54 protein-coding genes and 1 pseudogene (2 of these 55 only partly in view) are annotated in these 55,708 nt (G+C 72.3%); 37 read left to right on the forward strand and 18 right to left on the reverse strand.

What is annotated here, in order from left to right; translation table 11 throughout:
• On the forward strand, positions 1–554 hold the 3' portion of the coding sequence (locus ACN28G_RS03405; RefSeq protein ID WP_091435384.1) for a ribokinase. It extends 343 nt beyond the left edge of the window; the window shows 554 of its 897 coding nt (coding positions 344–897); its start codon lies beyond the left edge, outside the window; the stop codon is at positions 552–554.
• 22 nt (positions 555–576) lie between these two features.
• The gene (locus ACN28G_RS03410) at positions 577–984 is read left to right on the forward strand and encodes a YccF domain-containing protein (RefSeq protein WP_091435385.1); all 408 of its coding nucleotides are present in this window, start codon (positions 577–579) and stop codon (positions 982–984) included.
• 59 nt (positions 985–1,043) lie between these two features.
• On the opposite strand, the gene ACN28G_RS03415 is transcribed toward ACN28G_RS03410, so the two are convergent.
• The 3 genes from ACN28G_RS03415 to ACN28G_RS03425 all read right to left on the reverse strand — a co-directional run bounded on the left by ACN28G_RS03415 (position 1,044) and on the right by ACN28G_RS03425 (position 2,996).
• Positions 1,044–1,940 (reverse strand): hypothetical protein, encoded by an 897-nt coding sequence (locus ACN28G_RS03415; RefSeq protein ID WP_421478400.1) that lies wholly within the window; start codon positions 1,938–1,940, stop codon positions 1,044–1,046.
• 46 nt (positions 1,941–1,986) lie between these two features.
• The gene (locus ACN28G_RS03420; protein WP_091435387.1) at positions 1,987–2,466 is read right to left on the reverse strand and encodes a DUF6232 family protein; all 480 of its coding nucleotides are present in this window, start codon (positions 2,464–2,466) and stop codon (positions 1,987–1,989) included.
• A 62-nt stretch (positions 2,467–2,528) separates the two neighbouring features.
• Positions 2,529–2,996 carry a DUF6232 family protein gene (locus tag ACN28G_RS03425; RefSeq protein WP_091435388.1) on the reverse strand — a complete coding sequence of 156 codons (468 nt, stop codon included), beginning with the start codon at positions 2,994–2,996 and terminating at the stop codon, positions 2,529–2,531.
• Positions 2,997–3,092: 96 nt separating this feature from the next.
• Here ACN28G_RS03425 and ACN28G_RS03430 point away from each other — a divergent pair, with 96 nt between their 5' ends.
• From ACN28G_RS03430 to ACN28G_RS03445, 4 genes are all read left to right on the forward strand, one after another.
• Complete coding sequence (locus ACN28G_RS03430) at positions 3,093–3,866, forward strand: enoyl-CoA hydratase-related protein (protein WP_091435389.1); 774 nt, start codon at positions 3,093–3,095, stop codon at positions 3,864–3,866.
• A 74-nt stretch (positions 3,867–3,940) separates the two neighbouring features.
• Positions 3,941–5,563, forward strand: coding sequence for an acetolactate synthase (locus ACN28G_RS03435; RefSeq protein ID WP_421478401.1), 1,623 nt, complete (start codon positions 3,941–3,943; stop codon positions 5,561–5,563).
• A 146-nt stretch (positions 5,564–5,709) separates the two neighbouring features.
• Positions 5,710–6,678 carry an ATP-binding cassette domain-containing protein gene (locus ACN28G_RS03440; protein WP_091435391.1) on the forward strand — a complete coding sequence of 323 codons (969 nt, stop codon included), beginning with the start codon at positions 5,710–5,712 and terminating at the stop codon, positions 6,676–6,678.
• Positions 6,675–7,484 carry an ABC transporter permease gene (locus ACN28G_RS03445; protein ID WP_091435392.1) on the forward strand — a complete coding sequence of 270 codons (810 nt, stop codon included), beginning with the start codon at positions 6,675–6,677 and terminating at the stop codon, positions 7,482–7,484. Before ACN28G_RS03440 ends, ACN28G_RS03445 begins: the two co-directional genes overlap by 4 nt.
• 298 nt (positions 7,485–7,782) lie before the next feature.
• Here the strand turns inward: ACN28G_RS03445 and ACN28G_RS03450 are convergent.
• The 3 genes and pseudogenes from ACN28G_RS03450 to ACN28G_RS03460 form a co-directional block, all read right to left on the reverse strand.
• Positions 7,783–8,103: pseudogene (locus tag ACN28G_RS03450) on the reverse strand (PLD nuclease N-terminal domain-containing protein); the annotation flags it as partial.
• 30 nt (positions 8,104–8,133) lie between these two features.
• Positions 8,134–8,448: a DUF202 domain-containing protein gene (locus ACN28G_RS03455; RefSeq protein WP_091435394.1), complete on the reverse strand. Its 315-nt coding sequence runs from the start codon at positions 8,446–8,448 to the stop codon at positions 8,134–8,136.
• A gap of 2 nt (positions 8,449–8,450) precedes the next feature.
• Positions 8,451–8,798: a YidH family protein gene (locus tag ACN28G_RS03460; RefSeq protein ID WP_373868304.1), complete on the reverse strand. Its 348-nt coding sequence runs from the start codon at positions 8,796–8,798 to the stop codon at positions 8,451–8,453.
• Between the two features lie 81 nt (positions 8,799–8,879).
• Between ACN28G_RS03460 and ACN28G_RS03465 the strand changes: the two genes are divergently transcribed.
• The 4 genes from ACN28G_RS03465 (at position 8,880) to ACN28G_RS03480 (ending at position 12,037) form a co-directional block, all read left to right on the forward strand.
• The gene (locus tag ACN28G_RS03465) at positions 8,880–9,677 is read left to right on the forward strand and encodes a GNAT family N-acetyltransferase (protein ID WP_421478402.1); all 798 of its coding nucleotides are present in this window, start codon (positions 8,880–8,882) and stop codon (positions 9,675–9,677) included.
• A gap of 2 nt (positions 9,678–9,679) precedes the next feature.
• Positions 9,680–10,084: a hypothetical protein gene (locus tag ACN28G_RS03470; protein WP_091435397.1), complete on the forward strand. Its 405-nt coding sequence runs from the start codon at positions 9,680–9,682 to the stop codon at positions 10,082–10,084.
• A gap of 202 nt (positions 10,085–10,286) precedes the next feature.
• On the forward strand, positions 10,287–11,066 hold the full coding sequence (locus ACN28G_RS03475; RefSeq protein WP_091435398.1) for an electron transfer flavoprotein subunit beta/FixA family protein: 780 nt from the start codon (positions 10,287–10,289) through the stop codon (positions 11,064–11,066).
• A gap of 11 nt (positions 11,067–11,077) precedes the next feature.
• Positions 11,078–12,037, forward strand: coding sequence for an electron transfer flavoprotein subunit alpha/FixB family protein (locus ACN28G_RS03480; protein WP_091435399.1), 960 nt, complete (start codon positions 11,078–11,080; stop codon positions 12,035–12,037).
• A 247-nt stretch (positions 12,038–12,284) separates the two neighbouring features.
• Here ACN28G_RS03480 and ACN28G_RS03485 read toward each other — a convergent pair whose 3' ends face one another.
• The gene (locus ACN28G_RS03485; protein WP_091435400.1) at positions 12,285–13,085 is read right to left on the reverse strand and encodes an anti-sigma factor; all 801 of its coding nucleotides are present in this window, start codon (positions 13,083–13,085) and stop codon (positions 12,285–12,287) included.
• The gene (locus ACN28G_RS03490) at positions 13,039–13,641 is read right to left on the reverse strand and encodes an RNA polymerase sigma factor (protein ID WP_091435401.1); all 603 of its coding nucleotides are present in this window, start codon (positions 13,639–13,641) and stop codon (positions 13,039–13,041) included. Before ACN28G_RS03490 ends, ACN28G_RS03485 begins: the two co-directional genes overlap by 47 nt.
• Before the next feature lie 232 nt (positions 13,642–13,873).
• On the opposite strand from ACN28G_RS03490, the gene ACN28G_RS03495 reads away from it, so the two are divergent.
• The 7 genes from ACN28G_RS03495 (at position 13,874) to ACN28G_RS03525 (ending at position 20,823) form a co-directional block, all read left to right on the forward strand.
• Positions 13,874–14,704: a DUF4397 domain-containing protein gene (locus tag ACN28G_RS03495; protein WP_421478403.1), complete on the forward strand. Its 831-nt coding sequence runs from the start codon at positions 13,874–13,876 to the stop codon at positions 14,702–14,704.
• A complete protein-coding gene (locus tag ACN28G_RS03500) occupies positions 14,701–15,366 on the forward strand; it encodes a class F sortase (protein WP_091435403.1) in 666 nt (221 codons plus the stop codon). The genes ACN28G_RS03495 and ACN28G_RS03500 overlap by 4 nt, the downstream gene beginning before the upstream one ends.
• Positions 15,367–15,489: 123 nt before the next feature.
• Complete coding sequence (locus tag ACN28G_RS03505) at positions 15,490–16,668, forward strand: cysteine desulfurase family protein (protein ID WP_421478404.1); 1,179 nt, start codon at positions 15,490–15,492, stop codon at positions 16,666–16,668.
• Positions 16,669–16,832: 164 nt separating this feature from the next.
• The gene (gene mnmA, locus ACN28G_RS03510; protein ID WP_091435405.1) at positions 16,833–17,906 is read left to right on the forward strand and encodes a tRNA 2-thiouridine(34) synthase MnmA; all 1,074 of its coding nucleotides are present in this window, start codon (positions 16,833–16,835) and stop codon (positions 17,904–17,906) included.
• A 205-nt stretch (positions 17,907–18,111) separates the two neighbouring features.
• A complete protein-coding gene (locus ACN28G_RS03515; RefSeq protein WP_091435406.1) occupies positions 18,112–19,119 on the forward strand; it encodes a methionine synthase in 1,008 nt (335 codons plus the stop codon).
• 165 nt (positions 19,120–19,284) lie between these two features.
• Complete coding sequence (locus tag ACN28G_RS03520) at positions 19,285–19,653, forward strand: VOC family protein (protein WP_175440468.1); 369 nt, start codon at positions 19,285–19,287, stop codon at positions 19,651–19,653.
• A gap of 168 nt (positions 19,654–19,821) precedes the next feature.
• On the forward strand, positions 19,822–20,823 hold the full coding sequence (locus tag ACN28G_RS03525; protein ID WP_268239617.1) for an ADP-ribosylglycohydrolase family protein: 1,002 nt from the start codon (positions 19,822–19,824) through the stop codon (positions 20,821–20,823).
• A gap of 66 nt (positions 20,824–20,889) precedes the next feature.
• On the opposite strand, the gene ACN28G_RS03530 is transcribed toward ACN28G_RS03525, so the two are convergent.
• Complete coding sequence (locus ACN28G_RS03530) at positions 20,890–21,408, reverse strand: type II toxin-antitoxin system PemK/MazF family toxin (protein WP_091435408.1); 519 nt, start codon at positions 21,406–21,408, stop codon at positions 20,890–20,892.
• Between the two features lie 227 nt (positions 21,409–21,635).
• Between ACN28G_RS03530 and ligA the strand changes: the two genes are divergently transcribed.
• The 6 genes from ligA (at position 21,636) to ACN28G_RS03560 (ending at position 30,852) form a co-directional block, all read left to right on the forward strand.
• Positions 21,636–23,771 carry an NAD-dependent DNA ligase LigA gene (ligA, locus tag ACN28G_RS03535; protein ID WP_091446086.1) on the forward strand — a complete coding sequence of 712 codons (2,136 nt, stop codon included), beginning with the start codon at positions 21,636–21,638 and terminating at the stop codon, positions 23,769–23,771.
• Positions 23,772–23,960: 189 nt separating this feature from the next.
• Positions 23,961–26,885, forward strand: a complete 2,925-nt coding sequence (locus tag ACN28G_RS03540; protein WP_091435409.1) for a bifunctional diguanylate cyclase/phosphodiesterase — start codon at positions 23,961–23,963, stop codon at positions 26,883–26,885.
• Between the two features lie 156 nt (positions 26,886–27,041).
• Positions 27,042–27,347 carry an Asp-tRNA(Asn)/Glu-tRNA(Gln) amidotransferase subunit GatC gene (gatC, locus tag ACN28G_RS03545; RefSeq protein WP_091435410.1) on the forward strand — a complete coding sequence of 102 codons (306 nt, stop codon included), beginning with the start codon at positions 27,042–27,044 and terminating at the stop codon, positions 27,345–27,347.
• Entirely contained in the window at positions 27,344–28,819 is a 1,476-nt protein-coding gene (gene gatA / locus ACN28G_RS03550) for an Asp-tRNA(Asn)/Glu-tRNA(Gln) amidotransferase subunit GatA (RefSeq protein ID WP_091435411.1), read from the forward strand. Before gatC ends, gatA begins: the two co-directional genes overlap by 4 nt.
• Positions 28,820–28,834: 15 nt before the next feature.
• Positions 28,835–30,220 carry an AAA family ATPase gene (locus tag ACN28G_RS03555; protein WP_091435412.1) on the forward strand — a complete coding sequence of 462 codons (1,386 nt, stop codon included), beginning with the start codon at positions 28,835–28,837 and terminating at the stop codon, positions 30,218–30,220.
• Positions 30,220–30,852: a DUF4276 family protein gene (locus ACN28G_RS03560; protein WP_091435413.1), complete on the forward strand. Its 633-nt coding sequence runs from the start codon at positions 30,220–30,222 to the stop codon at positions 30,850–30,852. The genes ACN28G_RS03555 and ACN28G_RS03560 overlap by 1 nt, the downstream gene beginning before the upstream one ends.
• Positions 30,853–30,877: 25 nt before the next feature.
• On the opposite strand, the gene ACN28G_RS03565 is transcribed toward ACN28G_RS03560, so the two are convergent.
• Positions 30,878–31,411, reverse strand: a complete 534-nt coding sequence (locus ACN28G_RS03565) for a hypothetical protein (RefSeq protein WP_139135619.1) — start codon at positions 31,409–31,411, stop codon at positions 30,878–30,880.
• A 133-nt stretch (positions 31,412–31,544) separates the two neighbouring features.
• Between ACN28G_RS03565 and gatB the strand changes: the two genes are divergently transcribed.
• Positions 31,545–33,041 carry an Asp-tRNA(Asn)/Glu-tRNA(Gln) amidotransferase subunit GatB gene (gatB, locus tag ACN28G_RS03570; RefSeq protein WP_091435415.1) on the forward strand — a complete coding sequence of 499 codons (1,497 nt, stop codon included), beginning with the start codon at positions 31,545–31,547 and terminating at the stop codon, positions 33,039–33,041.
• Between the two features lie 77 nt (positions 33,042–33,118).
• On the opposite strand, the gene ACN28G_RS03575 is transcribed toward gatB, so the two are convergent.
• Complete coding sequence (locus ACN28G_RS03575) at positions 33,119–34,765, reverse strand: metallophosphoesterase (RefSeq protein ID WP_091435416.1); 1,647 nt, start codon at positions 34,763–34,765, stop codon at positions 33,119–33,121.
• 55 nt (positions 34,766–34,820) lie between these two features.
• A complete protein-coding gene (locus tag ACN28G_RS03580) occupies positions 34,821–36,020 on the reverse strand; it encodes a PQQ-dependent sugar dehydrogenase (protein ID WP_091446088.1) in 1,200 nt (399 codons plus the stop codon).
• Between the two features lie 352 nt (positions 36,021–36,372).
• Here ACN28G_RS03580 and ACN28G_RS03585 point away from each other — a divergent pair, with 352 nt between their 5' ends.
• Positions 36,373–37,296, forward strand: a complete 924-nt coding sequence (locus ACN28G_RS03585) for a 2-hydroxyacid dehydrogenase (RefSeq protein WP_421478405.1) — start codon at positions 36,373–36,375, stop codon at positions 37,294–37,296.
• A gap of 207 nt (positions 37,297–37,503) precedes the next feature.
• Here the strand turns inward: ACN28G_RS03585 and ACN28G_RS03590 are convergent, their stop codons facing one another.
• The gene (locus tag ACN28G_RS03590) at positions 37,504–37,836 is read right to left on the reverse strand and encodes a PH domain-containing protein (protein WP_373868303.1); all 333 of its coding nucleotides are present in this window, start codon (positions 37,834–37,836) and stop codon (positions 37,504–37,506) included.
• 370 nt (positions 37,837–38,206) lie between these two features.
• Between ACN28G_RS03590 and ACN28G_RS03595 the strand changes: the two genes are divergently transcribed.
• On the forward strand, positions 38,207–40,996 hold the full coding sequence (locus ACN28G_RS03595; protein ID WP_421478406.1) for a putative bifunctional diguanylate cyclase/phosphodiesterase: 2,790 nt from the start codon (positions 38,207–38,209) through the stop codon (positions 40,994–40,996).
• A gap of 15 nt (positions 40,997–41,011) precedes the next feature.
• Here ACN28G_RS03595 and ACN28G_RS03600 read toward each other — a convergent pair whose 3' ends face one another.
• Positions 41,012–42,040: a LacI family DNA-binding transcriptional regulator gene (locus ACN28G_RS03600; protein WP_421478407.1), complete on the reverse strand. Its 1,029-nt coding sequence runs from the start codon at positions 42,038–42,040 to the stop codon at positions 41,012–41,014.
• Between the two features lie 248 nt (positions 42,041–42,288).
• On the opposite strand from ACN28G_RS03600, the gene ACN28G_RS03605 reads away from it, so the two are divergent.
• From ACN28G_RS03605 to ACN28G_RS03650, 10 genes are all read left to right on the forward strand, one after another.
• Entirely contained in the window at positions 42,289–43,569 is a 1,281-nt protein-coding gene (locus ACN28G_RS03605) for an ABC transporter substrate-binding protein (RefSeq protein ID WP_091435420.1), read from the forward strand.
• Entirely contained in the window at positions 43,569–44,498 is a 930-nt protein-coding gene (locus ACN28G_RS03610; protein WP_421478408.1) for a carbohydrate ABC transporter permease, read from the forward strand. Before ACN28G_RS03605 ends, ACN28G_RS03610 begins: the two co-directional genes overlap by 1 nt.
• Positions 44,499–44,725: 227 nt before the next feature.
• Entirely contained in the window at positions 44,726–45,505 is a 780-nt protein-coding gene (locus ACN28G_RS03615) for a carbohydrate ABC transporter permease (protein WP_091446092.1), read from the forward strand.
• The gene (locus ACN28G_RS03620; RefSeq protein WP_421478409.1) at positions 45,502–48,021 is read left to right on the forward strand and encodes a glycosyl hydrolase 2 galactose-binding domain-containing protein; all 2,520 of its coding nucleotides are present in this window, start codon (positions 45,502–45,504) and stop codon (positions 48,019–48,021) included. The genes ACN28G_RS03615 and ACN28G_RS03620 overlap by 4 nt, the downstream gene beginning before the upstream one ends.
• A gap of 114 nt (positions 48,022–48,135) precedes the next feature.
• Positions 48,136–50,181: an FAD-dependent oxidoreductase gene (locus ACN28G_RS03625; RefSeq protein ID WP_421478410.1), complete on the forward strand. Its 2,046-nt coding sequence runs from the start codon at positions 48,136–48,138 to the stop codon at positions 50,179–50,181.
• Positions 50,182–50,341: 160 nt separating this feature from the next.
• Positions 50,342–50,602 (forward strand): hypothetical protein, encoded by a 261-nt coding sequence (locus tag ACN28G_RS03630; protein WP_421478411.1) that lies wholly within the window; start codon positions 50,342–50,344, stop codon positions 50,600–50,602.
• Positions 50,603–50,706: 104 nt separating this feature from the next.
• Positions 50,707–51,099, forward strand: a complete 393-nt coding sequence (locus ACN28G_RS03635) for a hypothetical protein (RefSeq protein WP_421478412.1) — start codon at positions 50,707–50,709, stop codon at positions 51,097–51,099.
• Between the two features lie 24 nt (positions 51,100–51,123).
• Entirely contained in the window at positions 51,124–51,501 is a 378-nt protein-coding gene (locus ACN28G_RS03640) for a hypothetical protein (protein ID WP_091435425.1), read from the forward strand.
• 103 nt (positions 51,502–51,604) lie between these two features.
• Positions 51,605–51,859 (forward strand): hypothetical protein, encoded by a 255-nt coding sequence (locus ACN28G_RS03645; protein ID WP_421478413.1) that lies wholly within the window; start codon positions 51,605–51,607, stop codon positions 51,857–51,859.
• A gap of 35 nt (positions 51,860–51,894) precedes the next feature.
• Positions 51,895–52,305: a VOC family protein gene (locus ACN28G_RS03650; protein WP_091435427.1), complete on the forward strand. Its 411-nt coding sequence runs from the start codon at positions 51,895–51,897 to the stop codon at positions 52,303–52,305.
• 121 nt (positions 52,306–52,426) lie between these two features.
• Here ACN28G_RS03650 and ACN28G_RS03655 read toward each other — a convergent pair whose 3' ends face one another.
• On the reverse strand, positions 52,427–53,362 hold the full coding sequence (locus ACN28G_RS03655; protein WP_421478414.1) for an HNH endonuclease: 936 nt from the start codon (positions 53,360–53,362) through the stop codon (positions 52,427–52,429).
• A gap of 290 nt (positions 53,363–53,652) precedes the next feature.
• Here ACN28G_RS03655 and ACN28G_RS03660 point away from each other — a divergent pair, with 290 nt between their 5' ends.
• Complete coding sequence (locus ACN28G_RS03660) at positions 53,653–54,393, forward strand: VOC family protein (protein ID WP_421478415.1); 741 nt, start codon at positions 53,653–53,655, stop codon at positions 54,391–54,393.
• A 37-nt stretch (positions 54,394–54,430) separates the two neighbouring features.
• On the opposite strand, the gene ACN28G_RS03665 is transcribed toward ACN28G_RS03660, so the two are convergent.
• The 3 genes from ACN28G_RS03665 to ACN28G_RS03675 form a co-directional block, all read right to left on the reverse strand.
• The gene (locus tag ACN28G_RS03665) at positions 54,431–54,619 is read right to left on the reverse strand and encodes a DUF397 domain-containing protein (RefSeq protein ID WP_091435430.1); all 189 of its coding nucleotides are present in this window, start codon (positions 54,617–54,619) and stop codon (positions 54,431–54,433) included.
• 154 nt (positions 54,620–54,773) lie between these two features.
• Positions 54,774–54,962, reverse strand: a complete 189-nt coding sequence (locus ACN28G_RS03670; RefSeq protein ID WP_421478416.1) for a DUF397 domain-containing protein — start codon at positions 54,960–54,962, stop codon at positions 54,774–54,776.
• A protein-coding gene (locus tag ACN28G_RS03675; protein ID WP_421478417.1) for a helix-turn-helix domain-containing protein crosses the window boundary here: on the reverse strand, positions 54,955–55,708 show its 3' portion. Its footprint extends 128 nt past the window's final position; only the last 754 of its 882 coding nucleotides appear in the window; its start codon lies off the right edge, out of view; it ends in the stop codon at positions 54,955–54,957. Before ACN28G_RS03675 ends, ACN28G_RS03670 begins: the two co-directional genes overlap by 8 nt.

A 55,708-nucleotide genomic window follows, 5' to 3' on the forward strand; every position in this document is an offset into this window, starting at 1 on the left:
ACGGCGCGTTCACCGGGCTCACCGAGGGGGAGCTGACCTGCGTACGCCAGGCCGATGTCCTGGTCGCGCAGCTGGAGATCCCGGTGGCGACGGTGACCGAGGCGGCGCTGGCCGCCCGGGAGGCCGGCACCCGGGTGGTGCTGAACGCGGCGCCGGCCCGGTCGGTGCCGCCGGAGCTGCTCGACGCGGTCGACCTGCTGGTGGTCAACGAGACCGAGGCGCAGTTGCTGACCGGCCGCGCAGGCGACCCGTACGCCCTGCTGGAGCTGGTGCCCCGCGCGGTGCTCACGCTCAGCGGCCGGGGCGCCTGGTACGGCGACCGGGACGGGCTGGCCGTGCACGTCCCGGCGGTACGCGTCGACGTGGTCGACTCCACCGCGGCCGGGGACGCCTTCACCGGTGCGCTGGCGGTGGCCTGGGGTGAGGGGCGGGAGATCGTCGACGCGGTCCGCTGGGCGGCGGCGGCCGGTGCGGCCTGCGTACGCCGGCTCGGCGCGTCGGTGGCGCTGCCCCGGCGGGCCGAGATCGACGAGCTGTACGCCTCGTCCGGTTGATCCCACCGGGCACCATTGGGGCATGCGTTTCCTGCTGAACGTCCTCTGGTTGATCTTCGGCGGCGGCCTGGTGCTGGCGATCGGATACGGTGTCGCCGCCCTGGTGTGCTTCCTCCTGGTGGTGACGATCCCGTTCGGGGTGGCCTCGCTCCGGCTGGCCGTGTACTCGCTCTGGCCCTTCGGCCGGACCCTGGTCCCGAAGCCGGGCGTCGGGCTCGGCTCGGGGCTGGGCAACGTGCTCTGGGTGGTGCTGGCCGGCTGGTGGCTGGCGCTGAGCCACGTGGTGGCCGGGGTGACGCTCTGCCTGACCATCATCGGCATCCCGTTCGGGGTGGCCAACTTCAAGCTGGTGCCGGCCGCCTTCTGGCCGCTCGGCCGGGAGGTGGTCGAGGTCGACGACCTGCGCCGCCCCGGCGTCGCCCCGGCCTGACCGCCCCGCCCCGGTGTGACCGCGCCTGACCGCCCGCCCCGGGCCGGCGGTCGGCCGGCTCAGCGGGCGTTGTCGTCGGTGAGCCGTTCGCCCCGCCGCCGCAGCATCCCCAGGCCGGGGACGCCGGCCACGGCGAGCTTGAGGTCGCGGGTCACGTCGAGCAGCTCGTGCAGGTCCGGACCGACCCGGTCGAGGGTGGCCAGGATGGGCAGGATGTCCGCCGTGAGGTGCTCCTTGAGCTTGGGCAACTCGTCGACCAGGCGGATCGCGGCGGTCACCTCCTCGTGGCTGAGCTGCTCGACGAAGCGGCCCGCCATCGGGGCGGCCCGCCGCAGCGTCGCCTCGTAGGCGGCGAGGAGTTCGGCGGCGGTCGACGCGGCGTCCCGGGCGGTGGCGACCGTGCCGGCCGCCGACCCGGCCACCGTCTGCGCCTCGGCCACCACCGTGCCGGCGGCCGAGGCCACCCCGTCGGCGCGACTCACCACGCCACCGGCGGCCGAGGCCACCCCGTCGGCCCGACTCACCACGCCACCGGCGGCCGAGGCCACCTCGTCGGCGCGGTCCACCATGGTCCGGGCCCGGGTGGACACCTGCTCGGCCTGCGCCACCACCACGGCCGCGGCGGCCGAGACCCGCTCCGCCTCGCCGACCACCACCGCCGCCGCGGTGGCGACCGTGGTGGCGTTCTGGATCGCGGTGGTCGCCGCGGCGCTGATCACCGCCACCTCGCGCACCGCCGTTTCGGCGTCGTCGAGCACCCGGTCGGTGCGTTCCAGGGTCTGCTCGATCCGGTCCACCACCCCGTTGATCCGGGTCAGCAGCGCGTCCACGCCGTCGAGCACCGCGAAGGCGCGGGTCGGCACGGCGGCGAGGGACGCGGCCGAACCGAGCGCCTGGTCGACGGCGGAGCGGGTGAGGCCGACCATCGCGGCCGGCCGGGGAAGGGGGATCGCCATGACACCCAGTGTGCGCCGGGCCGGCCGGTCCGGCCCACCCGGCGGGTCACCGTTCTCCCCGCTGCTCGATGGCGCGCTGCACGGCCCGGTAGATCTGCCCGAACCGCAGCGCGTCGGGGGTGCGCAACAGCATCACCTCCCGGCCCAGGTGCTGCACCCACAGCTCCTGCACCTGGTTGCCGCGCTCGTAGGAGCGGTCGAGCCAGCTCAGCGGCAGCTCCAGGAAGGGGGTCAGGGCCAGGGCACCGACCGCGAAGGTGGCCAGGATGATCAACACCGTGGTCCAGTTGCCCCGGTCCTGTGCCGACCAGAGCAGGGAGACCACGCAGACCAGCGCGACCAGTGGTGGTAACGACAGGAGCAGGACCAGCACGCCCCGGCCGAGCACCCGGCCCCGGACGGCGAGGGTCTTGCGCCCCCGCGCGTGCCAGACGTACGTCACCTCGTCGATCGGGACGGCCAGGCCACCGGACCGGATCGACTCGGAGGTCACCTGCACCGCGTCGTCCCGGTAATAGAGGGTCATCACTAAGCCTAACCACTGCCGGGCGAATCCGCCGCCCGGCGAGCGGTCCGACCGTCGACACCTCAGGGGCGCGGGGCCGGCTGCTGCTCCACCGCCCGTTGCACGGCCCGGTAGATCTGCCCGAAGCGCAACGCGTCCGGGGTGGTCAGCAGCCGTACCGGGGTGCCCCGCCAGCGGACCCACAGCTCGCGCTCCCGGCTGCCGCGCGCGTAGGAGCGGTCCAGGTACTCGAAGAGGAAGTCGGCGAGCGGGCCGACGCCGAGGCCGACCAGGGTGGCCGCACCGACGATGGCGACGGTGACGGTCGGGGAGCGGTCCAGCCAGAGCGCCAACGCGATGCCGAGCAGCGCGGCGACCAGCGGAGCGGCCAGCGCCGCGCCGAGCGCGCCCCGGCCGGCCAGCACCCGCCAGGACCGACTGCCCTGCCGGTGCCACACCGCGCTGATCTCGGCCAACGGGAAGGTCCGCTCGTGCACCCGGATCGCGGTGGTGGTGACCCGGACGCCCCGGTCGTCGTAGTACGTGGTCATCGCATCTCCGCAGGCTGGGGCTGACACCACACTACGTCTGCAACGATCCGGGCCGTAAGGTTGGCACGACTTCGACGAGGAAGCGAGAGGTGCGGCGTGGGCGAGTTCGTGCGGCTGGAGACCAGGGACGGCATCGGCACCATCCGGTTGGACCGGCCGCCGATGAACGCTCTGAACACCCAGGTCCAGGAGGAGTTGCGGGCCGCCGCCACGGCGGCCACCGCCGATCCCGGGGTCCGCGCCGTCATCGTGTACGGCGGGGAGAAGGTCTTCGCCGCCGGCGCGGACATCAAGGAGATGGCCGATATGTCCTACGTGGACATGGCCGGTCGGGCGGCCGACCTCTCCAGCGCCCTCGGCGCGATCGCCCGGATCCCCAAGCCGGTGGTCGCGGCGATCACCGGGTACGCCCTCGGTGGCGGCTGTGAGCTGGCCCTGGCCTGCGACTGGCGGGTGGTGGCCGCCGACGCCAAGCTCGGCCAGCCGGAGATCAGGCTCGGTGTCATCCCCGGTGCCGGCGGCACCCAGCGGCTGGCCCGCCTGGTCGGCCCGGCCCGGGCCAAGGATCTGATCATGTCGGGTCGGATGGTCGACGCCGAGGAGGCGCTGCGGATCGGTCTGGCCGACCGGGTCGCCCCGGCGGCCGAGGTGTACGCGACCGCCGTCGAGCTGGTCACGCCGTACCTGAGCGGTCCGGTGCAGGCCCTGCGGGCGGCGAAGCTGGCGGTCGACGGCGGCCTGGACATGGACCTCACCTCCGGCCTGGCCTGGGAGAGCCAGCTCTTCGCCGCGTTGTTCGCCACCGACGACCGGCGGGAGGGCATGGCGGCCTTCGTCGAGAAACGCCGGCCGGACTTCACCGGCCGCTGACCCGGGCGGTTCACATTCCGCTTACCGGCCAGTAACGTGGGACTCCGGTCGGGGCTGACGGAGGGGGAGCGGCGATGGCGGAGCGGATCGAGGGGCACGGCGGGGAGTTGGCGCTCGCGGCGCTGCGCGCGTACGGCGTACGCGAGATGTTCACCCTCTCCGGCGGGCACGTCTTCCCGCTCTACGACGCCGCGCACGGGTCCGACTTCCCCATCTACGACGTCCGCCACGAGCAGACCGCGGTCTTCGCCGCCGAGGCGGTGGCCAAGCTGCAGCGCCGCCCCGGCCTGGCCGTGCTCACCGCCGGCCCGGGCGTCACCAACGGCATCTCCGGGCTGACCAGCGCCTACTTCAACGCCTCTCCGGTGCTGGTGCTCGGGGGCAGGGCACCGGCATTCCGCTGGGGCTCGGGCAGCCTGCAGGAGATGGACCACCTGCCGCTGGTCGCCCCGGTCACCAAGCACGCCGAGACGGTGTTCAGCACCGACGACATCCCCCGGGCGGTCTCCGCCGCGCTGACCGCCGCGCTCACCCCGCACCGGGGCCCGGTCTTCCTGGACTTCCCGCTGGAGACGATCTTCTCGGTGGCCGACGCCGACGCCCCGCAGGCCGCCCCGATCGTCCCGGTCGAGGCCGACCCGGCGGAGGTCACCCGGGCGGTCGAGCTGCTCGCCGGTGCCAGCCGTCCGGTCATCGTCGCCGGCTCCGACGTCTGGGGCGGCGACGCGGTCGAGGCGCTGCGCGCCGCCGCCGAGGCGTTGCGGGTGCCCGTCTTCACCAACGGCATGGGCCGGGGGGCGCTGCCGCCCGGCCACCCGCTCGCCTTCGCCAAGGCCCGCCGGGTCGCCCTCGGCGGCGCCGACGTGGTGGCCGTGGTCGGCACCCCGCTGGACTTCCGGCTCGGCTTCGGCGACTTCGGCGACGCGCAGGTGGTGCACGTGGTCGACGCCCCCAGCCAGCGGGCCACCCACCTGCAGCCGGCCGCCAGCCCCGCCGGGGACCTGCGGCTGATCCTCACCGCCTTCGCCGACCACCGGGGCGACCGGGTCGACCACACCGACTGGATCGCCACCCTGCGCGACGCCGAGGAGGCGGCCCGGGCCCGCGACGCCGAGGCGATGGCCGCCGAGACCGACCCGATCCGGCCGGCCCGGATCTACGGGGAGCTGCGTCGGGTCCTCGACCCCGACGCGATCACCATCGGCGACGGCGGCGACTTCGTCTCGTACGCCGGCAAGTACCTGGAGCCGGCACAGCCCGGCAGCTGGCTCGACCCCGGCCCGTACGGCTGCCTCGGCACCGGCCTGGGATATGCGATGGGGGCCCGGGTCAGCCACCCCGACCGGCAGATCTGCGTGTTGATGGGCGACGGCGCGGCCGGCTTCTCGTTGATGGACGTCGAGTCGTTGGCCCGCCAACGGCTCCCGGTGGTGATCGTGGTCGGCAACAACGGCATCTGGGGTCTGGAGAAGCACCCCATGCGGGCCATGTACGGCTACGACGTCGCCGCCGACCTGCAACCCGAGCTGCGCTACGACCGGGTGGTCGAGGCGCTCGGCGGGGCCGGGGAGACGGTGGCCAAGGCGGCCGACCTGGCACCGGCCCTGGACCGGGCCTTCGCCGCCGGGGTGCCGTACCTGGTGAACGTGCTCACCGATCCGGCGGACGCGTACCCCCGCTCGTCGAACCTGGCCTGAGCCGTCCCGGTCCGGCCGCACATCGGCCGCTACCTGCGAAAATCAGCGGAATTCGCGCGTCTCCTGTCGTATTGTCGGCCGCGCGTCGTTGGTCTGTCGTACCCGTGGTGCAGGGTGTGACGACCATACGAAGGACAGGAGCTGCGATGGAGTACGCAATCCGGGCAGAGGGGCTGGTACGCCGCTTCGGCGCCACCACCGCCCTCGCCGGGGTCGATCTGGCGGTCCCCACCGGGACCGTCTTCGGGCTGCTCGGCCCGAACGGGGCGGGCAAGACCACCGCCGTACGGGTGCTCACCACCCTGCTGCGCGCCGACGAGGGCCACGCCACCGTGGGCGGCTTCGACGTGCGGCGCGACGCCCACCAGGTGCGGCAGATCATCGGCTTGACCGGGCAGTACGCCTCGGTCGACGAGACCCTCACCGGCAGCGAGAACCTGCTGCTCATCGGCCGGCTGCTCGGGATGGGCCGGGCGGATGCCAAGGCCCGCGCGCGGCAGTTGCTGGCCGACTTCCACCTCTCCGACGCCGGGGAACGGCCCGCCAAGACCTACTCCGGTGGCATGCGTCGCCGCCTCGACCTGGCCGCGAGCCTGGTCGGGCGCCCGCAGGTGCTCTTCCTCGACGAGCCGACCACCGGGCTCGACCCACGCAGCCGCACCGAGCTGTGGGACATCGTGCGTGACCTGGTCGGCTCCGGCGTCACGGTGCTGCTCACCACGCAGTACCTCGAGGAGGCTGACCAGCTGGCCAGCGAGATCGCCGTGGTCGACCACGGGCGGGTCATCGCCCAGGGCACCCCGGAGCAGCTCAAATCCAAGACCGGCGGGCAGACGCTGGCCATCCGGCCGGTCGACCCGGCGGACGTGCCGAGGGTGGTGGCCGTCGCGGGGGCGGCCGCCGGCAGCACCGCGGAGGTCGTGCAGCAGACCGTCAGCGTGCCGGTCAACGACCCCGGGGTGCTGCCCACCGTCGTGCGTCAGCTCGACGAGGCCGGGGTCCCGGTCGCCGAGCTCTCGCTGCGCGGCGCCAGCCTGGACGAGGTCTTCCTCTCCCTGACCGGCCACCCGGCCGAGCAGGCCACCCCGACCGACCTGGAAGGAGCGCCGGCATGACCGCCGTCAGTGTCCCCGCGCCGGTGGCACCCCCGCGCCGGTCGAGCCCGTTCGCCGGGGTGGGTCACACCATGACCCTGGCCTGGCGCAGCCTGGTGCAGATCAAGCACAACCCGATGGAGCTGCTCGACCTGAGCATCCAACCGGTGATGTTCGTGCTGCTCTTCACCTACGTCTTCGGCGGGGCGATCTCCGGCTCGCCGGGCGACTACCTGATGTTCGCGCTGCCCGGCATCGTCGTGCAGAACGCCCTCTTCGCCACCATGACCACCGGGTTCGGGCTCAACCACGACCTGACCAAAGGGGTCTTCGACCGGCTGCGGGCGCTGCCGATCGCCCGCTGGGCGCCGCTGGCCGGGCGGATCCTGGCCGACACCGTGAAGCAGGCCTGGGCGTTGACGCTGCTGCTGGGCGTCGGCATGGTCCTCGGGTTCCGACTGGGCAACGGGCTGCTCGGGCTGCTCGGCGCGTTCGCCCTGCTGCTGACCTTCTCGCTGGCCGCGGCGTGGATCTCGGTACTGGTCGGGGTGCTGGTCAGCGAGCCGGAGAAGGTGCAGATCTTCGGCTTCACGGTGATCTTCCCGCTCACCTTCACCAGCAACGCGTTCGTGCCGACCGAGACCATGCCGGGCTGGTTGCAGGCCTGGGTGCAGGTCAACCCGGTGACCATCCTCGCCGACGCGCTGCGCGGGCTCCTGGTCGGCGGTCCGGTCGCCGGCCCGGTCTTCCAGTCGTTGATCTGGGCCGCGGTCCTGGCCGCCGTCTTCGCCCCGCTGGCCGTACGGGCGCTGCGCCGCCGGGTGTGACCCCGGCCGTAGCCCCGACCCCGCGTCGCCGGGTTACCCCGACCCCGCGCCGCCGGGGATGAGCCCGGCCGCCGCCTCGGCCCCAGCACTGGAGCCGAGGCGGCGGTCCCGGTCACCTGGGCTCCGGGCGGTCCTCCTCGCCCTCGCGGCTGTGCAGGCCGCCCTCGGGCAGGTCGTCGTCGCGGCGCTGGCGATCCTCCGGTTCGTCGGTGGCTCCGGCCGCCGGTCGGTGGCGTTCGCCGGTCGGCCCCGCGGCGGGTCGGGACCGACCCGGCTCCGTCGCCGGCCCGGCCTGGTCGCGCAGGTCCTCCTCCAGCCGACGGAAGAGGTCGTGGTCCTGCTTGGCCGCCCGTTCGGCGATGGCGCGCAGGAACTCCGGGTCGTCGTCGGGCGCGGCCGGTCCCCGGGCCGGCCGGGTGCCGATCGGGGTGACCGGCCTCGGGCGCCCGGCGAGGAACCAGGCGATCCACCCCAACAGGGGCACGAGCAGGATGACGGCCACCCAGGCGGGTCGGGGCATCGCCCGCACCGTGCCCTTCTCCGCCGACAGGCAGCTGATCAACGCGAGGGCGGCGCAGACGACCTGGACGAAGAAGAGGAGGATGAACAGCCGGACCATGGCCCCATCATGACTCACCCTCGCCGTGACTCACCACAGCTCCCGCAGCACCAGCAGGATGCCGGCCAGGGCGATACCGACCACGCTGAGTGCGGCAAGCGGCAACGAGCGTCCGCCGGTGGCCGTCGTGCCGGTGCCGGTGCCGCGCCGCCAGCAGATCCGCAGGGCCACCGCCCAGCCGAGCAGCACGGCACCACCGAGCAGCGCGCCGGTCACGTCTCCGGTCAGGGCCAGCCGGACCGCCAGCACCGTCACCACGGTCACGGTGAGCGCGGTCCGCCGCCAGGCCAGCCGGGTCCGTTCGGGCTGCAGCCCCGGGTCCCGGTGCGGTCGGTGGTCGGTCACCGCTACCCGAGCGCCCCGGCCAGCACCGCCAGCACCAGCAGCACCGCGCCGAGCCCGACCACCAGCGCGAGGATCGCCGGGAACCGGGAGGCGGGCAGCTCCTCGCCCAACCGGATGGCCCGTTCGGTACGCGCCCAGTGGTCCACCGCCCGTACCGCCACCGCCGCGCCGATCAGCAACAGCACGATGGCGATCGTCTCGCGCAGGTGCCGCAGCGGCAGGGGCGGCAGGAACTGGGCCACGGCGAGCCCGCCGCCGACCAGCGCCAGCCCGGTCCGCAGCCAGGCCAGGAAGGTCCGTTCGTTGGCCAACGAGAAGCGGTAGTCGGGGGTGCTGCCCACCGCCCGCATGTCCTGCGGGTCGAACCACTGCCTGATCGTCTGCCACACGAGCAGTGATTATCCGCTTTGTCCGCGACATAGATTGGGTGGGTGACCGATCTTGACGCAACGACGCTGCGGACCGCGTACGACAACCAGATCCGACCGGAGATCCCCGACCCGGCGCCGGCCGGGGTGACGGTGGAGCGGGACGGTCCGCTGGTGCGGGTGCTCGGGCTGGACCAGCGGGGTTTCCTCACCTACCGGGACCTCGGTGGTCTGGCCGGCACGGAGCTGGACGAGCTGATCGCGCGGCAGGTGGAGATCTTCCGCCGGCGGGGTGAGGCGGTCGAGTGGAAGCTCAACGCGCACGACGAGCCGGCCGACCTGGCCGACCGGCTGCGGGCCGCCGGCTTCGTCCCCGAGGACGAGGAGACCGTCGTGATCAGCCCGGTCGCCCCGCTGGCGGGCGCCATGCCGGTCCTACCCGAGGGGGTACGCCTGCGCGAGGTGACCGGCCGGGACGACCTGGAGCGGATCGCGGCGATGGAGCGGGTGGTCTGGCAGGCCGACCGGGACCAGCTGGTGACCGGCCTGGCGAAGGAGATCGCCGCCGACCCGCAGTCGATCACGGTAGTGGTGGCCGAGGCGGCCGACGAGGTGGTCAGCGCGGGTTGGGTGCGGTACCCGACCGGCACCGGGTTCGCCACCCTGTGGGGCGGCTCGACCCTGCCGAAGTGGCGTCGCCGGGGCATCTACCGGGCGCTGGTGGTGCACCGGGCCCGGCTGGCCGGGCAACGGGACCGGACGTTGTTGCAGGTGGACGCCTCCCCGCAGAGCCGGCCGATCCTGGAGCGGCTCGGCTTCGTCCCGGTCACCACCACCACGCCGTACGTCTACACTCCGTGATCATGGAGCGGTTGACGGAGGACGAGCAGCTCACCCTCAGGACCGGCGCGTTCGGCGCGGTGTTCCTGGTGTCCAACGCCGACCCTGGCGTGTTCGCCATGGTCCGGGAGAGTTTCGCCGCCTCGGGGGTGATGTCGGGGGCCAGTGGCCTGGTCAAGGAGGTGTTGGCCAACGGTCCGCTGCCCCGGTTGCCCCGGGACTCGACCCTGGAGGTCGAGTCGGTGGTGCTGCCGGCGCTGGGCCGGGCGATGGCGATCCTGCGGGACAAGGCCCCCGGCGAGGCGCAGAACTACCGGTCCGTGGTGCTGACCGCCGCCGACGAGGTGGCGCGGGCGCACAAGGGGGTGTCCCCGGCCGAGGCCGAGGCGATCGACCGGATCAGGCAGGCGCTGGCCGCCCCGGCCTGACCGCCGGCTGGGTGAGCTGTGTCACTCCGCCTCGCCCCGACCCGTGATGCTACTGGCAGGTAACCTTGCGGCGTGGGTAATCGCACTGCATCGGGCGGTTGACCGGCCGGCAACAAACGCGCGAGGCTGCGCCCGTGACCAGGCGAGCAACGCCTGACCGGGCGAGGAATCGCACCACCTACAGGAGGGTCGTCGAAGCGCGATGAACATCGTCGTACTCGTCAAGCAGGTGCCCGACTCGGGCGCGGACCGCAACCTGCGCAGTGACGACAACACCCTAGACCGCGGTTCGGCGAACAACGTCATCAACGAGATGGACGAGTACGCCATCGAGGAAGCGCTGAAGATCAAGGAAGCGCACGGTGGTGAGGTCACCATCCTGACCATGGGCCCGGACCGGGCGACCGAGTCGATCCGCAAGGCGCTCTCGATGGGCCCGGACGCCGCCGTGCACGTCGTCGACGACGCCCTGCACGGCTCCTGCGCCGTGGCCACCTCCAAGGTGCTCGCCGCGGCCCTGGGGCAGCTCAACGCCGACCTGGTGCTCTGCGGTGCAGAGTCGACCGACGGCCGGGTGCAGGTCCTGCCGCACATGCTCGCCGAGCGCCTCGGGATCGCCGCGCTGACCGGCGCGCGCAAGCTCACCGTCGACGGCGCCACGCTTACCGTCGAGCGGCAGACCGAGGAGGGCTACGAGGTGGTCACCGCCGCGACCCCGGCCGTGGTCTCCGTCTGGGACACCATCAACGAGCCGCGCTACCCGTCCTTCAAGGGCATCATGGCCGCCAAGAAGAAGCCGGTACGGACGCTCTCCCTGGGTGATCTCGGGGTGGCTCCGGACGAGGTGGGCCTGGCCGGGGCGACCAGCGCCGTTCTGGAGCACACCAGGCGTCCGGCGCGGTCCGGCGGTGCCAAGATCACCGACGAGGGCGAGGGCGGCGTCAAGCTGGTCGAGTTCCTCGCCACCGAGAAGTTCGTGTGAGGGGTCAGGACATGTCTGAGGTTCTCGTCGTCGTCGAAGCCACCCGTGAGTTCGGCGTCAAGAAGGTCACCCTGGAGATGCTCACCCTCGCCCGCGAGCTGGGCACGCCCAGCGCGGTGGTGCTCGGTGGACCCGGTGCGGCCGAGGCGCTCAGCGCCACCCTCGGCGAGTACGGCGCGGAGAAGATCTACGCCGCCGAGAGCGCGGAGATCGACGGCTACCTGGTCGCGCCGAAGGCCACCGTGCTTGCCGAACTGGTCCAGCGGGTGCAGCCGGCCGCCGTGCTGCTCGCCTCCGCCCAGGAGGGCAAGGAGATCGCCGCCCGACTGGCGGTCAAGCTGGACAACGGCATCCTGACCGACGTGGTCGGGCTGGCCGCCGACGGCACCGCCACCCAGGTCGTCTTCGCCGGTGCCACCATCGTCAAGGCCAAGGTCACCAAGGGCCTGCCGCTGGTGACCGTCCGACCGAACTCGGTGAACCCGGCTCCGGCGCCGGCCACCCCCACCGTCGAGCAGCTCACCGTCGCCGTCACCGACACCGACAAGCTGGCCCGGGTGGTCGACCGGGTCGCCGAGCAGAAGGGTTCGCGGCCGGAGCTGACCGAGGCCTCGGTGGTCGTCTCCGGTGGTCGGGGCGTCGGCAACGCCGACAACTTCAAGTTGGTCGAGGAGTTGGCCGACCTGCTGGGTGGGGCCGTCGGCGCCTCCCGGGCGGCGGTCGACTCCGGTTTCTACCCGCACCAGTTCCAGGTGGGTCAGACCGGCAAGACGGTCTCGCCGCAGCTCTACGTGGCGCTGGGCATCTCCGGTGCGATCCAGCACCGGGCCGGCATGCAGACCTCGAAGACCATCGTCGCGGTCAACAAGGACGGCGAGGCGCCGATCTTCGAGTTGGCCGACTTCGGGGTGGTCGGTGACCTGTTCAAGATCCTCCCGCAGGCCGCCGAGGAGATCCGCAAGCGCAAGTGACCTGCCCGTGCCGCGTGCCGGCGGGGATCTCCATCTCCCCGCCGGCACGCCGCACGTCGCTCTCACCGGCAAACCCCGCGGTGGACACCCGCCGTTCTGTTCGAACGGCGAGTGTCCACGTTCCACACCCCTCTCCGAGTACGCAGCGAGGGGCGTCACGGTGTCGGTCCCGCCGGTAGGGGAGGGAACGGGGCCGGGTCGGACGGGGAGCTGATCGACGGGCCGGGGAGCTGATCCGGCCCGCCGATCAGCCCGTCAGGGTGCCCCGCAACAGGCTGTCGCCGGAGTGGGCGGGGTCGTTGTCGAACTGCTCGGCCGAGACGTCGACGACGTTGTACGCCCGCAGGTCGACCTTTGCCGGCAACGGTAGCAGTACGTCCGAGCCGGCACCGAGAACGCCGACCGAGAACATCTCGCCGTTGACAGGGTTGATCAGCCAGACCTCGTAGTACCCCGGAACCTCGGGAAGATTCGCCACGTGCAGGTGGAGTCGACCGTCGTCGAGCACCCGCGCCTCGCCCCGGGCCTCCGGCGGCGTCGGGCCGTACGCGCTCAACGGCGCACTGGCCAGGACGACCTGCTCCTGCGCGGGCTCGGTGGAGCGCACCACGGCGAGGGTGCCGACCACGCCCAGCACGGCGGCGGCCGTGGCGGTCGCCGCGGTCAGCGCCCACCGGGTGAGTCGCCTACGGCGCCGGTCGACCTGGTGCCGTCGTGACGTCGGTGCCGTCTGCTGGCCGCCTCGGACCGCGGTCAGCGACGGCAGCTCCCGGGCCTCTGCCCGCGACGGCAGCTCCCGCGCCTCCGTCGGCGACGACAGTTCCTGTGCGGCCTCGATCTCGGCGCGGATGCCCTGCCAGAGGTGCTCCGGCGGGGCGGGCAGGTCCCGCAGCGGCTGCGTGGCGGTGGCCAGCCCGGCGACGTGCCGCAGGGTCTCCAGCTCACCGCGACAGTGCGCGCAGGTGTCGAGATGGGTGGCTTCACCCTGGTCCGACCCGCTCTCACCGAGCGCCAGGAAGACCAGCCGGTCGTGCTCCAGGTGCGGCACCGTCCACCTCCCATCTGCGTTTCAAGCTCGCCATGCCCCGTCGGATGTGACTCTTCACCGTGCCCAGTGGCACCCCGGTCACCGTCGCTATCTGCTGGTGGGTCAGATCGTCGAAGAAGGCCAGTTCGAGCATCCGACGCTGGTCCTCCGGGAGCCGGGCCAGCTCGTCGGCGACCACCAGCCGGTCGACCACGGTCTCCGGGTCCGGCCTGGTCGGGGCCGGATCGGGCAGCTGCCGGACGGTCTCCACCACCCGGTTCTCCCGCGCGGCGACCCGCAGCCGGTCCACCACCTTGCGCCGGCCGATGCCGAGCAGCCAGCCGATCAGCGACCCGCGCGCCGGGTCGAAGGTGTCCCGGGCCAGCCAGGCCGCGACGAAGGTCGCCTGGGTCACGTCCTCGGCGTCCGCGCGATTGGCCAGGGTGCTGGTGGCCAGATGGAACACGGCGCGGCCGTACCGGTCGTACGCCTGCCGCAGGGCGTTCTCGTCACCGGCGCGGAACCGGACCGCGAGGTCGTCCTCGGGCGGGTCGGATGCCTGCCGTACCACTGTCACCGGGCGGTTCGCCTTCCATGGGGCATGCCCGACTGTAGCGCCCACAGTCTTCGCCCCATTCTCCGACTCGGGTCCTGTCCTGCCTGCTCTTTCGTGCTGGAGGGCCGGTACGGATGCACCGGCGGAAAAGAAAAGAATTCGGATTCCATCCGCATCCGTCGCCACGGCAGCCGGCGTAACCCGTTCTGCAACCCGGGGGAGACGAACCCCCACGAAGCACTAGGAGGCAGACATGTCGTATTCGTCCGTCCGGCGGATCGCCGCGGGGAGCGCCGCCGCCGCACTGACCTTCGCCGGGATCGCCGCGTTCACCGCCACCCCCGCCTACGCGGCCTCGGCCAAGGTCTCCGTGGTCCACGGCATCCCGGACACCCCGGTCGACGTCTACGTCAACGGCGAGAAGACGCTGGAGAACTTCAAGCCGGGCGACGTGGCCGGGCCGCTGGACCTGGCCGAGGGGGCGTACGACATCGCCCTGACCAAGCCGGGCGAGCCGATCGGCAGCGCGATCCTCAGCGTCGACGACGCCGAGGTGCCGGGCGGGGCGAACATCAGCATCGCGGCCCACCTCGACGCCGAGGGCGAGCCGAAGATCACCCCGTTCGTCAACGACACCGGCCGGGTCGACGCGGGCAAGGCGCGGCTGGTCGTCCGGCACACCGCTGCCGCCCCGGCGGTCGACGTACGGGCGGGTGGCCAGCCGGTCTTCGAGAACCTGACCAACCCGAACGAGGCCAAGGGTGACGTCGACGCCGGGACCGTCAACGCCGACGTGGTCCTCGCCGGCACCGACACCGTCGCGATCGGCCCGGCGGACCTCAACCTGGCCGAGGGCACCGCGACGATCGTCTACGCGATCGGCTCCGCCGAGGGCGAGAACCTGAGCATCGTGTCGCAGACCATCACCGGCCTGCACTCCGCCCCGTCCGGCGTGCCCAGCGGCACCGGTGGCCAGGCCGCCACCGGTCTCGGCACGGCCTGGTACGTGCTGGCCGGCGCGGGCACGCTGCTGCTGATCGGTGGGGGAGCGCGGCTGGCCACCGCCCGGCCGGCCCGGCGGTGACGGTCCGCGACCGCGGCGCGCTGGCGGCCCTCGCCGCCGGCGCTGCCGCGCTCACCGCCGCCACGGTGGTGGCCTGCGGCTCCGGTCCGACCGAGCCGGTCGGCGCGGACGAGGCCGCCCGGCTGGCCACCGCCACCCCGAGCGCCGAGACCAGCGGCAGCGGCGCCCCGTCGGTCCCGGTCACCCGGGGCGACCTGCCCACCACCGACCGGGCCGTCCCACCGGTACGGCTGCGGATCCCGGCGATCGAGGTCACCGCGACCGTCGACGCGGTCGGCATCAACCCCCGGACGAACGAGTTCGAGGTGCCGCCGAGCGTCGACGAGATCGGCTGGTACCGCTTCGGCCCGGGGCTGGAGGCCGACCAGGGCTCGATCGTGGTCGCCGGCCACGTCGACAGCGCCGACCAGGGCCGGGGTGCCTTCTTCCGGCTGCGGGAGCTGGACCGGGACGACACCGTCACCGTCACCGGCGACGACGGGCGGGAACGCCGGTACCGGGTGGTGGCCCGGGAGGAGTACGCCAAGACGAAGATCCCGCTGGACCGGTACTTCGCCCGCGACGGAGCACCCCGGCTGACCCTGATCACCTGTGGTGGCCCGTTCGACGCCGAGACCCGCCGGTACCGGGACAACATCGTGGTCACCGCCGTACCGGCCTGACCCCGGTCCGGCCCGCCGGTTCCCCCGGTCCGCCGGTTCCCCCGGCCCGCCGCAGCCCCGGCGGGCCGGGGGAACCGGACGCGCGGGGCAGCCGGCCCACTCCGCTGGTTAGGCTGAACCCTGATGGCATACCTGGATCACGCGGCGACCACTCCGATGCTCGACGAGGCACTGGAGGCGTACGTCGCCACCGCCCGCGAGGTCGGCAACGCGTCGTCGCTGCACGCGGCGGGCCGCCATGCCCGTCGGCGGGTGGAGGAGTCGCGGGAACGGGTGGCCGCCGTACTGGGTGCCCGACCCTCTGAGGTGATCTTCACCGGCGGCGGTACCGAGAGCGACAACCTCGCGGTGAAGGGCATCTTCTGGGCCCGCCGGGCGGCCGCCCCGGGCCGGCACCGGGTGGTCTGCAGCGCGATCGAGCACCACGCGGTCCTCGACGCGGTCGACTGGTTGGTCGAGCACGAGGGCGCCGAGGTCAGTTGGCTGCCGGTCGACGGCGGCGGGCGGCTCGACCCGGAGCGGCTACGGGCCGAACTGGCCGGCCACGGCGAGCGGGTGGCCCTGGTGACCGCGATGTGGGCCAACAACGAGGTAGGCACGGTCCAGCGGGTGACCGAGCTGGCCGCGATCGCCGCCGAACACGCGGTGCCGGTGCACACCGACGCCGTCCAGGCGATCGGTCAGGTGCCTGTCGACTTCGCCGCCAGCGGGGTCGCCGCGTTGACCGTCACCGGGCACAAGCTCGGCGGGCCGATCGGCGTCGGTGCCCTGCTGCTGGGCCGGGACGTCGCGGCCACCCCGCTGCTGCACGGCGGCGGCCAGGAACGCGACGTACGCTCCGGCACCCTGGACACCCCCGGCATCGTGGCCTTCGCGGTGGCCGTGGAGACCGCGGTCAAGACCCAACAGGAGTACGCCGCCCGGCTCGCCGCCCTCCGCGACGACCTGGTCGCCCGGGTCCGTCAGGCGGTGCCGGACGTGATCTTCAACGGCGCGGCCACCGACCGGCTGCCCGGCAACGCGCACTTCTCCTTCCCCGGCTGCGAGGGCGACGCCCTGTTGCTGCTGCTCGATGCCCAGGGCATCGGCTGCTCGACCGGCTCGGCCTGCTCCGCCGGGGTGGCCCAGCCCTCGCACGTGCTGCTCGCAATGGGCGCCGACGACGACCGGGCCCGTTCCTCGCTGCGGTTCAGCCTCGGCCACACCTCCACCGCCGCCGACGTCGACGCCCTGGTCACCGCGCTGCCGGCGGCCGTGGAACGGGCCCGGCGGGCGGCCGCGCTGGGCTCCGCCCCGCGCTGAGCGTCGGGCGGTGTGGTGGGCCGACCCGCCCGCTGACCGCCGTCCGGCGGTGCGGTTGGTCCACCCGCACCCCGCTGACCACCGTGACGGTGCGGTTGTCCCCCCGCCGGATGCCGTCCGGGCGGGGCGGTGGCTAGGGTTGGTGGGGAAGGGAGCGTGGGCTGGTGAGGGTTCTGGCGGCGATGTCGGGCGGGGTGGACTCCGCCGTGGCGGCGGCGCGGGCGGTCGAGGCCGGGCACGACGTGACCGGGGTGCACCTGGCGCTGGCCCGTAACCCGCAGACCTACCGCACCGGGGCGCGTGGTTGCTGCACCCTGGAGGACTCCCGGGACGCCCGCCGGGCGGCAGACGTGATCGGCATCCCGTTCTACGTGTGGGACATGGCCGACCGCTTCCACGCCGACGTGGTGGACGACTTCGTCGCCGAGTACGCGGCGGGGCGTACCCCGAATCCCTGCCTGCGCTGCAACGAGAAGATCAAGTTCGCCGCGGTGCTGGACCGGGCGGTGGCCCTGGGCTTCGACGCGGTGGTCACCGGCCACCACGCCCGGCTCGGCGCCGACGGCCTCCTGCGCCGCAGCGTCGACCTGGCCAAGGACCAGTCGTACGTGCTGGCGGTGCTCACCCGGGCGCAGCTGGACCGGTCGGTCTTCCCGCTCGGCGACTCGACCAAGGCGCAGGTCCGGGCGGAGGCGACCGACCGCGGCCTGGCGGTCGCCGACAAGCCGGACTCGCACGACATCTGCTTCATCGCCGACGGCGACACCAGGGGCTTCCTGGCCGACCGGCTGGGCGAGGCCCCCGGCGACGTGGTCGACGCGCTGACCGGTGCGGTCGTCGGCAGCCACCAGGGTGCCTACGCGTACACCGTCGGCCAGCGCCGGGGCCTGCACCTGGACCGGCCCGCCGTGGACGGCCGGCCCCGCTACGTGCTCTCCATCACCCCCACGACCAACACGGTGACCGTCGGCCCCGCCGAGGCGCTGGAGGTGGCCACGGTGCACGCCACCCGCGCCGTGTGGACGGGCACCGGGACACCGACCGGGCCGGTCGAGTGCGAGGTGCAGCTGCGGGCGCACGGCGACGTGGTCCCGGCCACGGTCGTGCCGAGCGGCGACGGCCTCCGGGCCGACCTGCGTCGGCCGCTGCGCGGGGTCGCCGCCGGCCAGGCGATCGTGGCGTACCGCCCGGACCCGGCCGGCGACGTGGTGCTCGGCTCGGCCACCATCTCCGGCTGACCTGTCGGGCCGGTTCGCCGGCGGACCTGTTCCGTAGGTTCGGCGGCGGCCCCGGTCGGGCCGGTTCGGCGGCGGCCCGCCGGTGCGGGCGGCCCGCCCTGTTCCGTAGATTCGGGCGGCGGACTCGGTTCGGGCGGCGGGCCTGCTCCGTCGGTGCAGCGGCAGCGCCGGCCGGGTGGCCGGGGTGAGCGGTTACCCTTCGGCGGTGACTGACCAGACCTGGCCCTGGCCGACCGGCGCGGCGACCGGGATCGGCTCACTTCCCGGCACCGACATCGCCGAGGCGCAGCGGATCGTCCTCGGCGAGCTGCCCGTCCTGCCGCACCTGCCCGAGCTGCCCGCCCGTGGTCCGGGCGCGGACCTGGTCGGGCGCACCGGCGGCCTGCTGGTCGAGCTGCCGGTGGAGCTGTACGCGGCCCGCTGGCGGATCGCCCCGCGCCCCGGGCGGGACCTGCGCCGCGCCCGGGACCTGATGGAACGCGACCTCGACCAGCTCGCCGAGCAGGCCGACGGCTACACCGGGCCGGTCAAGGTGCAGGTAGGTGGCCCGTTCACCATGGCGGCGGCGCTGGAGCTGCCGATCGGCGGGCGGCTGCTGCGCGACCCGGGCGCGGTACGCGACCTCACCGACTCCCTCGCCGAGGGGCTGCGCGGACACGTCGCGGCGCTCACCCGTCGGCTGCCCGGTGCCGCGGTCCTGCTGCAACTCGACGAGCCGTCGCTGCCGACGGTGCTCGCCGGCCGGGTGCCCACCGAGAGCGGGCTGGGTGCGTACCGGCCGGTGCCGGGGCCGGACGCGGCCGCTGCCCTGCGGACGGTGATCGAGGCGGCCGGGGTGCCGACCGTGGTGCACTGCTGCGCCCCCGACGTACCGCTGGAGGTGATCCGCTCGGCCGGCGCGGTAGGCGTAGCGCTCGACCTCGGCCTGCTCACCGAGCTGGACCCGCTCGGCGAGGCGATCGACGCCGGGCTCGGCCTGCTGGCCGGCGCGATCGCCACGAGCCCACCGTCGGCCGGCCCCGCACCGACCTCCGCCCAGGTCGCCGACCGGGTACGCCAGGTCTGGGACCGGCTGGGCTTCCCCCGCAGCCGGTTGGCCCGCCAGGTGGTGGTCACCCCGGCCTGCGGCCTGGCCGGCGCTACCGACGGCTACGTCCGGGCGGCCCTGGCCGCCTGCCGCGACGCCGCCCGCCGCCTAGCCGACGAGGTGTAAGGAAGGGCCCCCTGTTAACGCATACGGTCGAGAAGGGTCCCCTTCTTGCATCTAGAAGCGTGGCGGCAGCGCGCGGGGCGGGGCTGCGCGCGGGCGGGGCTGCGCGCGGGGCGGGGTGGCCGCGGGGCGGGTTTGGTGTCGTACCGGTGGGGCAGGATGAGGCGCATGGTGGGACAACTACGTACCGTCGTGATCGATTGTCCGGACCCTCGCGACCTGGCGGGTTTCTACGCCGAGTTGCTGGGCCTGCCGCTGAACGAGGAGCAGTCCGACGGCAACGACTGGGTGGTGCTCGGAGGACCGCCCGGCCAGCAGCCCCGGCTCGCCTTCCAACGGGCACCCGATCTGCGTCCGCCGGCCTGGCCCGACCCGGAGCGGCCCCAGCAGTTCCATCTCGACGTGACCGTCGAGGACATCGAGACCGCCGAGCAGGCGGCCCTGAAGCTCGGTGCCCGGCGGCTGCCCGGTGAGGGGGAGGGCTTCCGGGTCTACGCCGATCCGGCGGGCCACCCGTTCTGTCTCTGCTGGGACTGACCACCCGGGCCGGACCAGGCAGGCCGGCCGGACTGGCCCAGGCCGGTCTGGTCCAGCCCGGTCGGACCGGGTTGGGCTGGTCGGACCGGGTCGGGCTGGTCGGCCTGGGTTGGGCTGGTCGGGCTGGGCTGGGCCGGCGGGGTTGCGACGGCCCGGCATCATGGCGCTGTGATCGACTCCTCGCTCCGGCGGGCCAGCGGCTCGCTGTACGGTCTGGCCTACGGTGACGCCCTGGGGCGGCCGACCGAGTTCCTGACCGTCGCCGAGATCCACCGCCGGTACGGTCCGACCGGCCCCCGCGAGCTGGTCGGCGAGCCGGCCCTGGTCACCGACGACACCCAGATGGCGTTGGCGGTGGCCCAGGCCGTGCGCGAGGCGTCCGTGCCGACGCCCGAGGTCGTCGAGCCGTTGCTGCGGCGTCGGTTCCTGGCCTGGGCGGTCAGCCCGGAGAACAACCGTGCCCCGGGCATGACCTGCCTGCGCGCCTGCGCCGAGCTGGCCCGGGGGACCCGCTGGCAGGAGGCGACCCAGGCTGGCTCGAAGGGCTGCGGCGCGAACATGCGGGTGACCCCGATCGGTCTGCTCGACGTCGACCTGACCACCCTCGCCGGTCTGGCCCAGTTGCAGGCGGGGCTGACCCACGGCCATCCGACCGGCCTGGCGGCCAGCGAGCTGACCGCGTACGCGGTGCGGTTGGCACGCGAGGGCGCGGCCCTGGCCGACCTGCCGGAGCTGTTGCTGGAGCGGGCCGACCGGCAGCGGCACACCTACCACGGCGACTGGCTCGGTGACCTGTGGCAGCGCCCCGGAGTGGACTCCGCGCGGGAGTTCATCGCCCGGGGCTGGGACGAGTGCCGGCGGGCGTTGCAGCGGCTGGTGACCGCCCTGGGTCGGCCGGACGACGGTGGTGACCCCTGTCGGCACACCGGTGAGGGTTGGGTGGCCGAGGAGGCGTTGGCGACCGCGTTGTACTGCGCGATCCGGCATGCCGACGATCCGGTCGCCGCGCTGGCCCGGGGGGCCACCACCGCCGGTGACTCGGACTCGATCGCCGCGCTGGCCGGGGCATTCCTGGGGGCCGCCGTGGGGATGGCCGCCTGGCCCGCCGGCTGGGCCGGGCGGATCGAGTACGCCGACCAGCTGCGCACCCTCGGCGCGGCCTGGGACTGACCGCCGGCCGACCCACGGCGACCAGCGGGTCCGACCGGGCCGGGCGCCGGCCCGCTCCGGGCCAGTTCAGCGCAGGTGGGGCAGGGTACGGATCCGGCGCCACAGCTGCTGGTCGCAGGTGCCCGCCCGGTTCTCGAAGGCCACCAGGTCGACCTGGATCGGGTCGCCGAGGTCCAGGAAGCTGTCCCGCTCGGCATCGGGGTCCCAGTCGCCGGTGGGGATCGGTACGTGGTCGTCCCGGTGGCTCTTGTCCTGACTGGTGATCTTGAGCACCTCGGCGTGCCGGCGCTCCACCCGCAGCACCAGGCAGGGGCGGACCTTCGAGCCGTCCCCGTCGGCGTACGGCACGTCGGCCCACCAGATCTCCCCGCTGCGGGGCGTACCGGCCGGGGCCCGGTCACCGGTGCGGGGGCGGGGCGGGCTGCCGGGGCGGGTGCGTGGACGTTTCGGTGCGCCGGTCCGCCGGTCGGCGCCGTCCGGCCGGGTGCGGGGCCGTCCGCCCGGCCGGTTGCGCCAGCTGTCCCAGGCCCAGCCGGCCACGACGGCGAGCAGGATCAGCGCCGCCCACGGCAACCACTCGGGCATCCGTACCTCGATTCTCGCTGTCGTCGACTCCGCCGGCGCTGCCCGACGGTGGTCGGGACGGCCGTCGGTGCAGGTGACGGATATTGTCCCACCGTCCCGATACGGTGCGGGGGTAGCGGAGCACGGGAGGTCCCGTGGTGTCGAGGGGGTCGGCGGTGGCGGACGACGAAGCGGTGGCGGACGACGAAACGGTGTGGGACGACGGAACGGTGTCGGAGGGGAGCGGGGTGTCCGAGGAGGCCGGTGCCGCACAGGTGAGCGCGGAACAGGAGGCGGCGGCCGGCGCCGAGCCGCCCCCGCAGGCCCGGGAGCGGCACGCCACGTTGAGCCAGGACCTGACCGAGCACCAGTACCGCTACTACGTGCTCGACGCGCCGACCATCACCGACGCCGAGTTCGACCGTCAGTTGCGCGAGCTGGAGGCGCTGGAGGGGCAGTATCCGGCGCTGCGTACCCCGGACTCACCTACCCAGCGGGTCGGCGGCACCTTCTCCACCGACTTCACCCCGGTCACCCACGCCGAGCGGATGATGTCGCTGGACAACGCCTTCGCCGACGAGGAGTTGGCCGCGTGGGCCGAGCGGGTCGAGCGGGATGCCGGCGGGGCGGTGCCCTACCTCTGCGAGCCGAAGGTCGACGGCCTGGCGATCAACCTCACCTACCGGCGGGGTCGGCTGGTCCGGGCGGCGACCCGGGGCGACGGGCGCACCGGCGAGGACGTCACCGCCAACGTGCGCAGCATCCGGGACGTGCCGGGCCGGCTCACCCCCTCCGACGAGTACGGCCCGCCGCCGGAGCTGATCGAGGTGCGCGGCGAGATCTACTTCCCGGTCGAGGCCTTCGCCGGCCTCAACGCGTCCCTGGTCGAGCAGGGCAAGGCGCCGTTCGCCAATCCGCGTAACGCCGCCGCCGGCAGCCTGCGGCAGAAGGACCCCCGGATCACCGCCTCGCGGCCGTTGCGGCTGGTCGTGCACGGCATCGGCGCCCGCGAGGGGTTCCGGCCCACTGCGCAGTCCGAGTCGTACGCGGCCCTGCGGGCCTGGGGGCTGCCGACCAGCGACCGGTGGCGGGTGGTGCCTGACCTGGCCGGGGTGGCGGAGTACATCGCCTACTACGCCGCGCACCGGCACGACGTCGAGCACGAGATCGACGGGGTGGTGGTCAAGGTCGATCCGGTCTCCATCCAGGGTCGGCTCGGCTCGACCAGCCGGGCGCCGCGCTGGGCGATCGCCTTCAAGTATCCGCCGGAGGAGGTCAACACCACGCTGCTCGACATCGACGTCGAGGTGGGGCGCACCGGGCGGGTCACCCCACGGGCCGTGCTCGCGCCGGTCAAGGTGGCCGGCTCGACGGTCGCGTACGCCACCCTGCACAACGCCCGGGAGGTCGAGCGCAAGGGGGTGCTGATCGGCGACACCGTGGTGCTGCGCAAGGCCGGCGACGTCATCCCCGAGGTGCTCGGTCCGGTGGTCGACCTACGCCCGGCAGACGCCCGGCCGTTCGTCATGCCGACCCACTGCCCGGCCTGCGGCACCCCGCTGGCCCCGGCGAAGTCCGGCGACGTCGACATCCGCTGCCCGAACAGCCGGTCCTGCCCGGCGCAGCTGCGGGAGCGGGTCTTCCACCTGGCCGGCCGGGGTGGCTTCGACATCGAGGTGCTCGGCTACAAGGGAGCGGCGGCGCTGCTCGACGCGCGGATCATCACCGACGAGGGTGACCTGTTCGGCCTGGACGCCGAGCAGTTGGCCCGGTCGGAGTTCTTCGTCAACAAGGACGGCACCCTCGGCACCAACGCGGCCAAGTTGCTGGACAACCTGGCCGAGGCGCGCCAGCGCCCGCTGTGGCGGGTGCTGGTGGCGCTCTCCATCCGGCACGTCGGTCCGACCGCCGCGCAGGCGTTGGCCCGGCACTTCCGGTCGGTCGAGGCGATCGCGGCGGCGAGCGAGGAGGAGCTCTCCTCGGTCGACGGGGTGGGCCCGACGATCGCGGTCAGCATCCGGGAGTGGTTCGCCGTGGACTGGCACCGCGAGGTGGTCCGTAAGTGGGCCGAGGCCGGGGTACGGATGGCGGAGGAGACCGTCGACGAGGGGCCGCGACCACTGGAGGGGCTGACCGTGGTGGTGACCGGCACGCTCACCGGCTTCTCCCGTGACCAGGCTGCCGAGGCCATCCAGACCCGGGGCGGCAAGATGAGCGGCTCGGTGTCCAAGAAGACCGGTTTCGTGGTGGTGGGGGACAACCCGGGGTCGAAGGCCGACAAGGCGGCCAGCCTCAAGGTGCCGGTTCTCGACGAGGCGGGTTTCCAGGTGCTGCTCGACGCTGGTCCGGAGGCGGCCCGCGAGGTGGCCCGGATCGAGGAGTGAGTGCGGCAAACGTGAATCTTTGCGCAGCTGGTGACATATCCGCCGAGGTAGGCGCAGGGCGAAGAATACCAACTTAATTACGACTACGACCGATTCGTGGCTGTCCTACCGGCAAATGCCGCACCGGGGGCGTTTCATGGGAGCGGCGGGTGCACGGCCCGCCGGGTGAACCCGCTCCCGGGAGGTGCGATGGAGGCCGTCGATCCGCGAAACTCCGTGCCTCCGGGCCGGGTGACGCCGTTCTTCGGCTTCGTGGCCGCGACCGTTGGGGCGGCTCTGCTGGTCAGCGTGGCTCCGCTGGTCACTCTCGTGGACCGGTGGGCGGTGCCGCCGGCGGCGTGTTGGGTGATGGCCGGCCTGGCGGTGCTCTGCGACGCCCGTCTCTTCGTACCGCAGGGGCGCCGGCAGACCGCGGCGGTCTTCCCGTCCACCTGCTTCACCTTCGCGATCCTGCTCGGTTGGGGGTTGGGGCCGGCGGTGGTGGTGCAGGTGGCGGCGGTGGTGGTCTCCGGCTGGCGGATGCGGCACGCGGCCTGGCGGACCGCCTTCAACGCCGCGCAGTACGTCTGCGCCCTCGCCGTCGCCTACGGCGTGCTCCGGCTCGCCGCCGGTCTGGGTGTGCTCCGATCCGGGGCGGACGGGCCGGTCGACGCCCGGTTGGGCTGGGTCGACGTGCTGGTGGTGGGGGTGGCCGCCGCGGGTTGGTTCGTGGTCAACCACGTCCTGGTCGGCACGGCGGTACGGCTGCGCTTCGGCGACCGGTGGTGGCCCGGCCTGCGGCAGGGGATCGGCTTCGAGGTGTTCACCACCGGCTCGTTGCTGCTGCTCGCACCGGTCCTGACCGCTGCCGCCCGGGTCAGCGCCGCCCTGGTCCCGCTGGTGCTGGTGCCTCTCTTCGCCGTGTACCGGATGGCCCGGCTCTCCGCCGAGCAGGAACAGCTCGGCTCCCTCGACCCGCTCACCGGGCTGCCCAACCGCAAGGCCCTGCGGGCCGAGGTCGCCGAGCAGGTGCACCTGCACGCCGAACGCGCCGCCCGGGGGGTACCCGACGCGTACCTGGCCCTGCTCCTGATCGACCTGGACCGGTTCAAGAACGTCAACGACGCGCTCGGCCATGCCGTCGGTGACCGGCTGCTGGTCGAGGTGAGCGCCCGGCTGGCCGGCGCGGTCGGCGCCGGCGAGCTGGTGGCCCGGCTCGGTGGCGACGAGTTCGCCATCGTCGCGCCCCGCTTGACCGGCGTCGACGAGGCCCGGGAACTGGCCGCCGCCCTGGTGGCCACGCTCGCCGAGCCGGTGTCGCTTGACGGTCTGCCGTTGGACGTGGGGGGTTCCATCGGGATCGCGCTCTACCCCGACCACGGCGAGGACTTCGCCACCCTGATGCGGCACGCGGACGTCGCCATGTACGACGCCAAGCACCGCAACGACACCGTCGCCGTCTACACCGCCGAGTCCGACCACAACTCGGCCGAGCGCCTGAGCCTCCTGGCCGACCTGCGCCGGGTCCTGGAAACCACACCGGCCCCCACGGGCCCGCCGCCCGCCGGGTCGCTGCCGGCTGGCGAAACACCAGTGGTCGACCTGGGCGGGGTCACCGCCGCGCGGCCCGCCGACGACCAGCCGGCCGAGGTACGCGGTGGCGACGGCGCTGCCCTGCCCGCCGGCACCACCGCCCTGCCCGTACTCGGGCGGGGCGGGGACGAGGAGCCGACCGGGCCGGCACCCGGCGACACACCGACCACCGCTCCGGTGCCCGACCCTCGACCGGCGTCGTCGTCGGGGTCGACGGGGTCTGCGGCAGGACCGGCCCCGGGTGCCCCGGGTGGCGCGGGCTCGGACGGTGCGGGCTCGGACGGCGCGGCCTCGGACGGTGCGGGCTCGGACGGCGCGGGCTCGGACGGTGCGGGCTCGGACGGCGCGGCCTCGGACGGTGCGGGCTCGGACGGCGCGGGCTCGGACGGTGCGGCGCGGTGGTCGGGTCACCGGCTTCGTCGCTGGTGGCGTCGCGGTCGGCCGGCCCAGCCGGTGACCGGCGTCCCCGACGAGCTGATCGCCCGGATCATCACCAACGCCGACCCGACCCGCCGCCGCGCCGGTGCCGCCACCGTCCCCCGGCCAGCCACCGGCGACCTGCCCACCGCCGATCGGCGGTCGACCGCCGATCCGCAACCGGCCGCCGACAACCCCCCGACTGCCGCGAGTCCGTCGACTGCCGCGAGTCAGCCGAGGGCCGCGAGTCAGCCGAGGGCCGGGAGTCAGCCGACGGCCGCGAGCCGGGGTGGTGACGACAGCCGGGCGGGTGGCCGGCGTACCGGGGCGGCCGAGCTGGGTGACCCGGGCGAGATCACCATGTACTACCAACCGCAGATCGCCATCGCCACCGGCGAGGTGGTCGGGGTGGAGGCGTTGCTGCGGTGGCGGCATCCCCGGCGCGGGATGGTGGACCCGGAGGAGCTGATCCGGGTGGCCGAGCAGACCGCGGTGATGCGGCTGCTCACCCGCCGGGTGGTGGACGACGTGCTCGGCCAACTCGCCGCCTGGTCGGCCGCCGGGGTCCAGCTGCGGGCGGCGCTCAACGTCAGCGTCCGGGACCTGCACAGCGGTGAGATCGCCGACCAGATCGCCGACCGGTTGACCAGGTACGGCATCCGCCCCGACCGGCTCCAGGTGGAGATCACCGAGGGCGCGCTGATGGCCGACCCCCGACGGGTGTTGGCCACCATCACCCGGCTGCACCAGATCGGGGTGGCCATCAGCCTGGACGACTTCGGCACCGGGTACTCCTCGATGCAGCACCTGCGTCGGCTGCCGCTGGCCGAGGTGAAGGTGGACCGGTCGTTCGTACTCGGCATGGCCGAGGACCCCGACGACGCGGCCATCGTCCGCTCGATGATCGACCTGGCCGGCGCGCTCGGTCTGCGGGTGGTGGCCGAGGGGGTGGAGGACGAGCGGACCTGGCGGCTGCTGCACGCGGCCGGCTGCGACGTGGCCCAGGGCTGGTTCCACGCCCGGCCGATGCCCGCCGAGGAGCTGGCCGCCTGGCTGGCCCGGTACCGGCCGTTGCGGCCGAGCGCCGGCGGCGACACCGAGATCCCGCGCCGGCACGCCCGTTGAGCGGGCCCGCCGGAGTGCCGGCCGGCGCACCCGTGGAGCCGGCGCTCCGTGCCGCCGTGACCCGTACCGGGTGGGCCGGTGGGAGCCGCCGGCAGGCCGAAAGCGCCGGACAATAGACTCGCTTGACGCAGCAGGACAGCCACGAAGGGGGCACCGATGGCCGCCATCTCCCGCGAGGAGGTCGCGCACCTGGCGCGACTGTCGCGGCTCGCCGTGACGGAGGAGGAGCTGGACACCTTCGCCGGTCAGCTCGACGTGATCCTCCAGGCGGTCGCACAGGTCGGCGAGGTCGCCGCGGCGGACATCCCGCCGACCTCCCACTCGGTGCCGCTGACCAACGTGTTGCGCGACGACGTGGTGGTGCCCGGCCTGACCCCGGCCGAGGCGCTGTCGGGCGCGCCCGACGCCGAGCAGCAGCGGTTCCGGGTGCCCCGGATCCTGGACGAGGATGTGGCATCGTGAGCGACCTGACCAGAATGACCGCGACCGAGCTGGCCGGGCTGGTCGCCGACGGGCAGACCTCCGCCGTCGAGGTCACCCAGGCCCACCTGGACCGCATCGCCGCGGTCGACGACCGGGTATGCGCCTTCCTGCACGTCGACACCGAGGGCGCGTTGTCGGCCGCGCGGGCGGTCGACGAGCGCCGGGCGGCCGGTGAGCCGCTGGGGCCGCTCGCGGGCGTACCGGTGGCGGTCAAGGACGTACTCACCACCAAGGGCGTGCCGACCACCGTCGGGTCGAAGATCCTGGAGGGCTGGCGTCCGCCGTACGACGCCACGATCGTGCAGCGGCTGCGCGAGGCCGGCACGGTGATGCTCGGCAAGACCAACATGGACGAGTTCGCGATGGGCTCCTCCACCGAGTACTCCGCCTACGGCGCGACCCGCAACCCGTGGGACACCGACCGGATCCCCGGCGGTTCCGGTGGGGGCAGCGCGGCGGCGCTGGCCGCGTACGAGGCTCCGCTGGCGATCGGCTCGGACACCGGCGGCTCGATCCGCCAGCCCGGCGCGGTCACCGGCACCGTCGGCGCGAAACCCACCTACGGCGGCACCTCCCGGTACGGCCTGGTGGCCTTCTCGTCCTCGCTGGACACCCCCGGCCCGTGTGCCCGTACGGTGCTGGACGCCGCGCTGCTGCACCAGGTGATCGGCGGCCACGACCCGCGCGACTCCACGAGCATTCCGCAGCCGGTGCCGGACGTGGTGGCGGCGGCGAAGCTCGGCGCGACCGGCGACCTGACCGGGGTGAAGCTGGGCGTGGTGACCGAGTTCTCCGGTGACGGTGCCGAGCCGGGCGTGCTGGCCGCGTTCCGGGAGTCGGTGGACGCGCTGGCCAAGCTGGGCGCGGAGATCGTCGAGGTGTCCTGCCCGCACTTCAGCTACGCGCTGCCGGCGTACTACCTGATCGCGCCGAGTGAGTGTTCCTCCAACCTGGCCCGGTTCGACGGCGTCCGGTTCGGCCTGCGGGTCGGCGACGACGGCAACCGGTCGCTGGAGGAGGTCATGCAGCTCACCCGGGAGGCCGGCTTCGGCCCCGAGGTCAAGCGGCGGATCATGCTCGGCACGTACGCGCTCTCCTCGGGCTACTACGACGCCTACTACGGGCAGGCGCAGAAGGTCCGTACGCTGATCACCCGGGACTTCACCGCGGCCTTCGAGCGGGTCGACGCGCTGATCTCGCCGACCACCCCGTCGGTGGCGTTCCCGCTCGGCGCGCGCACCGCCGACCCGTACCAGATGTACCTGGCCGACCTCTACACCATCCCGACCAACCTGTACGGCGGGCCGGGCATCTCGGTGCCGTGCGGGCTCTCCGACGGGCTCCCGGTCGGCTTCCAGATCATGGCCCCGACCCTGGCCGACGACCGGATGTACCGGGTCGCCGCCGCCCTGGAGTCGGTGGTCGGCACCCTCACCCCGCCGGCGCTGTAGAGACAGGGGGGCGGGATGTTGACGCGCATCGAGATCGACGGTTTCAAGTCGTTCCGAGACTTCGAGCTGAACGTCCCGCCCTTCCTCGTCGTGATCGGCCGTAACGCCGCAGGTAAGTCGAACCTCTTCGATGCGATCCAGTTCCTGAGCCGGCTGGCGAGTGATCCGGTCCTGGAGGCCGCCCAGCACATGCGGGGTGACGTCGTGGACCTGTTCCACCGGCCGACGGAGGGACCTCCGTTCACCACGATGGCCTTCGCGGCGGAGGTGTTGCTGGACAGATCGGTGACCGATGCGTTCGGCGACACCGCCGAGGTCCACCACTCCCGACTTCGGTACGAGCTGGAGATCGAGCTTCGATCCATCTCCCCGAGCGGTTCCCAGCGGCCGTACGTGGTCCGGGAGGTGGTCCGCCGTATCCGACGGGCGGACGACAAGTGGATGGAGCACCGGAACGCCGAGCAGCGGAAACGGTTGGGAGCCTACCGTCCGGGCGCAGACCCGTTGGAGACCGAGACAGACGACCCCGGCAGGCCGGTCTTCAGTATCAGACAGCAGGGAAACCAGGGGCGTAAGCGGAGACTTCCGGCGTCGGCCGCCACCGCGACCGTGCTGTCGAGCCTGACCACCGCGACCGATTTCCCGCTGCTCTACGCGCTCAAGCGGGAGATGCAGTCGTGGCGACTGTTGCACCTGGACCCGAGCGCGCTCCGTGCCCCGGACTCCTACGACGATCCGGACAACCTCGCCGCCAACGGTGGTCACCTCGCCAACACCCTTCGTAGGCTGGCGGACGAGACCGGGACCGACGACAGACCCGACGGAGTCCTCAACGATCTCTCCGCCGATCTGGCGGCCGTCATACCCGGCGTCACCCGGGTGCGGTTGAGTGAGGACGACGCCCGTCGGCAGCGGCAGGTCATGGTGGTGACCCGGGACGAAGCGCCGTTCTCCGCACGGGTCGCCTCGGATGGCACCCTCCGTGCCATTGCCCTGCTGGCGGCGCTCTACGATCCCCGAGGAGCAGGTCTGATCTGTTTCGAGGAGCCGGAGAACGGGATCTTCCCGCAGCGACTGGCCCAGTTCGTGCGCTACCTCCGGAATCTGGTCGACCGGGCGCTCAACAGCCCGACTGACGGTGCTGCGCTCACCCAGCTGATTCTAAGTAGTCACTCCCCGGCGATTCTTCGCGCGTTGCAACCATTGGACGATCGCGAAGTCGCTGCCGTTTTCATGGACGTGGTCAGCCGGGTGCAACGAGGACATCGGCCCAGCCGAATCTCCCGTTGGCGTGCCATCGCAGGCGCCCGGCAGCTCACCTTCGATGACGCGCTCAGGAGCGCCGTGGTAAGCCCGAGTGAGATCGCCGAGTTCGAGGTGCAGGCGGAGTTGGGCACCTGATGCGGTATCTCACCTCCGCACTGGTCTCCGAGGGGCGCACCGACGACCAGTTTCTACCGAGGTTGCTGGGACGAGCGCTCACGCAACTCTGCTACACCGCTTTTGAGGACGCCGTCGAGGTCGCCGACGTGCAGGTGCTGAGGGACCGGAAGGGCCCCTCTTCGGTCCAAGACGTGGTCAATCTCGTCGACGAGAACCGGGCCGCCTTCTCGCTGATCTTCTTTCACCGGGACCAGGGGGCGGATGCCGACCGGGTGAGACGGGAGTGGGTAACACCGCTGCGGACTCTGTGGGGTGATCGGGTCGAGCAGATGGTCGCGGTGGTGCCGGTCCGTGAAACCGAGGCGTGGCTACTGGCTGACGGTGATGCCCTTCGCGACGCGCTCGGCGTGCGGGGCTGGACGGACGAGACGATGGGCCTACCCGCGAATCCCGCACACGTCGAGCGGTTGGGCGACCCGAAGCGGGTGCTGAATGACCTGATGCAGCGCGTGAGCCGGTCCAGAGAAGACCACTACGTGCAGTTGGGTGAACTCGTGGCGCTGGACCGTCTACAACAGGTTCCGGCCTATCAGCGGTGGTGGACCGACACGCGGCAGGCGCTGACGACCCTGGGCTACCGTCCCGCTTGAGGCGGTTGCTGGTCCCGTCACCACCTCAAAGCCCGGTCAGGTAGCGGTCGGCCCGGCCGACCGCGCGTCGCCAGACCAGCAGCAACCCCAGCCAGACCACGGCAGCCACCCCGCCGACGATCCGGTTGGTCAGGCCGTCGGCGAACACCGCCAGACTGAGCTGCACCAGCACGAAGGCGCTCATCAGCCACGGCCACCAGCGGTTCATCCGCCGCAGCCGGTGTGCCTCGGCCCGGGCCAGCCGGTCGATCCGCGGATCGTCGCAGCGGCCCTCGCGCAGCGCCCGCTTCACCTGCGGCAGCGACCGGCCGTTGTCCGGCAGCCGGTGCAGCAGCTTCGGCGCGAGCAGCAGGGCGACGAGCCCGCCGACCGCGGGTGGGAGTGCCGACAGCAGCGCGATCGTCAGCAACCCCTCCGTGTCGCCGGCACCGCCGACCAGCGCCGTGGTGAGCATCGAGAACACCACGGCCACCGCGACGATCAGCCCGATCACGCCGTACGGTCGGCCCCGTCCCGCCGAGGCCGGTCCCGCCTGTTGGTCATGCCCCGTTTTCGTCATGCGTCGATGCGTACCCCGTCGGTGCCGTGGTGATGCCACTGCGGCGGGGTGGCGGTGAAACCCGGCGGTGGGGTGGGGTGGCAACCCCGATAGGCTGGACCGGTTCTGTCCGGATCGCGCCTGGAGCGTCGCAATGACCACGACACTGCCCGCGTACGACGAGGTCGTCGCCCGCTTCGAGCCGGTGATCGGCCTGGAGACCCACGTCGAGCTGGGCACGAACACCAAGATGTTCTGCGGCTGCCCGACCGACTTCGGCGGCGAGCCGAACACCCGGGTCTGCCCGGTCTGCCTCGGCCTGCCCGGCAGTCTGCCGGTGGCGAACAAGGCCGCGATCGAGGCGACCATCCGGATCGGCCTGGCGTTGAACTGCTCGATCGCCCAGTGGTGCCGGTTCGCCCGGAAGAACTACTTCTACCCGGACATGCCGAAGAACTTCCAGATCAGCCAGTACGACGAGCCGCTCTGCGTCGACGGTTACCTCGACGTCGAGGTGAACGGCGAGATCGTGCGGATCGGCATCGAGCGGGTGCACCTGGAGGAGGACACCGGCAAGACCCTGCACGTCGGCGGGGCCACCGGTCGGATCCACGGTGCCACCGAGTCGCTGGTGGACTACAACCGGGCCGGCATCCCGCTTGTCGAGATCGTCACCAAGCCGGTCCCTGGCACCGGTGCGCTCGCCCCCGAGGTGGCCAAGGCGTACGTCACCGAGCTGCGTGACGTGCTGCGCTCGCTGGGCGTCTCCGACGTACGGATGGAGGAAGGCTCGCTGCGCTGCGACGTGAACACCTCCCTCAACCTGCCCGGCCAGGAGTGGGGCACCCGGACCGAGACCAAGAACGTCAACTCGCTGCGGTCGGTGGAGCGGGCGGTCCGCTCGGAGATGCTGCGTCAGGCCTCGGTGCTCGACGCGGGCGGCCGGATCACCCAGGAGACCCGGCACTTCCACGAGGACACCGGGGACACCACGCCCGGCCGCTCCAAGGAGACCGCCACCGACTACCGGTACTTCCCGGAGCCGGACCTGGTCCCGCTCGCCCCGGACGCCGCCTGGGTGGCCGAGCTGAAGGCCGCCCTGCCGGAGCTGCCCCGGCTGCACCGCCGCCGGCTCCAGGAGCAGTGGGGGCTCTCCGACTCCGACATGCAGTCGGTGCTCAACGCCGGTGCCGTCGAGCTGATCGAGGCCACCGTCGCCGCCGGGGCCACCCCGGCCGCGGCCCGCAAGTGGTGGCTGGGCGAGCTGTCCCGCCGGGCCAACGAGACCGGTACCGAGCTTGCCGACATCGGGGCCACCCCGGCGCAGGTCGCCGAGCTGCAGGGGCTGGTCGACGCGGGCAAGCTCAACGACAAGCTGGCCCGTACCGTCCTGGAGGGCGTGGTGGCCGGCGAGGGTTCGCCGACGGAGATCATGACCAACCGGGGTCTGGAGGTGGTCTCCGACACCGGCGCGCTCACCGCCGCCGTGGACGAGGCGATCGCCGCCAACCCGGCCATCGCCGACAAGATCCGCAGCGGCAAGGTCGCCGCCGCGGGCGCGCTGGTCGGCGCGGTCATGAAGACCACCCGTGGTCAGGCCGACGCCAAGACCGTCCGCGAGCTGGTGCTGGCCCGGCTGGGCGTGAGCTGACCCCGCCGAACAGCCGTACGCACGTCGGGCCTCCCTCTCGGTAGAGGGAGGCCCGTTGCGTGGCCGGTGGCCGGTGGTCAGCCGGTCGGGCTGATGACCGGCGCGCCGGGAGCCGGAGTGCCGGGGCCGGGCGTGCCGGGGCTGCCCGGGGTGGGGGTCGGGGTCACCGGGGGAGAGGGGCTCGGGTTGGCGCCCTGCACCACCCGCCGTTCCAGGTTGACCTGCGACTGGCCGGTGCCGCCGACGGTGATGTCGTCGTAGGCCTGCAACCGCTTCTCGGTGTCGAAGTAGAGCACGCTCATGGTCAGCGGGGTGGGCTTCTCGCCCTCCAGCCCACGCAGCCCGGCACCGCCGGTGGAGCCCTGCACCATCAGCTCGGTGGGCTGCTGACCGGGCTCCTGCGGCAGCGTCGACACCTGCCGGTCGTGGGTGTGCCCGGAGAGCACCAGCGGGCAGGTGCCCGACAGCGGACCGGCCGCCGACGGGTCGTGCACCAGCGCGATATTCACCGGCCGGGGCGAGTTGCGCACCGTCGTGGCCAGCGTCTCGCCGTTGCCGATCAGCTCGTTGGCGGTGGGCGCGTTGAGCCCACCGGCGGCCGGGGCGGTGCTCTTGTCCGGGGTGAACCGGGGGTCGCCGATGCCGGCGATGGTCAGCCCGGCCACCGTGGTGGTCGAGTTGTCAAGCACGACCGCGTTGGGCTGCCGGGCCACCGCCGCCGCGGTCCGGCCCGAGTCGTGGTTGCCCCGGATGTAGACGTACGGCTTCTGCAGCAGCGCGATCGAGCCGACGTAGGAGGCCTCCGGCTCGCTGCCCCAGTCGGTGATGTCGCCGGTGTCGATCACCACGTCGATGTTGAACTGCTCGACCACGGTCCGGATCAGCTGCCAGCCGGTCGGGTTGAGGTGCATGTCGGAGACGTGCAGCACCCGGGTGGTGCCGGGCTCCGGCTCGTACACCGGCAGCGCGGAGACGGTGGTGTAGAGCTGGCTGACGTTGCCGACGATCCGCCGCAGCTGCTCGGCGTACTTGGTGTAGTCGTTGGCGATCTTGCGGGCGTCGCCGACGATCGCCGGTGCGTTCACCAGCAGGCCCTCGTAGCGCGGTTCCTCGATCGACTGCGGTCGGACGGTGCCGGCCGCGGTGCCCAGGCTGGCCGCCACGACCAGCAGCGCGAGCCCGCCGGACCAGGCCGTCCGCCGGGTGTCGCGGAACACCAGCGCGGCCAGCACCAGGGTCACCAGCACCACCACCGCCACGGTACGCAGACCGAGGCGGATCACGCCGTGCCGGACGTCCTCGACGGCGGACTGGCTGGCCCGGCTGATGCTCGCCGGATCGTCGATCAGCGCCTCGGTGCGGCGCTGGTCCAACGCGCCGAGCTGCACGTTGAGGTGCGTCGGTCCGCGGTGGCTGTCCAGCAGCAGCGAGCCGAGCGGGGGGATGTCGACGGTGGTGCCGCCGTCCAGCGCCGGAGCCAGGCTCAACTCGGCCCGGAACGGCCCGATGTCGGTGCTGACGTGCCCGCCGCCCAGCACCCCGAGCACCACTCCGGTCAGGGTGACGGCCAGCACCGCCAGGCCGACGCCCAGCCGCCGTAGCCCGCTGGGCCGGCCCGGTGTGCCCCGGCCGGTCCGGCGCCGCAGCCGTGGCGCCCACCGGCGTCCACCGTCGGTCGCCCCGGTGTCCCGGGTGCTGCCCTGGTCGTTCCCCTGGTCGTCCATAACGAGATTCTGACCTGCCCAATGAAAGATCTTGGCAAACCGGAGTTTTCCGGAGTCAGCTCCGCCCGGCGCCACCGTCGGCGAAGACCAGGCGCAGGATGCGGTCGTCCTCCGGCACCGGGTCACCCCGACCGTCGTGGTTCGAGGTGGTCACCCAGATCGAGCCGTCCGGTGCCACGGCAGCCGCCCGCAGTCGACCGTACCGACCGGTGAGCAGCTCCCGGGGCTGACCCAGGACGGTACCCGTGCTGGTCAGCTCCACCAACCAGAGCCGCTCCCCGCGCAGGCAGGCGGTGGCCAGCACCCGCTCGGCGACCGCCAGGCCGGCGCAGGAGGCCTGCCCGGGGGGCCACTGGACGAGCGGATCGGTGTACCTGTCGTCCCCGGCCCGGCCCTCGACCCTCGGCCAGCCGTAGTTGCCGCCCTTGGTGATCCGGTTGAGCTCGTCCCAGGTGCCCTGGCCGAACTCCACCGCGTACATCCGGTCCTCGGGGTCCCAGCCGAAACCCTGCACGTTGCGGTGCCCCTGCGACCAGACCGGGGAGTCGGGCTCGGGATTGCCGGGGGCCGGTTTACCGTCCCGGGTGATCCGCAGGATCTTGCCGCCGAGCTTCTTCGGGTCCTGGGCCTGGGCCCGGTCACCGGCGTCGCCGGTGGTCGCGTAGAGCTGACCGTCGGGGCCGAAGCCCAGCCCGCCGCCGTTGTGGACGCCGGCCTTCGGGATGCCGGTCAGGATCGGGGTGGGCCGGCCGCCCAGCTCCAGCCGGGCGATCCGGTTGTCCCGGGCGGTGGTGTAGTAGACGAAGACCGTCCGGTCCTGGGCGAACTCGGGGGAGACGGCGATGCCGAGCAGCCCGCCCTCGCCGCCGGCGGCCACGTCGGCGATGGTCTGCACCACGGAGACGGCCAGCCCGTCCGGCCCGGAGTCCGGGCCGACCTGCAGGATCCGGCCGCTGTCCCGCTCGGTGACCAGCGCCGCGCCGTCGGGCAGGAAGCCGACCGCCCAGGGCACCCGCAGGCCCTCGGCCAGTACGGTCGCGACCACCTGCTGCTCGGCCTCGCTCCGACCGGGCGAGGCCGACGGGGTGGGGAAGGTGGGCGGCTCGCCCGCCGGATCCGGCTCAGGCTCGCCGAAGCTGCACCCGGCCAGCACCAGCGCCGCACAGGCGACCACCGCCGCCGCCCGGACCCGGCCGGTACGCCCCGGCGGTGTCGCGTCGACCCGGCCGGCCCGCCTTGCCGGTGTCGGGTCGATCGGGCCGGTCTGCCTTGCCGGTGTCGGGTCGATCGGGCCGGCCTGTTCCGGCCGCACGTCGAGCGGGCCGGCCTGCGTCGGTGTCGCGTCGGACCGGCCGGTGCGCGTCGGGTGGGGCCGGCCGGTGCGGTGGTACGGGCTACGGACGCTCACCCGGACCAGCCTAGCCGCCCCACCTCGGCAGGACCGGGGCGCAAGGGATCACCGGGACCGGAGAATAGACCTTGGAAGATTCGCGCCCCTCCAGGGGCCGGAATCTTCCAAGATCTTTGCCTGGAGACACCCGTGGTTGTCCCTGTTCGGCGGGCTCCTGCCGGGCGGGGCGGTGGGTGGGCGCACTATCGTCGCGGTGATGAAGGCCTGGATCCCGCACCCCGCCGGTCGTACCCTCCTCGGCGAGCTGCCGCCGACCGTCACCGTCGAGGTGTGCGACGACCCGCAACGACCGCCGTCGGAGCTGGCCGGCGTCCGGTTCTGGGTGCCGCCGTTCCTCAGCGGGGACGCCGCGGCGTTGCTGGACCGCCTGCCCGACCTGCGGGCCGTGCAGCTGCTCTCCGCTGGCGCCGACGCCTGGGTGGGACGGGTGCCCGACGGGGTGACCCTCTGCGACGCCCGGGGGGTGCACGACTCGGCCACCGCCGAGTGGGTGGTCACGGCGATCCTGTCCCAGCTGCGCGGGTTCCCCACCATGGCGCGGGCCCAGGGGCGCGGCGAGTGGAGCTACGACCAGGTGGCGCCCACCGACGAGCTGGCCGGCAAGCGGGTGCTGATCGTCGGCGCCGGTTCCATCGGTACGGCGGTACGCGACCGGCTGGCCCCGTTCGAGGTCACCTTCACCCTGGTCGCCCGGACCGCCCGCCCCGACGAGGGGGTGTACGGCGTCGACGACCTGCCCGACCTGCTGCCGGCGGCGGACGTCGTGGTGCTCCTGGTGCCGCTGACGCCACAGACCCGGGGCCTGGTCGACGAGCGGTTCCTCGCCGCCCTACCCGACGGCGCGCTCCTGGTCAACGCGGCCCGGGGCCCGGTCACCCGGACTCCGGCGCTGGTCGCGGAGCTGTCCACCGGCCGGATCTCGGCGGCGCTGGACGTCACCGACCCCGAGCCGCTGCCGGCCGGTCATCCGCTCTGGGAGCTGCCGAACGTGCTGCTGACCCCGCACGTCGCCGGCTCGGTACGCGGCCTGCTGCCCCGGGCGTACCGGCTGGTCGGCGCGCAGTTGCGCCGCTTCGCCGCCGGTGAGCCGCTGATCAACCAGGTCACCCACGGCTACTGATCCTGGCCCCCGGCGCCGGTCACCCCGGTCGAGGGCTGGCTCCCGGGGCGACCCTTCCCGGTCGGCGGCTGGCTCCCGGCGTGACCCTTCCCGGTCGGCGGCTGGCTCCGGCGTGGGTTGCCCCGCCGGCTACTGATCCTGGCCCCCGGTCGGCGGCTGGCCCCGGCGTAGGCCCGTCCAAGTAGGTAGGCCGGTCTGGCGGACGGGTCAGGGCTGGTCGTCGGTGACGGACTGGCCGGTGACGGCCACCAGGCGGGGCAGGTCGCTGCCGCGCACGGCGGGCAGGGCGAACTCGGTGCCGTCGGCGAGCCGGACGACGGCCCGGCCGCGTCGGTCGACCAGCAGCTCGGCGACCCGGTCCCAGGGGATCCGGCGTTGGCCGACCAACCCGCGCAGGCGGAGCTCCCGGGCGTCGGCGTGGGTGCCGGCCCGCCAGCCCCAGACCGCCACGGCCAGGGGGACCAGGAGCAGCGGCAGGAAATACCACCGGGCGGTGGCCAGTGGTAGGGCGCCGATGGTGGCGATGACCGCCGCGACCATGAGCGCCTGGTTGTGCCGGAAATGGACGGTTGCGGCGCGACTCACCCACCGATCGTCCCACCTGCCGGACGACTGACCGCAGGCGGCCCGCCCCGGAGCCTGATCGACTCGGTTGGGCTGAACTGGCTGGGTCGGAAGGGCTCCGACACCGCAACATCGGCCCAACCGAGTCGATCTTGAACAGCGGCGTGCCACTCGGCCCATCGCCGCCGGTGGATCGGCCCGAGTGGCCGTCGGGTGGCGGGCGTCCGAGGCGTTTGAGTGATGCGGATCACTTCGTTCGCCTCTTCAAGGCCGTAACCCTCCTTCGGCAGGGTCTGTTGAGAACGACACGCACCGAGCCCCGTGCCCCCTCACGAAGGCGACTGCCGTGCCCGTCCCGTACCCCTTTCGTGGTCTGCTCCGCCGTCCGACGGGTGGCCTCGCCCTGCTGACGGTGACCGCCCTGCTCGTCGCGGCGGGTGCGGTCGGCCTGGTCCCGACGTTGGCCGTGGTGGAACTCGCCGGTGCCGTCGGCGCGGTCCCGGCGGCGCTCCGGCTGTCCCGGTTGGCCTGCGCCTGCCGCCCGCCCGCTACACCCCGGGCGACTGGTACACCCCGCCCGGCCAGTACGCCCCGCCCGCCCGGTACGCCCCAGGCGGCCGGTAGGCCCCGGGCAGCCGGCGTCCGGTGGCTGGCCGGCCTCGCCCGGTCCGCTGGCACCTCCTGGCCGACCGGGGTGACTCCGCAGGTCCGAGCCCTGCGGGTGGTGGTGTTGCTGAACGCGGCGGTGGTGACCGCGGGGCTGACCACCGCCGTGCCCGCGTTGGTCGGTCCCCCGTGGCGGGCGGCCGGTGTGGCGGTCGGTCTGCTGCTGGTCGCGGGGTGCGCTGGCACCGCACTGGTCCTGTTGCCGGGTCGGTCCCGGCTGGCTTCCCGGGACCGGCTGCGGCAACTCGTTGATCCGGCCGTACCGGCGGTGGGGTTGGCCCTGGCCACGTCGTTGCTGTTGCCGGACGCGCCGGTGCAGGTCCAGACGGGTGCGGCGATCCTCGCCGGGGTGCTCGGCGCGGTCGCGTTGACCGCGCTGACCGGCCGGCACCGGCGACCCGCGGCGGCGGTCTGTCGGGGTGCGTCGGCGCTACTCCTGCTCGGCCTGCTCCTGCTGACCGCGACCCTCAGCGCACCCCTGACCCAGCCGGCCACCGCCCTGACCGGCCCGGCCACTGAGCTGGCCGGGCCGGCCGTCGACCGGATGGTGCTGCTGGGCGTGCCGCCGCTGGTACTCGGGATGTGGCTGGCGGTGGCCGGGGCCCGGCGGGTGGTCGGTCCGGAGCCCGGCCCGGCTGCCGGTCGGGCCTGGACGTGGCTGCGGGCGGTGGTGCCGGCGACGGTGGTCCTGCTGGTCGGTGGCCACCAGTTTCGGGCCGTCGGGGGGTTCGACGCCACCGCCCTGCTGTTCTGCCTCGCCGTGGTCCCGCCCCTGGTGGCCCGGGAACTGCTGCGCGGCGCCGACCAGCGCCGGTACGCGGCCCGCCGGAGCGCCCGGCAGGCCCGGCTGCGTGCCCTGGTGACCGGGGCCCGGGACCTGATCCTGCTCCTCGACGACGAGTTGCGGGTGGCGTGGCAGTCACCCGCCGGCCCGCGCCTGTTCGGCCTCGCCGACGAGGTCGTGGTGGGACGTCCCTTCCGCGACCTGGTGCATCCCGACGACGCGGAACGGGTGGCCGCCCGGCTCGCGGCGGTCCGGCACGACGTCGAGGCCGGCCTGCTGGTGGCCCGGTTGACCGACGGTCAGGGTGGTTGGCGGGAGACCGAGTCCACGGTCAGTGACCAGCGTGGGGTGCCCGAGCTGGACGCCGTGGTGCTGCATGTGCGCGATGTCGGCGAGTGCCGGCGGTTGGAACGAACGGTGCACCACCTGGCGGCCACCGACCAGCTCACCGGGCTGGCCAACCGCGCCGAGCTGTACCGGGCGCTGGCGACGCGCTGTGCCGGCCGACCCGGGGGATCGGGTGCGGTGCTCGTCGTCGAGCTGCACGGGCTGGGTGCGGTCAACGACGGGCCGGGTTGGGCTGCCGGGGACGAGGTGCTGATCGAGGTGGCCCGGCGGCTGCGCGCCGCCGCCGGAGCACGCGACCTGCTCGCCCGGCTCACCGGAGACGAGTTCGCCGTGCTCAGTCCGGCCGGGGCGGTGCCGGCGTACGAGCTGGCCACCAGGCTGTTGGCCGCGCTGACCGTGCCGTACGGGGTGGCCGGTGCGGTGGTGCGGATGCGGACCAGCATCGGGTTGACGGAGATCGCCGGCAGCGGCCCCGACGACGTACTGCGGCAGGCCGACCTCGCCCGGCGGCGGGCCGTGCAGCTCGGCCGGGACCGCGTCGAGTGGTACGACGCCCAGCTGGAACAGCAGTTGCTGCGGCGGTTGGATCTGGAGCGGGAACTGCCGGGCGCGGCGGCCCGGGGCGAGCTGGACCTGGTCTACCAACCGGTGCTCGCGATGGCCGACCGGCTCCCGGTCGGCGCGGAGGCGCTGCTGCGGTGGCGCAGCCCGGTGCTGGGCACCGTGCACCCCGCCGAGCTGCTGCCGGTCGCCGAGAGCCTCGGCCTGGTCGACGAGGTGGGTCGCTGGGTGCTCGGGCGGGCGTGCCGGCAGCTCGCCGACTGGTCGGCGGGGGACGCACGCCTGTTCATGGCGGTCAACGTGACGCCCCGGGAGCTGGTCGCGACGGATTTCGTCAGGCACACCGCCGCCGTCCTCGCCGAGCACGGTCTGGCCGGGGACCGGCTGGTGGTCGAGGTCGCCGAGCCCCGGTTGGCAGCCGGGGAGACCGCGCTCGCCGCCCGCCTCGGCGAACTGCGCTCGCTCGGGGTGCGTACCGCGCTTGACGGTTTCCGGACCGAGCACGCCTCGCTGAGTCAGCTCCGTCGGCTGCCGCTCGACCTGCTGAAGATCCGCCCGGATCCGCTCGGGTCGGCGCGACCGATGGTCGACGCGGTGGTGGGGCTCGCCGCCCGGCTGGGGCTGGAGCTGGTGGCCGAGCGGCTGGAGTCCCCGGCCCAGGTGGACCGGGCGTACCGGGCCGGCTGCAGGTACGGGCAGGGCTACGCGCTGGCTCGGCCGGCCACCGCCGAGCGGGTCGAGGCGTACCTGGCGGAGGTGCCGGGGGCCGCCGGCTGAATTCGCTTAACCGGTTCAGGGCACTCCGGGGCTACGCGGCGGAGCGGTGCTGCCGCGCGGGGTGAGCCGGGCCGTCTCGTCCTGCACCCCGGTGCCGGGCCGCCCGGCGATGACGGCGAGCAACTGCCGGGCCGCGTACGCGCCGAGGGCGGGGATGTCCCGGCCGAGGGCGGTCAACGGCGGATGCACCAACTTGCACAGCGGGGAGTCGTCCCAGGCCACGATGGACACGTCGGCGGGGACCGCTAGCCCCATCTCCTGGGCCACCGACAGCCCGGCGATCGCCATCACGTCGTTGTCGTAGATCACCGCCGTCGGCCGGGTGGCCGAGCTGAGCAGCCGTCGGGTGGCCCGCGCACCCTCCTCGCCTGTGTAGTCCGACGAGACCGTCGCCGCGTCGGTCAACCCGAGTCGCCGGCACACCTGCTCGAAGGCCTCGGTCCGGGTCCGGGTGTGCAGCAGTGACGGCAGTCCGCCGACCCGGGCGATCCGCCGGTGTCCGAGCGCGACCAGGTACTCGACCGTCTCCACCAGGGCCGCCGCGTCGTCGGACCAGACGTGCGCCAACCCGCCGGTGTACCCGGGCCCGCCGATCACCACCGCCGGCAGCTGCAACTTCCTCAGGGCGGGCACCCGGCGGTCGTCGGTGCGCAGGTCGCAGACGAGCACCCCGTCCACCCGGCGTTCGGCCCACCACCGCCGGTACACCGCGATCTCCGCGTCCGGGTCGGCCACCACCTGCAGGGTCAGCGCGTACGACCGGGCGGAGAGTTCAGCCTCCACGCCACTGATCAGCTCCATGAAGAACGGCTCGATGCCCAGCGTCCGGGCCGGCCGGCACAGCGCCATCCCGACCGCCTCGGCGGTGGCGCCGGAGAGCGCCCGGGCGGCGCTGCTGGGGCTGAACCCGATCTCCGTGGCGATGGCCAGGATGCGTTGCCGGGTGGCCTCGGAGACACCGGGCTGGCCGTTGAGGGCGTACGAGACCGCACCCTTGGACACCCCGGCACGCCGGGCGACGTCGGCGATGGTCGGCCGCTTCACCGGCGGGTCCCTTCCCTCGGCCCCCCGTGGGGCTCCTCGATGCGCGCCGTCGGGCGGCGGACCTCCACGCTACCGCGCCCGCCGGTCGGCATGATCCACCAACCCGGACCCGCCAACGTGCCCGGCGAGACGGCGTTCCATCGACCGTTGACACTCCCGGGGGTGGCCCGTACGGTGGCTTCACTTATCCGGTTCAGTCGACGTCTCTCGATGCGGGAGGCGTCCTCACGAGCGCGCGGAGGAACCCGATGACACCGTCCTGGACTCGATGGGCCCGCGCGGTCGCGGTCGGCGCGATCAGCCTGACCATGGTCGCCGCGTGCAGCGGCAGCAGCACCACCGGCGGCTCCGGTGCCGGCGACAAGGTCACCCTGCGGATCAACTTCTGGGGCGACTTCGGCCTGGACCAGCTCAAGACGAAGTACGAGGCCGCCAACACCAACGTCCGCATCGTGCTCAACTCCGGCGAGTACAACGCCCAGCACGAGGACCTGCAGAAGAAGCTGGTCGCCGGCTCGGGCGCGCCCGACATCGCGGCGATCGACGAGGGCTTCATGGTCCAGTTCCGCAGCCAGGCCGACCAGTTCGTCAACCTGCTGGACAAGGGCGCCGCCTCGTACGAGAGCAAGTATCTGCCCTGGAAGTGGAAGCAGTCGCTGTCGGCCGACGGCAAGACCCAGATCGCGCTCGGCACCGACGTCGGCGGCCTGGCCATGTGTTACCGCTCCGACCTGTTCGCCGCGGCCGGACTGCCCACCGAGCGGGACCAGGTCTCCGCCCTCTGGCCCACCTGGGACCGGTTCATCGAGGTCGGCCGGGACTACACCGCCAGGAGCGGCAAGAAGTTCATCGACTCCGGGACGAACCTGTTCAACCCGATCCTCGGTCAGCAGCCGGTCGGCTTCTACGACGAGCAGGACCAGCTCCGGATGGAGGGCGGGCCCAAGGTCGCCTTCGACTACACGATGCGGGCCCAGCAGGCGGGAATCTCGGCCAACCTGACCAGCTTCCAGACCGACTGGAACCGGGGCTTCACCACCGGCGCCTTCGCCGTACTGGCCTGCCCGGCCTGGATGCTCGGGCACATCAAGGAGACCGCGCCGACCACCGACGGCAAGTGGGACATCGCGGCGGTGCCCGGCGGCGGCGGCAACTGGGGCGGCTCCTTCCTGACCATCCCCAAGCAGAGCAAGAACCCCGACGAGGCGTACCGGCTGCTGGAGTGGCTGGTCCAGCCGGAGCAGCAGATCGAGATCTTCAAGCAGGTAGGCAACCTGCCCTCCCAGCCGGGCCTCTACACCGACCCGGCGATCACCGAGTTCACCAACCCGTTCTTCGGTGGCGCTCCGGTGGGGCAGATCTTCCCGAAGATGGCGCAGGGCCTCACCCCGCAGTACCTGGGACGGCGCAACGGCCCCACCCGGGTCGCGGTGGAGCAGGTGATCGGGCGGGTGCAGAACAACAGCCTCAAGGCCGATGCCGCCTGGGCTGAGGCGGTCAAGGCAGCCGAGAAGGCCGCCACCTCCTGATGAGCTGGCGCGACCGGCTGTACCGTCTCGACACGCGGTACACGCCGTACCTGCTGATCGCCCCGTTCTTCGTACTCTTCCTGGTCTTCGGGCTCTTTCCGTTGCTCTACAACGGGGTGGTGTCGCTGCGCCACTACCGGCTCGACGACCCCGACCGCACCGGGTGGGCCGGCCTGGAGAACTTCACCCGGCTGGCCTCCGACGGGGACTTCTGGAACGCGCTCTACAACACCATGGGCATCTTCCTGCTCTCGACGGTGCCGCAGCTGCTGCTGGCGCTGGTCGTGGCCTCGCTGCTGAACCGGAAACTGCGCGCCCGCACCTGGTGGCGGGTCGGCTTCCTGGTGCCGTACGTGACCCCGATCGTCGCCTCCACCCTGGTCTTCGGGGTCTTCTTTTCCCGCGACTACGGCCTGGCCAACTGGGCGTTGCAGGCGCTCGGCCTCGGCGACCCGGCCGCCCCGATCGACTGGCGGGCCAGCAAGCCGGCCGCCTGGACGGCCATCGCCACCATGGTCAACTGGAAGTGGATCGGCTACAACGCGCTGCTCTACCTGGCCGCCATGCAGTCCATCCCGCGCGACGTCTACGAGGCCTCCGCGTTGGACGGGGCCGGGGTCTGGCGGCAGCTCTGGCGGATCACCGTGCCGATGATCCAGCCGGTGGTGATCTTCACCGTGGTGCTCTCCACCATCGGCGGGTTCCAGCTCTTCACCGAGCCGATGCTCTTCGAGCTGAACTCCCAGCAGGCCACCGGCGGCGCGAACGGCGAGTGGCAGACCATCGCCCAACTCATCTACCGGGTCGGTTGGAAGGACCTCAACCTCGGCTACGCGGCGGCGATGTCCTGGGCGTTGTTCCTGATCATCCTGGTCGTGGCCGGCGTCAACTCCTGGCTGACCAACCGACTCTCCGGAGGCCGACAGTGAGCGGTGACGGCCCGGCTCCGCGCGGGCCGGCAGTGAGCGGTGACGGCCCGGCTCCGCGCGGGCCGGCAGTGAGCGGCGACCGATCGACAGCACGCCGACCGGTGGCGGGCGCGCCGCCGCCCGTCGCGGCCACCGGCCGGACCCGCCGGGCCAGGGCGGCGGCGGTCGGCCGGGCGCCACAGGACACCCCGGCCGGCCTCGGCACGTACCTGTTGCTGGCCACCTCGATGCTCTTCGCCGCGTTCCCGCTGTACTGGATGTTCGTCATCGCCACCAGCACCGACGAGGCGTTGGCGCAGATCCCGCCGACCGTGGTGCCGGGCAGTCAGTTCGTCACCAACATCCGGGAGGTCTTCGCCAACCAGGACGTGTTCTTCCTCGCCGGCCTCATCAACAGCGTGATCGTCTCGACAGTGGTGACCGCCTCGGTGCTCTTCTTCTGCTCGCTGGCCGGGTTCGCCTTCGCCAAACTGCGGTTCCGGGGCAGCCGGGTGCTGCTGCTCTTCGTGATCGTCACGCTTACCGTGCCGAACCAGCTAGGCGTGGTCGCCCTCTACATCGTGATGGGCCGGCTGGGCTGGAACGGCACCCTGCTCGCGGTGATCGTGCCCGGCCTGGTCACCGCCTTCGGGGTCTTCTACATGCGGCAGTTCATCGTCAACACCGTCCCCGACGAGCTGATCGAGTCCGCCCGGGTGGACGGGGCCAGCACCATCCGCCTGTACTGGAACATCGCCCTGCCGGCGCTGCGCCCGGCCCTGGCGGTGCTCGGCCTGCTCACCTTCGTGGCAACCTGGAACGACTACCAGTGGCCACTGATCACGTTGAGCGGCACCGACTTCCCGACCTCCATGGTGGCCGTCTCCGACCTGGCCGCCGGCAACTACGTCGTGTACCGCCGGGTGCTCGCCGGTGCGTTCGTGGCGACCGTGCCGCTGTTGGTCATGCTGGTCATCGGCGGGCGGCAGATCGTCCGAGGAATCATGGAAGGCGCGGTGAAGTCGTGACCCAGCGAACCCTGCACGACGGCTGGACCCTGCACGCCGTGCCCGACACCGGCCCGGTCCCGCCAGAGAACACCGGACGGAAGATCCCGCCGGAGAACACCGGACGGAAGATCCCGCCGGAGAACACCGGACGGAAGATCCCGACTGAGCTGCTGGGCCGGGACATCCCGGCGAGTGTCCCCGGTTGCGTGCACACCGATCTGCTCGCCGCCGGGCTGATCGACGACCCGTACCTCGACGACAACGAACTGCGGCTGGCCTGGATCGGGCGCACCGACTGGACGTACCGGACGGTCTTCGACTGGCAGCCCGGCGACGACGAGCGGGTCGACCTGGTCTGCGCCGGGCTGGACACCGTCGCCACCCTTACCCTCAACGGCACCGAGGTCGGCCGGACCGAGAACATGCACCGCGGCCACCGGTTCGCCGTCCGGTCACTGCTGCGACCGGGCCGCAACACCCTGGAGGTACGCCTCGACTCCGCCTACCGGTACGCCGAGGCGCACCGCGACGGCCTCGGCGACCGGCCGAACGCGTACCCGGAGCCGTTCAACTTCATCCGGAAGACGGCCTGCAACTTCGGCTGGGACTGGGGGCCGAACGTGGTCACCGCCGGCATCTGGCAGCCGATCGGCCTGCACGGCTGGTCGGTCGCCCGGCTGGCCACCGTCCGCCCGGTGGTGACGGTGACCGGCGACGCCGGCGGCGGTGCGGTGGGACGGGTGGAGGTGCACGCCGCCATCGAGCGGACCGCCGGGGTGCCGCTCACCGTCCGGGCCACCGTCGCCGGGGTCACCGCCGAGGTCACCGTCGCCGCCGGGCAGGACAGCGCCGTCGTGGCGCTCACCGTCACCGACGTCCGGCGCTGGTGGCCCCGGGGGTACGGCGACGCACACCGGTACCCGCTGACCGTGACCCTGCACGACGCGGCCGGCGCGGTCCTGGACGACTGGTCCCGGCGGATCGGCTTCCGCAGCGTCGCGCTGGACACCACGCCCGACGCGCACGGCACCCCGTTCACCCTGGTCGTCAACGACCAGCCGATCTTCGTCCGGGGAGTGAACTGGATCCCCGACGACGCCTTCGCCGACCGGGTCACCCGCGAGCGGCTGGCCCACCGCTTCGACCAGGCGATCGGGGCGAACGTCAACCTGCTGCGGGTCTGGGGCGGCGGCCGGTACGAGTCCGACGACTTCTACGACCTGGCCGACTCCCTCGGGCTGCTGGTGCAGCAGGACTTCCTCTTCGCCTGCGCGGCGTACCCGGAGGAGGAGCCGTTCCGTTCCGAGATCGCCGCCGAAGCCGCCGAGCAGGTGACCCGGCTGGCGGTGCACCCGTCGCTGGTGCTCTGGACCGGCAACAACGAGAACATCTGGGGCTGGCACGACTGGGGCTGGCAGGAGAAGTTGGGCGAGTCCACCTGGGGGCGCGGCTACTACCTGGAGCTGCTGCCCCGGATCGTCGCCGAGCTGGACCCGACCCGCCCGTACTGGCCGGGCAGCCCCTGGTCGGGGCGCGAGGACGTGCACCCCAACGATCCGGCGCACGGCACCACGCACATCTGGGACGTCTGGAACACCCACGACTACACCAGGTACCGCGAGTACGTTCCCCGCTTCCTGGCCGAGTTCGGCTACCAGGCACCCCCGGCGTACGCCACCCTGCGTCGGGCGATCTCCGACGAGCCGCTCGCCCCGGACTCACCAGGCATGGCCCACCACCAGAAGGCGGCCGACGGTGACCGCAAACTCCAACGGGGCCTCGACGCGCACCTGCCCCCGGCCACCGACTTCGACCGGTGGCACTACCTGACCCAGCTCAACCAGGCCCGCGCGATCCAGCTCGGGGTGGAACACTTCCGCTCCCACCGGGGCATCTGCATGGGCACCATCGTCTGGCAGCTCAACGACTGCTGGCCGGTCACCTCCTGGTCGGCCGTCGACGGCGACGGCCGCCGCAAACCCCTCTGGTACGCGTTGCGCCGCGCCTACGCCGACCGGCTGCTCACCGTCCAGCCCCGCGACGGCGGACTGGCCCTGGTCGCGGTCAACGACACCGGGCAACCCTGGTCGGCCCAGGTGACGGTCACCCGCCTCACCCTGGCCGGCGAGCCCCGGGCGAAGACGACGGCGGAGGTGGCGGTGCCGGCGTACTCGGTGTCCACGGTGCCGCTGCCGGCGGAGCTGACCTCTCCGGACTCACCGCGCGCCGAGCTGCTGGTCGCCGAGGCGGGCGACACCGCCGACCGGGCCCTGTGGTTCTTCGCCGAGGACCGGGACATCAACTGGCCGACGGCGGAGTACGCCGCGACGGTCGAACCGGTCGACGGTGGCGTCCTGGTCCGGATCACCGCGTGCAGCATCCTGCGGGACCTGACCCTGCAACCGGATCGCCTGCACCCGGACGCCACCGTCGACGACGCCCTGCTCACCCTCCTGCCCGGCGAGACCGCCACCCTCACCGTCCACACCCCCGTCCCCCTGGACCCCATCCCCACCCTCCACACCATCAACTGAGGTGTAAGGAAGGGCCCCCTATTAACGGATTTGGTAGAGAAGGGTTCCCCGCTCACCAACGGCTGTTAATAAGGGGCCCTTCCTTACCTGCGGGTGGGGCGGGACAATCGATTGATGTCCACTGTGTTCGGTCGTCGGCAGTTGTTGCGGCTCGGCGGGGCCACCCTGGTCATCGCCGGTACCGCCGGGTTCCACCAGCCGACCCAGGCAAGCACCGGCCGGCCGGCCGGGTTGGCGGAGTTGGCCGCCGGCACCGTCACCGCCGACCTGGTCGTCTACGGGGCCACCTCGGCCGGCATCATGGCCGCCGTGCAGATGCGCCGGATGGGGCGTACCGCGTTGATCGTCGATCCGGGCGGGCACGTCGGCGGGCTGACCACCGGCGGGCTCGGCTACACCGACAGTGGGACCAGCGCCGCCATCGGCGGCCTCGCCGCCGAGTTCTACCGCCGGGTGCACGCCCACTACGCCGGCACCCCGGTCACCCCCACCGCACCGATGCGGCTGGTCTTCGAGCCGCACGTCGCCGCCGAGGTCTTCGCCGACCTGCTCACCGAGTACGCCGTGCCGGTCTACCTGAACGCCCGGCTGACCACGGTGCAGCGCACCGGCGACCGGATCACCGGGATCGGCACCGACAACGGGCAGCTCTTCACCGGGCCGATGTTCGTCGACGCCAGTTACGAGGGTGACCTGATGGCGGCGGCCGGCGTCACGTACACGGTCGGCCGGGAGGCCAACTCGGTGTACGGCGAGACCATCAACGGGGTGCAGCTGCGCACCGGGCACCAGTTCACGTTGCCGGTCGACCCGTACGTGGTGGCCGGCAGCCCGGCCAGCGGTCTGCTGCCCGGCATCTCCGCCGCCCCGGTCGCGCGCAACGGCAGCGGCGACGAGCTGATCCAGGCGTACAACTTCCGGATGTGCCTGACCCGCTCGGCCGACCGGATCCCGTTCCCCCGACCGGACGGCTACGACCCGGCCGACTACGAGCTGCTGCTGCGCTACGTGCAGGCCGGCTACCCCGGGCCGTTCTACACCACGCACAGCGTCGGCGGGGGCAAGACCGACTCCAACAACAACGGGGCTTTCTCCACCGACTTCATCGGCGCCAACCACGCGTACCCCACCGCGACCTGGGCCCAGCGGGAGAGCATCGTCGCCGCGCACCGGACGTACCAGCAGGGTCTGATGTGGTTCCTGGCCAACGATCCCCGGCTGCCGACGACGGTCCGGAGCGCGACGGCCGCCTGGGGCCTGGCCGCCGACGAGTTCGGCGCCACCGGCGGTTGGCCACCCCAGCTGTACGTCCGCGAGGCCCGCCGGATGATCTCCGGGTACGTGTTGACCGAGCGCGACTGCCGGGGCTCCGGCCAGGTGACCGACTCGGTGGGGCTGGCCAGCTACACCATGGACTCGCACAACTGTCAGCGGGTCGTCGTCGACGGGCAGGTCCGCAACGAGGGTGACGTGCAGGTCGGGGTGCCCGGCCCGTACCCGATCTCCTATCGCTCGATCGTGCCGACCGCCGGGCAGTGCGCCAACCTGCTGGTGCCGGTCTGCCTCTCGGCCAGCCACATCGCGTACGGCTCGATCCGGATGGAACCGGTCTTCATGATCCTCGGCCAGTCCGCCGCGACGGCCGCGTCCCTGGCCCTGGCCGCCGGTACGTCCGTGCAGCAGGTGGACGTGCCCGCCCTGCAGGCCCGGCTGCGCGCCGACGGACAGCTGCTGAGCTGGCCGCCCGGCGGTGAGGGCGCGATCGTCGTGGACAACGCCGCCCTCGGCGTCACCCGGGCCGGCACCTGGCTGGCCAGCTCGGCGATCGGCGGGTACCACGGCATCGACTACGAGCACGACGACAACACCGGCAAGGGCGTCAACCGGTTCCGCTTCACCCCGACCCTGCCGACCGCCGGGGCCTGGACGGTCCAGCTGCGCTGGACGGCGAACGCCAACCGGGCCAGCAACGTCCCGGTCGACATCACGCACGACGGCGGTACGACCACCACCGTCGTCGACCAGCGCGGCTCGGGTGGGCAGTGGGTGGCGCTGGGGACGTACGCCTTCCCGGCCGGCACCGCCGGCAGCGTTCTGATCCGCACCGACGCCACCGACGGGTACGTCGTCGCCGACGCGGCCCGTTTCGTCCCCGCCTGACCGGCGCTGGCGGGAACCGAACCCGCGTCCGGTTGAAGCAACGCCGCCCCGGCACGGGCAGCCTGGATGTTTGTACTCTGGTTGAGCTGTGTGAAGCTTGCCTTCCTGGTACTTTGGTACCTGGGTACCTTGTGCCCCAGTCACCGCAGGAGGGAGCGTCGTGGCAGCCGCCGTCACGCCGATCAAGGTTGACTCAGCGACCGACCAGTTGATCTCGCATGCCGCGCACTTCCTTGGTCGTTCGAAAAAGAGCATCGTCGACGATGCCATCCGTGAGTACATCGAGAATCACCGCGTGGAGATCCAGGAAGCAGTCGGTAGTGCGCTTCGTCAACTAGATGGATCTACCGCGAGTTCCGTCGCGCTGTTGACCGGAATGTCACGCGACGAGCTGGACGAAATTGGTGGATTTGTCGAGTAGTTGGATAACTATGGGCCCAGCTATCCGCTGCCATGGTGCGGATAGCTGGGCTTTTCCTGTGTCCAAGGGTCGGACTGCTGTGGCGGTACTCTAAGCTCGCTCCGGTGAGCGAGTCGAGTCGATCCTTTGTCAGACCAACCAAGCGATGCCTTGACGATCTTGAGCTTCGCTTCCCTCCTCTTGAGCAACCCCTGCACGATCTCAAGGACCCGGTGGTGGCAAAGTCGCAACAGGTGCCTCAGGAGGTCGCGGCGGGTGGAGCGGAACGGATCCGCGCCATCGAGGATCGAATCTGGTTCAAGGTGAAAGTCGGGCCCTGTCGCGGCGCGGTGACCGAGTTGGCTGGTTCAGAGGCTCAGCCCGCCGAGATCACTGAGGCATCAGCATGGTGGTGGCTCGGTGCCGCTGGCCGACGGCAGGAGGGTAGCGGCACCGATTTCTACCGTGCGCTGGCCGACGAAGTGAGCCGTGCTGGTAGGGGATCGGGCAGAACCTAATCCGGTCATCTTCTCCCCGCCGCAGTGGACATCAAACGGTTGAGGGCCGAGCTTGCCGTGCAGTTGACCATGGGTATCAAGCGGGTCGTCCGACAGCTTGTAGCGGGATCGATCAGAACGGGACGAACCTCGACTGTGACCCTCAGTAGACACCGGATCTCTGCTCTCGTCCGAGCGCAGGACGAGGAGGCGTACCTCGCCATCACGGCGGAGGGGTTCATCGACCCCCGATTGCTGGCGGTGATTCTGGCATCGGTGCCTCACCTGACCGAGCAGGACTGGATTCCAGAACCCAAAGGAGTTTTCGGCATTCACCCGGAGATGGGACAGATTGTCTACTCGGCGTTGATTCCACCAGTAGTGCAGGCTGAGATTCTCGACGAACTTGTCGATGATCAGTGAGTCCACGCCGACATCCTCAACCAGGAGTGACAGGCTCGGCACCCTCGCGAAGTCGTAGGTAGGTGATTGGTCCCGGTGTTGGAAGAGTGGGCAGAATGGTCGGGTGAGCAGGGCGGTCGAGCAGACGAACCGGGCGATGCTGCGGGCCCGGGACGCGATGGACCGGGCGTACGCCGACCCGCTCGACATCCCCGGCCTGGCGAGGATCGCGTACGTCTCCGAGGCCCATTTCATCCGGACCTTCCGGAAGATCGTCGGGGAGTCACCCACCGGGTACCGCAGCCGGCGGACGGCACCTTCCGCGCCTGTGCCGAGTTGCTTCACCAAGGCCTGGACGCGCCCGAGCAGTTTTGGATAAGCAGCAGGTCACAGCCCTGACCTAGCGTGTGGGGCATGACGATGAACATGATCAGCCGCTCCCAGATCTTCGTCCTCGACCAGGACGAGGCGCTCGACTTCTACGTCGGCAAGCTCGGCCTGGAGGTGACCCTGGACCTGGATCTCGGCTTCATGCGCTGGCTGACGGTCAACCTGCCCGGCGACACGCGCGAGATCCTGCTGGAGAAGCCCGGCCCGCCCAACCTCGACCCGGCCACCGCCGAGCAGGTCCGGGAACTGCTCACCAAGGGCGCCGCCGGTGGGTTCCTCTTCATGACCACCGACGACGCCCACAAGACGTACGAGGAACTGGTGGCCAAGGGCGTCGAGGTCACCGACGGGCCGACGGAACAGTCGTACGGCATCGACTTCGGCATCCGGGACCCGTTCGGCAACAAGATCCGCATCGGCCAAATGTCCACCTGAAAGGAAGGGCCCCTTGTTAACGCTTTCTGTATAGGAAGGGGCCCCTCCAAACGAGAGGAAGGGTGGGGCGACCCGGCGGGATCCGGGCGGGGGAGGAGGGAGGGGGCGGCAGCGTGCTGCCTCACGCCGGCCGGAACACCTCGTCCAGGTGCCACTCCAGGAACTCGCGGTGTGGCCGGTCCCGGCGAGCCTCGGGTACGGCGATCGTGGTGCCGGCCCGGGAGTAGAACTGCTCACCGTTGCCGAACTCTGCCCGCAGGCGCGGACTGACCATGAGTCGATGTTTCGGGTCGACGCCCAGGTATCCATGGTCGAACAAAGTGTGCACATCGGAGCGGAGCAGCAGTCCGTTATCCAACCGGTGCTCGCCGCCGGCTGGTAACGGCCTGATGTGCGCGGCCTGGAGCACTGGCTGGATCCGGTCGCCGGTGATCGCGCACCGCCGTCCGTAGGCATTCAGCACCACCGCCTTGAACGACTGCTGGCCCAGCCGGTTCGGGACCAACCGAGGATCGCCGTACACCGGTCCCGGTCGGTGCCACGACCCGTCGAGGTCGACCTCGACGGTGGCGCCGAGCAGGCGTCCGATCAACACCTCGAAGTAGCCCGAAGCTGCCTGGCTCGCGACGTCATAACCTTTGCCCTGTACGACATTCGGTGCGAACTCCGGCGGTGGTGCCGCTGGCTCGTCGGGCGGAAAGAAGACGGTGTCGCGGATGAGAACGCACCCGATCAGCGGATCCTCGTCGAGCGCGAGAGGCGCCCGACGGTACCGACCGACGAGCCGACGCATGTCGGCCAGGTTCGTCACCCCGTTGCCTTCCCCGAACAGGTCCCATGCCTCGGAGATTCGTAGCTGGGCGAAGCCACTGAAGAAGCCACCGCCCACCACGCTGTTGTGCGGGTGGTGGGTCTTGAAGAAGAAGGGTTCTGCCGGGGAGAGCGCCCGGAACGCCCGAGAGCCTGCGGGACGCCAGAAGTTCACCTCGGTGAGGTGCGGTCGGGACGCCAGGAACCGGAACCAGTCGCCGTCGGTCACCCCGACATAGGCCTTCACGCCGGCATTCTGCCCGATGGAAGTGTGCCGCGTCAGCCCTCGTCGCCCAGCTCGGCTTCTCCCCGGCGCAGCCGAGTCAGCAGCCCTTGCCCTGGCAGGGCACCGTCCTTGGCTTCGGATACCCGCCGGCTCCCTCTGCGACCACGCCCCCGGCGACGGCTCCCCGCGAGCAGCACCAGCAAAGGCTCAGCCACACCTGACCCGGTCCATCAGTCCGGCACGCGCCGCCGCCGGGTACGCCCGAAGCACCCGGCACACGCCGGAGTCGCACCGGCTCTAGCATCGTTGACATGGCGACCCGGCTGGTGCAGATCAACATGAAGGCTCGGGACGAGGCCGCGCTGGGCGGGTTCTGGGCGGCGGCGCTCGGCGACTGGGAGGCCTCTATTGAGGAGCCCGGCGTGATCAACCTCGAACCCAGGGGCTTCACCTATCCCGACCCGTCCGCCGTCTGCGTCGACATCGTCGTCTCCACCGAACCCAAGACGGTGAAGAACCGGGTACACGTCGACCTGGCCACCGGCTCGGCACAGCAGCAGCGGGAGTTGGTCGCCCGGCTCACCGGGCTCGGCGCGCGGCCGGTGGACGTGGGCCAGGGCGACGTGCCGTGGACGGTCATGGCCGACCCGGAGGGCAACGAGTTCTGTGTCCTGGAGCCCCGATCGGCCCACCGGGACACCGGGCCGATCGCCTCGGTGGTGGTCGACTGTGCGGATCCGCGCGCGATGGCCCGCTTCTGGGGTACGGCGACGGACTGGACCGTGCACGAGGTGACCGACGACGGGGCGATGCTGCGTTCGGCTGCGGGCGTCGGCCCGTGCCTCTGGTTTGTTCGCAGCCCCGACGCCAAGAGCGGGTGGAACCGGGTCCATCTCGACGTCCGCCCGTACCCGGGTGACGAACTGGCGGCCGAGGTGGCCCGGCTCCGGTCGCTCGGGGCCACCGTCGTCGACCTGGGCCGCAGCGACATCCCGTGGCAGGTCATGGCCGACCCGGAGAGCAACGAGTTCTGCGTGCTCACCCCGCGCTGACCCGCGCGATCGTCTTCGATCGGGGGAGGGTCAGGCGCTATCGCTTGGTGTGACGGGTGAAAGTCGCCCAGGCGGTGGGGGTGAAGGTGAGTGCCGGTCCTGCCGGGTCTTTGCTGTCGCGTACGGCGACGATGCCGGGCAGGTTGTCCGCTACCTCCACACACTCGCCGCCGTTGCCAGCGCTCCGGCTGCTCTTGCGCCACTGGGCGCCGGTCAGGTCAGCCATGATGAACCTCCCAGTCGTCGGGTCGTGCCAGTGGGGATGTCGTTCACTTCGATCGGCCGGTTGATCGACTCGGTTGGGCTGAAATGGCGGTATCCAGCGCCTCCGGATACCGCCACATCGCTACAACCGTGTTGATCGAGGGTGCGGTCAGGCGCTATCGCCTGGTGTGACGGGTGAAAGTCGCCCAGGCGGCGGGGGTGAAGGTGAGTGCCGGTCCCGCCGGGTCTTTGCTGTCGCGTACGGCGACGACGCCGGGCAGGTTGTCCGCCACCTCCACACACTCGCCGCCGTTGTCGCCACTCCGGGTGCTCTTGCGCCACTGGGCGCCGGTCAAGTCAGCCATGGTGCACCTCCCCAATCAATTTGTTGATCAACTCCCTTGATTGTTCTCGATCCAAGGCTAGCCTGTTGAGGCTCTTCCAGACCCTCTCGTACGAGGCGAACTCGTCGGGGCGGTCGAGATACAGAGCGCCGGTGAGGGACTCGCTGTAGACGACCGATGGCTCTGGCGTGGAGCGGTTTCCTGGCGGGAAGTCCAGCATGACGAAGGCCCCGGCAACCGCGCCGGAGTGCAGACCGGCTGCGAGCGGAAGCACTCGGATGGAAACCCGGCTGCGTTCGCTTACCTCGTGCAGATGCCGGAGCTGCTCGACCATGGTCGGGCTGTCACCGACGGTCTTGATCAGCACTGCCTCGGAAAGCGTCACCTCAAGGACGGGTGGCGGCGGCAGACGACGGGCCAGCAACTTCTGCCGTTGAAGACGGGCCTCGACCTGGTTCTCCCGCTCCTCCTCGGTCATCTCCAGCTGATGCTGGTAGACGGCCCGTGCATAGCTCCTGGTCTGGAGAAGGCCCGGAATCATGCTGTCGTAGAAGAAGCGAAGTCGGCTGGCGGACTGTTCCAGGCCCACGTACAGCTCGAACCAGTCGGGGATGGCGTCGCCGTAGGCGTGCCACCAGCCCTTCGCCTTCGTCTCGCTCGCCAGGGCGACGAGTGCGCCGGTCAACTCCTGGCTGGCATCGTAGAGCTGGCACATCGCGCGGACGTCCACCCCGCGCACCGATCCGAGTCCACTCTCGATCCGCCAG

It is taken from the genome of Micromonospora sp. WMMA1923 (genome assembly GCF_049179195.1).
In the GTDB taxonomy this organism is placed as follows: Bacteria; Actinomycetota; Actinomycetes; order Mycobacteriales; family Micromonosporaceae; genus Micromonospora; species Micromonospora yangpuensis.

What these genes read in the sequence shown, in the direction of transcription:
- ACN28G_RS03410 (WP_091435385.1), top strand. Translation starts at nt 577, where the DNA reads ATGCGTTTCCTGCTGAACGTCCTCTGGTTGATCTTCGGCGGCGGCCTG.
- ACN28G_RS03415 (WP_421478400.1), bottom strand. Translation starts at nt 1,940, where the DNA reads ATGGCGATCCCCCTTCCCCGGCCGGCCGCGATGGTCGGCCTCACCCGC.
- ACN28G_RS03420 (WP_091435387.1), bottom strand. Translation starts at nt 2,466, where the DNA reads ATGACCCTCTATTACCGGGACGACGCGGTGCAGGTGACCTCCGAGTCG.
- ACN28G_RS03425 (WP_091435388.1), bottom strand. Translation starts at nt 2,996, where the DNA reads ATGACCACGTACTACGACGACCGGGGCGTCCGGGTCACCACCACCGCG.
- ACN28G_RS03435 (WP_421478401.1), top strand. Translation starts at nt 3,941, where the DNA reads ATGGCGGAGCGGATCGAGGGGCACGGCGGGGAGTTGGCGCTCGCGGCG.
- ACN28G_RS03440 (WP_091435391.1), top strand. Translation starts at nt 5,710, where the DNA reads ATGGAGTACGCAATCCGGGCAGAGGGGCTGGTACGCCGCTTCGGCGCC.
- ACN28G_RS03445 (WP_091435392.1), top strand. Translation starts at nt 6,675, where the DNA reads ATGACCGCCGTCAGTGTCCCCGCGCCGGTGGCACCCCCGCGCCGGTCG.
- ACN28G_RS03460 (WP_373868304.1), bottom strand. Translation starts at nt 8,798, where the DNA reads ATGCGGGCGGTGGGCAGCACCCCCGACTACCGCTTCTCGTTGGCCAAC.
- ACN28G_RS03470 (WP_091435397.1), top strand. Translation starts at nt 9,680, where the DNA reads ATGGAGCGGTTGACGGAGGACGAGCAGCTCACCCTCAGGACCGGCGCG.
- ACN28G_RS03475 (WP_091435398.1), top strand. Translation starts at nt 10,287, where the DNA reads ATGAACATCGTCGTACTCGTCAAGCAGGTGCCCGACTCGGGCGCGGAC.
- ACN28G_RS03480 (WP_091435399.1), top strand. Translation starts at nt 11,078, where the DNA reads ATGTCTGAGGTTCTCGTCGTCGTCGAAGCCACCCGTGAGTTCGGCGTC.
- ACN28G_RS03495 (WP_421478403.1), top strand. Translation starts at nt 13,874, where the DNA reads ATGTCGTATTCGTCCGTCCGGCGGATCGCCGCGGGGAGCGCCGCCGCC.
- ACN28G_RS03505 (WP_421478404.1), top strand. Translation starts at nt 15,490, where the DNA reads ATGGCATACCTGGATCACGCGGCGACCACTCCGATGCTCGACGAGGCA.
- ACN28G_RS03520 (WP_175440468.1), top strand. Translation starts at nt 19,285, where the DNA reads ATGGTGGGACAACTACGTACCGTCGTGATCGATTGTCCGGACCCTCGC.
- ACN28G_RS03530 (WP_091435408.1), bottom strand. Translation starts at nt 21,408, where the DNA reads ATGCCCGAGTGGTTGCCGTGGGCGGCGCTGATCCTGCTCGCCGTCGTG.
- ACN28G_RS03540 (WP_091435409.1), top strand. Translation starts at nt 23,961, where the DNA reads ATGGAGGCCGTCGATCCGCGAAACTCCGTGCCTCCGGGCCGGGTGACG.
- gatC (WP_091435410.1), top strand. Translation starts at nt 27,042, where the DNA reads ATGGCCGCCATCTCCCGCGAGGAGGTCGCGCACCTGGCGCGACTGTCG.
- ACN28G_RS03555 (WP_091435412.1), top strand. Translation starts at nt 28,835, where the DNA reads ATGTTGACGCGCATCGAGATCGACGGTTTCAAGTCGTTCCGAGACTTC.
- ACN28G_RS03560 (WP_091435413.1), top strand. Translation starts at nt 30,220, where the DNA reads ATGCGGTATCTCACCTCCGCACTGGTCTCCGAGGGGCGCACCGACGAC.
- ACN28G_RS03565 (WP_139135619.1), bottom strand. Translation starts at nt 31,411, where the DNA reads ATGACGAAAACGGGGCATGACCAACAGGCGGGACCGGCCTCGGCGGGA.
- gatB (WP_091435415.1), top strand. Translation starts at nt 31,545, where the DNA reads ATGACCACGACACTGCCCGCGTACGACGAGGTCGTCGCCCGCTTCGAG.
- ACN28G_RS03575 (WP_091435416.1), bottom strand. Translation starts at nt 34,765, where the DNA reads ATGGACGACCAGGGGAACGACCAGGGCAGCACCCGGGACACCGGGGCG.
- ACN28G_RS03585 (WP_421478405.1), top strand. Translation starts at nt 36,373, where the DNA reads ATGAAGGCCTGGATCCCGCACCCCGCCGGTCGTACCCTCCTCGGCGAG.
- ACN28G_RS03590 (WP_373868303.1), bottom strand. Translation starts at nt 37,836, where the DNA reads ATGGTCGCGGCGGTCATCGCCACCATCGGCGCCCTACCACTGGCCACC.
- ACN28G_RS03605 (WP_091435420.1), top strand. Translation starts at nt 42,289, where the DNA reads ATGACACCGTCCTGGACTCGATGGGCCCGCGCGGTCGCGGTCGGCGCG.
- ACN28G_RS03610 (WP_421478408.1), top strand. Translation starts at nt 43,569, where the DNA reads ATGAGCTGGCGCGACCGGCTGTACCGTCTCGACACGCGGTACACGCCG.
- ACN28G_RS03615 (WP_091446092.1), top strand. Translation starts at nt 44,726, where the DNA reads ATGCTCTTCGCCGCGTTCCCGCTGTACTGGATGTTCGTCATCGCCACC.
- ACN28G_RS03625 (WP_421478410.1), top strand. Translation starts at nt 48,136, where the DNA reads ATGTCCACTGTGTTCGGTCGTCGGCAGTTGTTGCGGCTCGGCGGGGCC.
- ACN28G_RS03650 (WP_091435427.1), top strand. Translation starts at nt 51,895, where the DNA reads ATGACGATGAACATGATCAGCCGCTCCCAGATCTTCGTCCTCGACCAG.
- ACN28G_RS03660 (WP_421478415.1), top strand. Translation starts at nt 53,653, where the DNA reads ATGGCGACCCGGCTGGTGCAGATCAACATGAAGGCTCGGGACGAGGCC.
- ACN28G_RS03665 (WP_091435430.1), bottom strand. Translation starts at nt 54,619, where the DNA reads ATGGCTGACCTGACCGGCGCCCAGTGGCGCAAGAGCAGCCGGAGCGCT.
- ACN28G_RS03670 (WP_421478416.1), bottom strand. Translation starts at nt 54,962, where the DNA reads ATGGCTGACTTGACCGGCGCCCAGTGGCGCAAGAGCACCCGGAGTGGC.